Origin of the sequence: Embleya sp. NPDC005971, assembly GCF_040629175.1 — a bacterium.
Lineage (GTDB): Bacteria > Actinomycetota > Actinomycetes > Streptomycetales > Streptomycetaceae > Embleya.
The window spans coordinates 1-42,271 of the sequence record NZ_JBEXUX010000079.1; the positions used below are offsets into that span (position 1 = coordinate 1).

General features: G+C 70.0%; 25 protein-coding genes and 7 pseudogenes. 16 read left to right on the forward strand and 16 right to left on the reverse strand.

The annotated features are described in order from the left end of the window. Positions 1-89: 89 nt before the first annotated feature. Together ABZ374_RS41360 and ABZ374_RS41365 are read left to right on the forward strand one after the other, a co-directional pair. Positions 90-203 (forward strand): annotated as a pseudogene (locus ABZ374_RS41360) (AraC family transcriptional regulator); the annotation flags it as partial. A gap of 82 nt (positions 204-285) precedes the next feature. Continuing rightward, positions 286-688, forward strand: a pseudogene (locus ABZ374_RS41365) (cupin domain-containing protein). 409 nt (positions 689-1,097) lie between these two features. Here the strand turns inward: ABZ374_RS41365 and ABZ374_RS41370 are convergent. After that, positions 1,098-1,568 (reverse strand): annotated as a pseudogene (locus tag ABZ374_RS41370) (VOC family protein). A 149-nt stretch (positions 1,569-1,717) separates the two neighbouring features. Next, positions 1,718-6,220: an FG-GAP-like repeat-containing protein gene (locus tag ABZ374_RS41375; RefSeq protein WP_360322356.1), complete on the reverse strand. Its 4,503-nt coding sequence runs from the start codon at positions 6,218-6,220 to the stop codon at positions 1,718-1,720. A gap of 547 nt (positions 6,221-6,767) precedes the next feature. Here ABZ374_RS41375 and ABZ374_RS41380 point away from each other — a divergent pair. Together ABZ374_RS41380 and ABZ374_RS41385 are read left to right on the forward strand one after the other, a co-directional pair. After that, positions 6,768-13,748, forward strand: coding sequence for a polymorphic toxin-type HINT domain-containing protein (locus tag ABZ374_RS41380; protein ID WP_360322359.1), 6,981 nt, complete (start codon positions 6,768-6,770; stop codon positions 13,746-13,748). 10 nt (positions 13,749-13,758) lie between these two features. Then, a complete protein-coding gene (locus ABZ374_RS41385; RefSeq protein ID WP_360322362.1) occupies positions 13,759-14,241 on the forward strand; it encodes a barstar family protein in 483 nt (160 codons plus the stop codon). A 220-nt stretch (positions 14,242-14,461) separates the two neighbouring features. Here the strand turns inward: ABZ374_RS41385 and ABZ374_RS41390 are convergent. The 3 genes from ABZ374_RS41390 to ABZ374_RS41400 form a co-directional block, all read right to left on the reverse strand. Continuing rightward, positions 14,462-15,318 (reverse strand): IS5 family transposase gene (locus tag ABZ374_RS41390; RefSeq protein ID WP_360322421.1). Its coding sequence is split into 2 segments (ribosomal slippage): positions 14,462-14,967 and positions 14,967-15,318, totalling 858 coding nucleotides; the frame shifts between segments, so codons are not numbered across the junction. An 855-nt stretch (positions 15,319-16,173) separates the two neighbouring features. Continuing rightward, the gene (locus ABZ374_RS41395; protein ID WP_360322365.1) at positions 16,174-16,602 is read right to left on the reverse strand and encodes a hypothetical protein; all 429 of its coding nucleotides are present in this window, start codon (positions 16,600-16,602) and stop codon (positions 16,174-16,176) included. A 1,027-nt stretch (positions 16,603-17,629) separates the two neighbouring features. Further along, positions 17,630-19,072 (reverse strand): erythromycin esterase family protein, encoded by a 1,443-nt coding sequence (locus ABZ374_RS41400; protein WP_360322367.1) that lies wholly within the window; start codon positions 19,070-19,072, stop codon positions 17,630-17,632. Between the two features lie 303 nt (positions 19,073-19,375). Here ABZ374_RS41400 and ABZ374_RS41405 point away from each other — a divergent pair. Next, a pseudogene (locus tag ABZ374_RS41405) lies at positions 19,376-20,163 on the forward strand (aldehyde dehydrogenase family protein); the annotation flags it as partial. Between the two features lie 2 nt (positions 20,164-20,165). Here the strand turns inward: ABZ374_RS41405 and ABZ374_RS41410 are convergent. Then, a pseudogene (locus ABZ374_RS41410) lies at positions 20,166-20,665 on the reverse strand (DJ-1/PfpI family protein); the annotation flags it as partial. Between the two features lie 388 nt (positions 20,666-21,053). Here ABZ374_RS41410 and ABZ374_RS41415 point away from each other — a divergent pair. Beyond that, positions 21,054-21,218, forward strand: a pseudogene (locus tag ABZ374_RS41415) (TetR family transcriptional regulator); the annotation flags it as partial. A gap of 434 nt (positions 21,219-21,652) precedes the next feature. Here the strand turns inward: ABZ374_RS41415 and ABZ374_RS41420 are convergent. The 4 genes from ABZ374_RS41420 to ABZ374_RS41435 form a co-directional block, all read right to left on the reverse strand. After that, positions 21,653-22,981, reverse strand: a complete 1,329-nt coding sequence (locus ABZ374_RS41420) for an NADH-quinone oxidoreductase subunit D (RefSeq protein ID WP_360322370.1) — start codon at positions 22,979-22,981, stop codon at positions 21,653-21,655. Between the two features lie 575 nt (positions 22,982-23,556). Then, positions 23,557-23,913 (reverse strand): hypothetical protein, encoded by a 357-nt coding sequence (locus ABZ374_RS41425; protein WP_360322373.1) that lies wholly within the window; start codon positions 23,911-23,913, stop codon positions 23,557-23,559. 916 nt (positions 23,914-24,829) lie between these two features. After that, positions 24,830-24,952 carry a hypothetical protein gene (locus ABZ374_RS41430; protein WP_360322376.1) on the reverse strand — a complete coding sequence of 41 codons (123 nt, stop codon included), beginning with the start codon at positions 24,950-24,952 and terminating at the stop codon, positions 24,830-24,832. Then, complete coding sequence (locus ABZ374_RS41435) at positions 24,949-26,421, reverse strand: FAD-dependent monooxygenase (RefSeq protein WP_360322424.1); 1,473 nt, start codon at positions 26,419-26,421, stop codon at positions 24,949-24,951. Before ABZ374_RS41435 ends, ABZ374_RS41430 begins: the two co-directional genes overlap by 4 nt. Before the next feature lie 65 nt (positions 26,422-26,486). Between ABZ374_RS41435 and ABZ374_RS41440 the strand changes: the two genes are divergently transcribed. Then, on the forward strand, positions 26,487-27,110 hold the full coding sequence (locus ABZ374_RS41440) for a TetR/AcrR family transcriptional regulator C-terminal domain-containing protein (protein ID WP_360322379.1): 624 nt from the start codon (positions 26,487-26,489) through the stop codon (positions 27,108-27,110). 1,539 nt (positions 27,111-28,649) lie between these two features. Continuing rightward, positions 28,650-28,964, forward strand: a complete 315-nt coding sequence (locus ABZ374_RS41445; RefSeq protein WP_360322382.1) for a hypothetical protein — start codon at positions 28,650-28,652, stop codon at positions 28,962-28,964. On the opposite strand, the gene ABZ374_RS41450 is transcribed toward ABZ374_RS41445, so the two are convergent. Together ABZ374_RS41450 and ABZ374_RS41455 are read right to left on the reverse strand one after the other, a co-directional pair. Then, positions 28,912-29,229: a hypothetical protein gene (locus ABZ374_RS41450; protein WP_360322385.1), complete on the reverse strand. Its 318-nt coding sequence runs from the start codon at positions 29,227-29,229 to the stop codon at positions 28,912-28,914. The genes ABZ374_RS41445 and ABZ374_RS41450 overlap by 53 nt on opposite strands. Next, a complete protein-coding gene (locus ABZ374_RS41455) occupies positions 29,217-29,492 on the reverse strand; it encodes a hypothetical protein (protein ID WP_360322388.1) in 276 nt (91 codons plus the stop codon). The genes ABZ374_RS41450 and ABZ374_RS41455 overlap by 13 nt, the downstream gene beginning before the upstream one ends. 1,077 nt (positions 29,493-30,569) lie before the next feature. Between ABZ374_RS41455 and ABZ374_RS41460 the strand changes: the two genes are divergently transcribed. Beyond that, positions 30,570-32,288, forward strand: coding sequence for a choice-of-anchor P family protein (locus ABZ374_RS41460; protein ID WP_360322391.1), 1,719 nt, complete (start codon positions 30,570-30,572; stop codon positions 32,286-32,288). Positions 32,289-32,847: 559 nt separating this feature from the next. On the opposite strand, the gene ABZ374_RS41465 is transcribed toward ABZ374_RS41460, so the two are convergent. Further along, positions 32,848-33,705 (reverse strand): LysR substrate-binding domain-containing protein, encoded by an 858-nt coding sequence (locus tag ABZ374_RS41465; RefSeq protein ID WP_360322393.1) that lies wholly within the window; start codon positions 33,703-33,705, stop codon positions 32,848-32,850. A gap of 94 nt (positions 33,706-33,799) precedes the next feature. On the opposite strand from ABZ374_RS41465, the gene ABZ374_RS41470 reads away from it, so the two are divergent. The 3 genes from ABZ374_RS41470 to ABZ374_RS41480 all read left to right on the forward strand — a co-directional run bounded on the left by ABZ374_RS41470 (position 33,800) and on the right by ABZ374_RS41480 (position 36,827). After that, positions 33,800-34,117 carry a hypothetical protein gene (locus ABZ374_RS41470; RefSeq protein WP_360322396.1) on the forward strand — a complete coding sequence of 106 codons (318 nt, stop codon included), beginning with the start codon at positions 33,800-33,802 and terminating at the stop codon, positions 34,115-34,117. Between the two features lie 485 nt (positions 34,118-34,602). Further along, the gene (locus tag ABZ374_RS41475; RefSeq protein ID WP_360322399.1) at positions 34,603-35,229 is read left to right on the forward strand and encodes a TetR/AcrR family transcriptional regulator; all 627 of its coding nucleotides are present in this window, start codon (positions 34,603-34,605) and stop codon (positions 35,227-35,229) included. A gap of 161 nt (positions 35,230-35,390) precedes the next feature. Further along, the gene (locus ABZ374_RS41480; RefSeq protein ID WP_360322402.1) at positions 35,391-36,827 is read left to right on the forward strand and encodes an MFS transporter; all 1,437 of its coding nucleotides are present in this window, start codon (positions 35,391-35,393) and stop codon (positions 36,825-36,827) included. A 185-nt stretch (positions 36,828-37,012) separates the two neighbouring features. Here the strand turns inward: ABZ374_RS41480 and ABZ374_RS41485 are convergent, their stop codons facing one another. Next, on the reverse strand, positions 37,013-37,207 hold the full coding sequence (locus tag ABZ374_RS41485; RefSeq protein WP_360322405.1) for a hypothetical protein: 195 nt from the start codon (positions 37,205-37,207) through the stop codon (positions 37,013-37,015). Positions 37,208-37,385: 178 nt separating this feature from the next. Further along, positions 37,386-37,922, reverse strand: a complete 537-nt coding sequence (locus tag ABZ374_RS41490; protein WP_360322408.1) for a DUF4240 domain-containing protein — start codon at positions 37,920-37,922, stop codon at positions 37,386-37,388. Positions 37,923-38,650: 728 nt separating this feature from the next. On the opposite strand from ABZ374_RS41490, the gene ABZ374_RS41495 reads away from it, so the two are divergent. Next, entirely contained in the window at positions 38,651-39,487 is an 837-nt protein-coding gene (locus ABZ374_RS41495; protein WP_360322427.1) for a carbohydrate-binding protein, read from the forward strand. A 572-nt stretch (positions 39,488-40,059) separates the two neighbouring features. On the opposite strand, the gene ABZ374_RS41500 is transcribed toward ABZ374_RS41495, so the two are convergent. Then, entirely contained in the window at positions 40,060-40,653 is a 594-nt protein-coding gene (locus tag ABZ374_RS41500) for a TetR family transcriptional regulator (protein WP_360322411.1), read from the reverse strand. Between the two features lie 88 nt (positions 40,654-40,741). Here ABZ374_RS41500 and ABZ374_RS41505 point away from each other — a divergent pair, with 88 nt between their 5' ends. The 3 genes and pseudogenes from ABZ374_RS41505 to ABZ374_RS41515 form a co-directional block, all read left to right on the forward strand. Beyond that, on the forward strand, positions 40,742-41,476 hold the full coding sequence (locus tag ABZ374_RS41505) for an NAD(P)H-binding protein (RefSeq protein ID WP_360322414.1): 735 nt from the start codon (positions 40,742-40,744) through the stop codon (positions 41,474-41,476). Beyond that, positions 41,473-41,850, forward strand: a complete 378-nt coding sequence (locus ABZ374_RS41510) for a TIGR03618 family F420-dependent PPOX class oxidoreductase (RefSeq protein ID WP_360322417.1) — start codon at positions 41,473-41,475, stop codon at positions 41,848-41,850. Before ABZ374_RS41505 ends, ABZ374_RS41510 begins: the two co-directional genes overlap by 4 nt. A gap of 194 nt (positions 41,851-42,044) precedes the next feature. Beyond that, a pseudogene (locus ABZ374_RS41515) lies at positions 42,045-42,200 on the forward strand (O-acetyl-L-homoserine sulfhydrolase); the annotation flags it as partial. Between the last annotated feature and the right edge of the window lie 71 nt (positions 42,201-42,271).

A 42,271-nucleotide genomic window follows, 5' to 3' on the forward strand; every position in this document is an offset into this window, starting at 1 on the left:
CGCCGGGATGAACCACCCCCACCAGCCCCGACACCCCCACACCCGACTGACACAACCATGCCGAAACCCGACCGACACACCCCCACAGATCATCAGTCTCTGGCTACGCCGACCAGGCCCATCTCGTGCGGGACTGGCGCGAGTTCACGGGCCGATCGCCGACGGCCTGGCGTCGCAGCGAAGTCCTCCTCGGAGCCGGGTAGCCGCCAACCGTCTGCCCGTCGCGTCGGCTTCTCTTCCCTTTTCTTCAAGACCGCCCGATCGCTGTCATGGACGATCGTCGGCATGAGACTCGTCAACCACGAACGCAATGCCATTGGGACCCGGAGGTGCTCCAGGCCTACAGCGCCGCGGTCGCGGCAGATGGCGCCGAGGGTCGGATGGTGATGATCTTCGACGGCGACGGGCCCGGCGACCATTGGGAGAGCCACCCCGCAGGCGACGAACCGGTCGTTGCCTCAGCGGGTCCGTGACGGTCACCCGCGACGTGGACGGGGTGCCCGACCGCGCTCTGCTCGGGCCGGGCGAGGCCACCATCAACCCGGCCGGGGTATGGCACGTGGTCGACATGAAGGGGCCGACGTCCCTCCCGGCCATCACTGCGACCCTCGGCACCGACCACCGTCCTCGGACCGACACCCGCTCGACCGAACGCGGCGGCACGCCCAGCCCGGAGGAAGCGCCGTGACGACCCGCATCGCGTGCCTCGGCGACAGCCTCACCCGCGCGCGGTTCAGCGTCGAATACCTGGATCATCGGTACGAGGGTCGGCAGCCAACGCCAGAACGTCGCCAAGCGCTGGGGCACGGTCGTCGCCGAGCGCTGGGGCACGTTCCATGAATCCTGGATCGAGCGCGGCACCGGCTCGGCCGGGCTGCCCCGCTGGGCCCACACCAACATCACGGACGTCACGCAGGAGGCCGCGCGCCCGAACGCGTGGCTGGACGAACACGGCGTCCGACAGCGGGCCCAGCACCGACCGCGCGGCCCGCGGCCGGGGTTCGTAGCGGGTGATCCGGCTCGCGATCCGGCCCACGACCATCTCGAACGCCTCCCACCATCGGGCGGGATCCATGCTGTGATCTGGGGCCACCGTCTCATTGTCGGTCCACACGACTCGCGATGATCAACGGTGGCCGTACCGCTTCGCTGTCCCCTGTCAGTCCCGGACACGGCAGAAAGGGGTGTCCTGCCGGGTCCGCAAAGATGCGCAACCCCGCTTGCCGTCACCCTCGTCGAGCAGCGTGGCACCCCGCTCGAGGACGTCCTCCCGAGCTTGTTCCAGGTCCTCGACCCCCGGGTCAAGGTGGAACTGCTGGGGGTGAACGGAGTCCGGCCACCGCGACGGGCGGTGGTCTTCCACACTCTGGAACGCCAGGACGAACCCATCGTCGGTGTGCAATGTCGCCCAGCCCCGGCCGAGGGACCACCGCGGATCCGGCCGGTTCTCCACGCCGCCGAGAAGCGACTGGTAGAACCGGGACAGCTCAACGACATCGACACGGTCCAACACCCCACACTGCAAGCTTGGCGATCACGAAGGGAAGCGCCTCACGACGCCCGATCACGATCTCCCCCCAGGGGTCGCAGGGACGGTCGCGTCGGGACCGGTCGCACGGAACGTCGCGGCGGGCGACGACCGCGGCCGTCGGAACGCATGGTTCCGGCGGCCGCGGTGAACCGTTGCCGGCCGTCCTTGCATGCCGGTTCCGTCCTGTTACCAGGTGCCCGGGGTCGATTGCCACCCTTCCACGAAGCCGCTGAACAGGCCGTCCGGACCGCTGCGGAAGGTGCGGAATCGGGAGGAGCCGTCGGGCAGGTTGTACACGGCTGCGATGTCGGCCCGGCCGTCGTGGTCGACGTCGCCCGACACCGGTCGGGCGTCCTCGCTCCACCAGGTGCCCACGGGCGACTTCCAACTGTTGAGACTGGCGCCGAATCCGCCGTTGGTACCGGCGATGAAGGTGAACAACCCCGACTCGCCGCCGCCGTAGTCGCACATCGTCGCCACGTCCGTGCGGCCGTCGCCGTTGTAGTCGCCGGCCGTGAGCTGCACGCGGGTCCAGTTCCAGTTGCCGGCCGGTACCTGCCAGGAATCGAACGGGATTTGGAAGCCGCCGTCGGGCCTGGAGAGGATGGTGTGCAACGCGACCGCTTCGCCGGTCGCGTTGCCGTATCCGTAGAAGCCCGCGATGTCGTCGCGTCCGTTGCCGTCGAAGTCGCCGCTGACGTACTTGACCCGCTCCGACCACCAGTTGCCCGGCTGCGACCGCCAGCTTTCGAAGGCCGGGTCGAAGATGCCGTTGGGATGGCCGAGGTAGGTGTGCGCGCTGGTCACGCCACCGCCGTGGTTGTAGATCATCGCGACGTCGTCCACGCCGTCGCCGTTGAAGTCGCCGGCCAGCGGAGTGCCTTTCGACCACTCCCAGTTGCCCGGGGCCACGTAGGCGCTTTGCACACCTTCCTCGAACGTTCCGTTGTCGCGGGCGGCGAAGGTGAACCACGCGTTGCTGCCGTTCGGGTACCCGTACATCGCGCCGATGTCGGCCCGGCCGTCACCGTTGAAGTCACCGATCACGTACTTGGCGAAGTTCGATCCGAACCAGCCGATATGGCTGGTCCAGGCCGGATACGGGGCTTCCGGCGTGCCGTTCGCGTTGCCGGAGGAGACCCAGAACGCGGTGGTCTCGTGCCCGTAGTCGTACACGGTCACCACGTCCGCGAAGCCGTCGTCGTTGACGTCGCCGGCGAGTTCGGTGCGCTGCGCCTTGGTCTGGTCGTTTTGTCCGTGTTCGGTCGCGGTCTGGGTGGCCTCGTTCCAGCGGATGTAGCCGTTCTGGAAGGAGCTGCGCCGACCGCCCGCGACGTCGAACTCGTCGGAGTTGGGGTAGCCGAGCGGGCCCTGCTCCCAGCCCAGTTCGGACCATCGGGTGCGGATGCCGCCGTTGACGGCCCAGGCGCCGGTGTACGGACTCCAGTAGATCGAGGCGTTGTTGGCGAAGTGGGTGTAGCGGCCGAGTCCGTCGGGAGTCGTGTCGACCCCGGTGACCGGTGCGCCCGCGAAGCCGTACGGCCCGGCCAGGTCGAGGTACTTGGTCAGGATCGGGCCGCAGACGCGCTGGGTCCCGCCGCCCGAGGCGAAGTCCTGGCAGTGGTCCCAGGACGTCTCCCCGGAGGCACTCGTGGCGCCGCCGTGCGAGGTGCGCAGGCCCGGGTAGAACAGGCGGTCGCCGTTGCCGCGGAGCACCCACAGATCGGGGATGCCGTCCGCGGTGACGTCGGGGATGGCGGTGATCTGCGCGATCTGGCTCTGCTGCCAGCCGCTTGCGCCGTACTCGAACCGGGAGGAACCCGAGCCGAACGAGTTCAGTCGGGTGCCGTTGCCTTCCTTGACGCCCTTGTACACCCACAACTTGCCGTCGCCGGCCCTGGTGCGGGCGAGCAGGTCGAACGCGCCGTCACCGGTGATGTCGCCCGCGCCGTGGATCGTGTAGCCCTGCCAACCGCCGCCCAGAGCCTCGACCTTGTCGATCGTGGCGCCGGTGTACCCGGTCAGGGCGTACAGCGTGCCGCCGGTGTCCACGGCCATCAGGTCGGGATGTCCGTCGCCGGTGGCGTCGCCGAGTGAGAGGATCTGGGTGAACGTGGAGGGCGCGGGGGCGCCGGCCGGGAGCCGCAGTTCCATCCGGCCGGCCGTGTCCACGCCGCCGCGGCCGTTGCCCGGGTAGATCCACAGTCTGCCGTCGGGCATTCGGGCGACGATGTCCTGCAGACCGTCGCCGCCCCAGTAGTCGCCGTTGTAGGTGACCAGGGCGTTGGTCCAGTATCCGGCGGGCACCTTGCCCTCGGCCACGCCGGCGGCGTCGAGCGACTCGTTGATCCGGCCGCCCGAGTACGACGGGTACACCCGCAGGTTTCCGGTGGCGTCGACGACCGCGAGGTCGGGCTTTTGGTCGCCGGTGAAGTCCATCGGGCCGTCGACGGTGTCGCGTGGCTCGACGAAGAAGGTGTAGGCGGTCTGCGTGGAGTAGTTGCCGACCGCGTCCTTGGCCTTGACGTAGAGCACCGCGGGTCCCGCGTGCGGCGGGATGATCTTCAGCGTCGCGACGCCGCCCGGGGCGTTGGGCTTGGCCCGGTTGGTGAAGGACGTGGTGTCCAGGCTGTACGCGTACTCGACCACGTCGCTGCCGTCGCCGGACTTGAAGGTGAAGTCGCCGGTCGTGCCGAAGTCGGCGCCGGCGGCCCACTCGCCGTCCTTGCCGGCGGGGAACTGCGGTGAGGACACCTCCGGGGCACTGGGCGCGCTCTGGTCGACGACGAACTGGCAGTGGATCGAACCGCCGGCCTTGCCGTTGAGGTCCGAGACCGCGCCGGAGGTGTCCCGGGCCTGCATGTTCCACGAGTAGGTGGCGCCGTCGACGAATCGCGAGGACCGGATGTCGTAGGTGATCACCCCACGCGAGTCGGGCCACAGGTGGTCGGCGAACAGGTAGTCGGAGGTGCCCGTGCGCCAGACGTTGAGCCAGATCCGGTCCAGGTTGCCGTCCGGATCGCTGCCCTGCGCGCTGAGTTGCACGTCGGTGAGGCCGATCCGGGCGAACGGCGGACTCGTGGTGCACGGGCCGCCCGGGCTCAGCGTCGGGTTGACCGGCTGGTTCGGCGGCCGGTTGTACACCACGGAAAGGACCGGGTCGTCCCGGAACTTCTTCCACGCGTAGGAGTCGTTCTGGTCGCTCGCGCGGATGCCCACGGTGATGTCGGCCCAGCCGGCGGCGGAGGCGCGCTCGGCGGCGTTCTTGGCGTTGAAGCCGATGTAGTCGCCCGGGCAGGAGGCGTTGTAGCCATGCGCCTCGTTGCGTTTGTCGAGCATCACCACGTCGCCCGGGCGGTTGTTCCAGGTGGTCGCGGAGCTGATCGACCCGGTGAGCCAAAGCTCGACGTCGCGCTTCTGGCAGGACCAGGAGTGATGGTTCATCACCCGGAACGTCGCGCTCTCCACGGCGACGTTGCGCATCCCGTTCTCGTCCCAGTCGACCCGGAAGAACGACTGGGAGGTGCCGTTGGACTGTGACTCGTGACCCGCACGGGCGTCGTCGGTACCGCCGTTGAAGTTCGCGCCGTTCCAGAAGGAACTGCCGGCGTAGGTCTTGTAGGCGAGTGTCCACGCCTCGGTGTGGCCGTTGAAGGACGGGTCGATGAAGACCGGGTAGGTGGTCTCCGGCGCGGCCATCAGCTTCCGATCGGGCGTCAGGCGCAGGGTGTCGGCGTCGAGTCGGGTGCCGACCAGGGCGTCGTGCGAGCCCTGTTCGGGTCCGTTCAAGCCGGGCAGGTCCAGGCCGGCGGTCGAGGCGGTCCGCGGGTGGCCGGCGGAGTCCCACATGTACGGGGTCGGCGCCGCCGCGACCTCGGTGCCGCTCGCGTCCACCGCGCGCACCACACTCGCGTCGTCGATGGTGAACCTCAGGTCGGCGGAGCTCAACCGCAGGCCGAGCCCGGCGAGCCGCGGATCGGCCGCCGCCTCCCGCGACTTGACGACGACGACCTGCGAGAAGCCGTTGTCGCCGGCGGTCAACACCAGGTCGGTGCCGGGGAGTACGTCCGGGTAGAGCACGCGCGAGTCGCGCACGATGGGCGCCGGCAGCGTGCCCGGCCAGTGCATCGCGAAGCGGCTTGCGCCTACGCTCATTTCGAGCAGGCGCGTATCCGTGGCGGGCGTCGGCTCGGCGGTCACCGTGCTCGGGCGGGCCTCGTCACGACCGGCCCGATCGTCGGCGGCCGGGCGCGTGGGCGCTCCCGCGAACCGCAGACCCACCGAGGTGGCCCTGGTCGTCAGCGATCCGTCGGCCGCGGGGACGAGCGTGGTGTCGACGGGTGTCCACTGCCCGTCTCGCTTGACTCGTACGGGCTTGACCGCCTCGTCGCGGGTGAAGGTTCCGTCGGGGTTGGCGTGCGTGGTCCCGGTCGCGGTCAGCGTCTCGGTGACCAACACGGGCCGCCCGGTCGTGGCGGCCTGTTTCTGCGCACGGGTCTCGGCGATGGTGATCGCCGACTCCGCCGGCGGCGGGACCGCCGCGGGCGCGGACTGCTTTCTTCCCCCGTTTCCGTCCTCGTCGACGAGCACGGCGATACCGCCCGCTCCGACCGCCAAAGCCACGGCGGTCGCCACCCCCACCCGAGCCCGTTTTCCGGGCCATGCCAACCGCAGCCGTCTCACGGCCATCCACCCCACCCTATGAAACCCCCCGGCCGTCACTGCGTGAATAGACGACCGCTTACCGAAGATCGAATCAAAGATCCCCGCGCGTGAAAACGCGGGCACGGAAATATCGAGCACAGCATGGCCCCCCGAGGGGCCGCACGTCACGCGTGGAAAGTCGAACCCGGCCGAGCGGCAGGATGGCCGTGCGCAGTCCGATGCTCGGCCGGGTCCCGACCGAGGCCCTGTCCCGACACGCGTACAGGCCGTCGCCCGGGTGCCGCGGCCGGGGATGAATCGCTCGAAAAGTGATGTTCAAAACCCACCGGAGGGTCTTTTTATTGACTAATGGACGAGTAAGGGCGTGTCATGCGCCGACCGACCTGTTGGAGAGGGAGGGTCCCGACTTGAAGTAATTCATGAGGTTTTAAATACAAAGTATGCGGAAGGTAAAGTGATCTAAGTCATCTCGCATTCCGGGTCTGGCTTTCGAGGGGTTCGCGCCGGCAGGATCTGGCTCGTCTTTTGTGGTGCGGGCACTGGGGAATGCCCGCCAGGGTGGGGGGTCTTCGTGCTGTTCGTGGACGTGACCGGGCAGCGCCATGCCCGAAACCGCAAAAGGAATTCGCGGGAAATAGGCGGCGGTCTGCGTCTGGTGGCTCTGTGCGTGGCCACGGTGATGACGACCACGCTGATCACGGCGCAGGCATCCGCGGTCGCCCGTGCCCCGCGCGGCGGCGTCGAACTCCCCGAACTCCAGGCGGACAAGCCGGTCGCCGGTGCCGACAGCACCGCGGAGTACCGGCCCCCGGCCGCGCCCGAACAGGAATACAAGCTCGACCGCACCACCGCCCCGGACGGCGGGACGGGCGTCATAGTCATCGGCGGCGGGGCAGCCGCTCGGAGCGCGAACGGCGCAACGGACACCGGCCTGAAGCAGGTCGCCGGGCTCCCCATCCTGATCGGCCCCGCCGCCGCGGGCGGCAACGCCACCGCGCGCACCACCGCCACCACGAACTCGCCCACCGCGACCGGTAGTTGGACCGTCACCGTCTCCGACCGCACCGCCACCGAGGCCGCCGGCATCGACGGCGTGCTGATGAAACTCGAACCCAGCCCCGACGCCACCGCGGTGCAACTGGCCGTCGACTACGCCGCGTTCGAGAAGCTCTACGGCGCCGGCTGGGGCTCCCGACTGCGCCTGGTGCAATTCCCCGAATGCTTCCTGACCACCCCCGACCTCGCCGGCTGCGCCGAACCGGTCGACCTGGCATCCACCAACGACGCCAAGGCCGACCGGGTCAGCACCGTCGTCGACCCCACCGCCACCCCGCCCGCCCCCCGGGGCGGCACGCTCCGCGCGGCGATGGCAGGCGGCGCCATGGTGCTCGCCGCGACCGGCGGCGGCGAGGGCAACGCGGGCGACTACAAGGCCACCGACCTCAAGCCCTCCGGCACCTGGACCGCGGGCGGCTCGTCCGGGAACTTCTCCTGGGAGTACCCCCTCGGCGTTCCTCCGGTGGCTTCCGACCTCGGCCCCAAACTGTCGCTGGGCTACTCCTCCCAGTCCGTCGACGGCCGCACCTCGACCAGCAACAACCAGGCGTCATGGCTCGGCGAGGGCTGGGACTACCACCCCGGTTTCATCGAACGCGCCTACCAGGGCTGCAAGGCCGACGACGCCGCCGGCAACAACAACCCGACGAACACCGGGGACCTGTGCTGGCGCAACGACAACGCGGTGATGTCGCTGGGCGGTTCGACGACGCCGCTGATCAAGGACGACGCCACGGGCAAGTGGAAACCGGGCTCCGACGACGGAACCAGGATCGAGCAGAAGTTCGACGCCGCAGGCAACGGCGACGACAACGGCGAGAACTGGGTCGTCACCACCCCGGACGGCACCCGCTACCACTTCGGCCTGAACAAGCTTCCGGGCTGGACGACGGGCAAGCCGACCACCGACTCCGTACTGACCGTCCCGGTGTTCGGCAACCACCCGAACGAGCCCTGCCACCAGACGGCGTTCGCGAACTCCTCGTGTGTCCAGGGCTGGCGCTGGAACCTCGACTACGTCGAGGACACCCACGGCAACGCCATGGCGGTGTACTGGCGGAAGGAGACCAACCACTACGCCAGGAACGGCGTCTTCGCCACCCCCGTCGCCTACGACCGCGCCGCCTACCCGACGCGCATCGACTACGGCCTGCGCAAGGACGACGTGTTCGGCGTCGCCCCCGCGCGCGTCACCTTCACCACCGCCGAACGCTGCATCGTCACCGCCACGTTCAACTGCGCGGAGGAGAAGTTCACCAAGAAGGGCCAGGACGCCAAGCAGTGGCCGGACACCCCGGCCGACACGTACTGCGCCTCCACCGGCAAGTGCTACGTGGCCGCACCCACGTTCTGGTCGCGCAAACGCCTGACCATGATCTCCACCCAGGTGACCACCGCGCCGGGCGTCAACGAGTACCGCATGGTCGACTCGTGGGAGTTCAAGCAGGGCTTCCAGGACACCCGCTACGACACCAACCCGCCGCTGTGGCTGGAGTCGATCACCCGGACCGGGCGCAACACCGACGGCGGCACCCTGACCCTGCCACCGGTCTCCTTCTACGCCAACACCGACCCGATGCCCAACCGGGTCTCCGCGCCCACGGACGACCGCCCCGGGTTCGAGCGACTGCGCGTGGCCGCGATCCACACCGAGACCGGCGGCGGCATCCGGGTGCACTACTCCGCGCCGTGCGACCCGGCCGCGCCCAAACCGACCCCGGCGACCAACACCTCACGCTGCTACCCCGTGATGTGGCAACCCGGGGACGAGGCGGACCCCAAGGTCCCCGAGTGGTTCAACAAGTACGTCGTCACCCGGGTCGACGAAGAGGACTTCGTCGGCGGCGGACCGACCAAGAGCACCCGCTACGAATACGCGGACGGCGCCGCCTGGGCCAAGGACGACGCAGAGTTCGGCAAACCGAGTCAGCTCACCTGGAGCCAGTGGCGCGGCTACGCGAGGGTGATCACCCGTACCGGCACCACCGACGCGGCGAACGGCACCGTCGCCGGCAAGACCGAGACGCGCTTCTTCCGCGGCATGCACGGTGACGTGATCCCGGGCGGCAACCGCGTCGTGCAGGTCAAGGACTCGACCGGCGCCGTCGTCGCCGACGACCTGCTCCAGTACCAGGGCATGCCGGCCGAGACGATCACCTACACCGACGACGGACAACAGATCGCCGAACGCGAACTCACCGCTCCCTGGCACCGGGTGACCTCCACCCACGTGCGCACCGGACTGCCGACCCTGCACGGATACCAGGTCGGCGAGGCCGGCAGGACCACCATCCAGTACCTCTCCGGCGGCCGAACCCGAACCGCCACGTCCACCGTCACCTTCGACCCCACCTACGGGCTGCCGGAACGCTCCGAGGACAACGGCGACCTCGCCGTCCAAGGCGACGAGCAGTGCGTCGTCAACACGTACGCGCACAACACCGCCGCGAACATCCTCGGCGCGATCGTCCGCACCCGCACCACCTCCGGTACATGCGCGGACGCGGACACCGCCGGCGCCGACCGCGTCGTCAACGACGTCAAGACCGCCTACGACGACCTGGCCGTGGGACAACCCCCGACCAAGGGAAACCCCAGCGACGGATACCAGGTACGCGCCGACGGCATCAACTTCGACCACGCCTCGCACAGCACCTTCGACGCCGCCGGCCGGGTCCTGGTCACCACCAACACCAACGGCAAGACGACCGCGGTCACCTACACCCCGGTCGCCGGCGGCGCCGCGGCGCGCGTCGACTCCGTCGATCCGCTGGGCAACACCCTGGTGACCACCAACGACATCGGTCGCGGCCGGCCACTGACCGCCCAGGACGTCGCCGGGGACGTGTACCGCACCGAGTACGACGCGCTCGGTCGCCTGATCCGGGTCTGGCAACCCGGCCGGCACGCGGCCGGCCTGTCCCCCGGCGTCGAGTACGAGTACCAGACCACCGGGAACAAGCCCAACGTCGTCACGACACGCACGATCAAGGACGACGGCACGTACAGCGTCGCCAAGACGCTGTACGACGGCCTGCTCCGACCCAGGCAGACCCAGTCGCAGGCGGGCGGGAACGCCGGCCGGTTGATCACCGACACCCTGTACAACACCTCCGGTTCGGCGCGCCGCGCGAACGGCACCTACCTGGCCGGCGGCGCGCCGACGGACGCCCTGTACATACCGCAGAGCGACACCGAGATCCCCAAGTGGCAGACCACCGCCTACGACGGTCTCGGCCGGCCGCTGCGCAAGGACACCTGGAACCCGCCGGCCGCCGGCGCCCCGCCGCAGCCGACCTTCAGCGAAAGCACGGAGTACGGCGGCGACAACACCACAACCGTGCCCCCGCCGGGCGGCACCGCCCAGCGGGTCTGGACCGACATGCTCGGCCGCGCCGTACGCCTGGACCAGTTCACCAACGCCCAGCGCACCCAGTTCACCCGGACCGCGTACACCTACGACCTGCGCGGCAACCGCAAGAGCGTGGTCGACCCCGGCGGCAACACCTGGGCCTACACCTACGACGCCCGCGGCCAGATGACCCGCAGCGACGACCCCGACAAGGGCACCACCACCTACGCCTACGACAACCTCGGCCGGCAGACCTCCTCCACCGACGCCCGAGGAGTCACCCTCACCACCGTCTACGACGACGTGGCCCGCAAGACCGCGGTACACCGGGGCGACGTCACCGGGCCCAAGCTCTCCGAGTGGGTGTACGACACCGTCAAGAAGGGCCAGCCGACCTCCGCGACCCGCTACGACGACGGCCACGCGTACACCACCCGCACCACCGGCTACGACATCGACAACCGCCCCACCGGCAAGGTCGTGACGATCCCCGCCAAGGAGGGGGCGCTGGCCGGGAACTACGAATACCGCTACACCTACACCCCCACCGGCGCGATCGCCGAGACCTCACTGCCGGGCGCCGCCGAACTGGCCCCCGAACGACTGGTGGTGCGCTACAACACCGACGGCCTGCCCATCAGCACCAGCGGCCACAACTGGTACGTCAGCGACGCCACCTACAGCCCCTACGGCGAAGTCCTGCGCACCGCGGCCAGCTCCGCACCCACCAGGATCTGGACCACCAACTACTACGACCCCAACACCGGCCGCGTCGTGCGCTCGGTCGACGACAAGGAAACCGGCCCCGACAACCGGGTCACCGACACCCGCTACCGCTTCGACCCGATCGGCAACGTCACCGCCGTCACCGCCGGCACCGGCTCGGGCCCCACCACCCGGTGGGACACCCAATGCTTCACCTACGACGCGCTGCGCCAGATGACCGAGGCGTGGACGTCGAAGACGAAGGAGACCTGCGCATCCGCGCCCGCCAAGACCGAGATCGGCGGACCCGACCCGTACTGGCAGTCCTTCACCTTCGACATCGCCGGCAACCGGCTGACCGAGACCCAACACGACACCGCCGGCGACGACGCGAAGAACGTCACCCGCGCCTACGGCTACCACCCCACACCCACCGGCCCCAGCCACCGACTCGCCTCGGTCACCTCGACGAGCGCGGGCGGCTCCACCCTCAACACCTACGGGTACGACGCGGTCGGCAACACCACCACCCGGCAGGAGGGCGGCGACAGCCAGACCCTGACCTGGGGCCCGGACAACCGGCTGGCGACGGTGACGGACCCCACCCACGGCCCGAGCCAATACGTCCACGACGCGGACGGCAACCGCCTCATCGGCCGCACCGCCCAGGGCACGACGCTCTACCTCGGCGAAACCGAGGTCACCGTCAAGCCCGACGGATCCCTCACCGCCGACCGCTACTACGGCCAGGCCGGCGCCCCCACCGTCATCCGCACCGCCGGCGTCGGCAAGACCCTCAACCTCCTGCTGCCCGACCACCACGGCACCGCGACCACCACCGTCGGCCTGGCCCCCGGCATGCCGATCCAACGCCGCAAACTCAAGCCCTTCGGCGAGGACCGCGGCACCACCCCCTCGATGTGGCCCGGCAGCCGCGGCTTCGTCGGCGGCACCAACGACACGAGCACCGGCCTCACCCACCTCGGCGCCCGCGAATACGACAAGACCCTCGGCCGCTTCATCTCCGTCGACCCGGTCCTCGACCTCGCCGACCCACTCCAGATGAACGGCTACGTCTACGGCCACAACAACCCGGTCACCGCAGCCGACCCCTCGGGCGAATTCGACTTCCTCGCACTACTCAGCCTGATCGTCCGCTGGGCCATCGGCCTCGCCCAACAGGCCGCCAAACTCGTCAACGTCAGCAGCCAAAAAGCCACCTTCGTCGACCACCCGCGCAAGCCCCAACACCGCACCCCACCCAAAATCCGAAACGGCGGCGCAGGCGGCGCCGGCGGCAAGTTCGGCGCACGCGCCACCGGCCTCTTCGACAACGTCGAGTGGGACTGGGGCAAGGTCGCCAGCGCCACCGGCGACTGGATCGGAAACAAGGCCAAAAGCACCTGGAACCTCCTCAACGACACCGTCAACCCACTACCCGCCATCAACGCCTGCCGCAAAGACCCGAGTTTCTCCTGGGACTGCGGCGACACCGCCCTGTCGGCCCTCGGTGGCCTCGGCAAGACCCTCTCCCGGCTCCGCACAATCCTCAAGGACGCCGAAAAAGCCAAGGACGCCTCCCGCGTCGACATCCCGGAAAACAAACCGGACGCACCCAAGGCCCCGGCATGCGTACCCGGCCAGAGCTTCATCCCCGGCACCAAGATCCTCATGGCCGACGGCACCCAAAAACCGATCGAGGAAATCAAACTCGGCGACGCCGTCCTCGCCACCGACCCCGAAACCGGCGAGACCACAGCCAAAACCGTCACCGCACTGATCACCAGCGAAAACCTCAAAAACCTCACCCAAATCCGGATCGACGACGATGAATCGGGCGCGGAAAACGCCCCCATCACCGCCACGGGCCACCATCCCTTCTGGACCGCGGACACCGCACAATGGACCCGGATCGACCAACTGTCCCCCGGCGACCACCTTGCGACCGCCGAAGGCAACACGCTCCGGATCGCGGCGACACACTCCTGGCAACAGATCCAACGCGTACACAACCTCACCGTCGCCGACACCCACACCTACTACGTCGTCACAGGAACCAGCTCCGCCCTGGTACACAACTCAGGACCCTGTCCGGAAGTAAATCTTGGCGGCATCGACGACTGGATGCACGACGACATCTCGGGTGTTGTGAAAAGCTTTGATGAGACGGGAGGCCCGCCTGCCGGAGTTCTACAGGGTGGCTCGCCGGACGCCCCCGGGGTGTATCGAGGCCATAACATACCCGGACGCGGCCAGGACAAGCCTCAGGGCTATTGGCGCGAGTCGGACATCTTCCCCACCGCTCCGGGGGCAACGCGCACCGGTCAGGGGAGGTTGGTTTTCGGGCGTCAAGGTGAGGTGTGGTACACACCGCACTACAAGCCTGGGTCGTGGATCAAAATCAGGGAGAGCTGCAATTGTGATCGGAAGTCTTGGTAGTTGGCAAAGGTTGGAGAACGCGCCGAAGGATTCCACGGACCCGTGGGTCGTCGGTGCTCGGCGCAGGCTGCGCAGGTGGGACGATGGGACGGATGTCCTGGCTGCGCTGGAGGACAGGCCGTACCTGGTCGACGAATCCACGGCGCAGACCATGGTCGGGAGATTCATCGCGGCCGGCTTCATCCGGTTGGAGGTGGATGTCCCCGAAGGGGGTTCGGAACTCGACCTGCTGCAGGCGTTGGCCCGGACGTACGATTTCCCGGACTACTTCGGGGAGAATTGGCCCGCCTATACCGACTGCTATTCCGATTTCGTCGTGGCGGGCGAGGAACCGGTGGTCACCGTCGTGCGCGGGCTCGATGGGATGCACCGTCGCGATCTCCGGCAATTCATGCGGTGTGTCATGGAGTTGGAGACCACTGCGGAGTTCATTTCCGTTTTCAAGCCGGTGGTCCCGCGGCGCGTCGTGAACCTGTACGTGGGTGAGTGGTAGCTGCCGATGGTTGCGTACCGTTGCCCCGACTCGGGACTTGGTTGTGGGGTGGTGTGGGGGGGTGGGCTGGGTGTGATTCCGGGGGTGGTGGTTGGTGTGTGGGTGGTGGTGTGGGCTGGGGTGTTGCAGGTCAATGCCGGGGAGTTAAGGATCTTCGGTACTTGTCAACCACCTCCGGAGAACCGCGCTGCGAAGTCGGGGCTGCCGCTGGGGCGTGTCTTCAAAGTGGGCGCCGGAGCCAGAGCAGGATCGATGCGAGGGTGATGGTGGCGGTGAACGAGGATGTGGTCTTGTCGTAGCGGGCGGCGATGCCGCGGAACTGTTTGAGGCGGTTGAAGCAGCGCTCGACGACGTTTCGGCGTTTGTACGCCTCGGGGTCGAACAGGGGTGGGCGTCCGCCGCGTTTTCCTTTGCGGAGAAGGTTGTTCACCTGGTCACGGCGCTCGGGGATGGTGTGCGGGATGCCTCGCCGTCGCAGGTGCGAGCGGATCTTTCGGGAGCTGTAGCCCTTGTCGCCCAGGACGTGGTCGGGTCGGGTTCGCGGTCGGCCCGGGCCCCGGCGTGCGACGCGGACGGTGGCGAGGAGGGCTTCGAGTCGGGTGCAGTCGTTGACGTTGCCGCCGGTGAGGAAGAAGCCGAGCGGGCGGCCGCCGCCGCCGCAGGCCGGATGGATCTTCGTGGTCAGTCCTCCTCGGGATCGGCCGAGGGCGTGATCCGCCGTTTCGTCCCCGACATGGTCCCCCTTTTCGCTCCGGTGGCGTGTTGGTGGGCACGCACGATGGTGGAGTCGACCGCCACGAGCCAGTCGATGTCGCCCGCCGCGTCCTTGTCGGCGCGGATCGCATCCAGCATCTCGGTGAACGTGCCGTCCAACGCCCACCTGCGGAAACGCGTGTACAACGTCTGCCACGAGCCGTACCGCTCGGGCACGTCCCGCCAGGGGACGCCGGTGCGGATCTTCCACACGATCCCGTTCAGGACCGCACGGTCGTCCGGCCTCCGGCGGCCCACCGCACCCGACGGAAGATGCGGCCGCAATGCGTTCCACTCCGCATCGGTCAACTCGTGACGTCGAATCACACCCGACATCATCCCTCAACACGACAGAGATTGAAGACACGCCCAAGACACCACGGCAGGAAGACACGCCGGAACAGGAACGGTCGAGACGGCGAGCACAGCGGGGCGGCCCCGGCAACGGGACCGCCCCGCACTCATTCCGCGCAACCTTCGCGAACCACCAATCGCACAACGGGTGTCCGAATACCCGTTGTCGAACTCGATCGCCCACCACTGCGGTCCGCCTGAGCATTCCCCGCGTTCGCGGGGCCGATACTGGATGACCTGGGGTTCTACCAGCGGGTATGCATCTTGCTACCCGTTGTCAGCGGTCCCGAGGCGGATCTTCCTCGACGCCAAGGTAGTTCACCCGGCGGTCTCCTTGGCGGCACTTCGCGCAGACCCCCTGCGCGACGGCTCGCGGTCCGGCTGCGCTGCGATCGGCGGCCGGGTGGACTGTGGCACACCCCCGGGTGGGGCCGGCCGAACGGCGAGCCCGAGACGGGAACTCGACACCTGACGCCGGGCCTTCCGCCGGATCATCCCTGTGTTCGTGGGGCCGACAGCCGACCGACGCCGACCGACCGAACCCGGGGCAATCCCCGCCCGCGCGAGACCGACCGGGAATCGAAGCCGCGTATCGAGGTGGCGCCGCGCGAGTCCGCCGACTGGACACTGGGAAGTGACGGCGGTCGCGGTGGTGTGTGGGCAGCCTCACGGGCAGCGGGTGACTCGTGGCACAGACGCGCGTGATGGTCGGCGGGGGATGGTGGTTGTCGCGGCGTTGACCGCGGCGGAAGCTCTGGCGGGCGGGGATTTCCTCGATCGCGGACAACCGCTCGGCCCCGTATCGCCGAGCCGGAACCGGGGTGGTCAGAGCCGATCGGTGTGTGGGCACAGCTTTCGTTGTCGGTAACCTCCGGCGGCAGTGGATCCGACCGCGCTCCAGAACGGTTCCGAGTCGCGGAGGTGGCCGCCGAGTGTGTGCCACGCCAAATCCGGATGCTCGACGCGCAGGACGGCCAGGCCCGCCGAGGCCAGGCCGCACCGCTGATATCCCGGGAGGGTGTGAGGTTGTTCCACCCAGCCGAGGCCACAGCGGCGGCAGATCAGATAGTCGACGGCGAACACCCACTCGCCGTGGAGGTTCGCCGCACGTTGACGCCAACCGGCCCGTTCGCCGGAGATCGTGTCCTGCCACGGCGTGTCCAACTGTGGAACGACCGCCCAGCCGCCTCTTCGCCCCCAACGCCCCCCGCTGATCTGCCGCAGGAACGCCTGCCACTGATCCCGCCCTGCCACACGGCCCACTTCGTGTGCACGCCGGACGAGTTCTCTCGCCTCGGCCTCGTCGTCCCCCGGCGCCATACGCATCAGCCTTCCCATACTCGTCGCGGCGAAAGCACGCGAAGACGATTGCACGGACCCGTGTCCGCAGGGATCGTCCGCCATGGCCTGCACGCCCGTGTCGAGTTCGTCCTGTCGCCCGGCGGCAGGGCGCCGCGTTCCCGGCCCGCCTGCGGGCCGTACCGCACGTGGGTGGCTCATCGCGGGTCTCCCGGTCGGGCAGGACGTGCCTCGGCCTCGATGGCACGGCGCCGTGTACCGTCCGCGGCGGCATACTCCGCGTGGAGCTCCTCCGGGGTAACCACGCCGTTTACAACACGAACCTCGTCTGCGGCTGCACTCGCCACCGCCCGAGCAACGGCCTCGTCGGGTGCAGCGTGGCCCGAACGCCATCGATCGTGTCCGGGCCTCACCACCACTTCACCGTCCACCACCGCCCGCAGCATCCGGCCGTCACCGCCGCACCCCGCAGGCCCGATAATCTCCCGTTCCCGCTGCGTCCCCTGGTGGGGCCGGTCGAGCGGCGAGCTTGAGACGGGAACTCGTCACCTGACTCCGGGCCTTTCGCCGGATTATCCCCGCCTCCGCGGGGCCGACCACGTCGCCGTGGCCGTTCAGGGGATCCACGAAGGAGCATCCCCGCGTTCGCGGGGCCGACTCGTCGCCGGCCTGGTCATGGCCTCGATATCCGTCCGCCCGGCCCGGTGTCCTCGAGTCGAGGCCACCGGGCGCAGACGTGGCATGGCGGCGAAACACGTCTCACCGTCGTTGACGTCGGTGCCGCCGATCACGACGACGCGCCGGCGCCGACAGCGGGAGTTGTCGGGATGCGCACCCGTTGTGCCTGCGGCCTCGACAGGCTGGCCGGGCGGGGACCGGCGTCGCGGACGGGCACGGTTCCCGGCCCGGGGCTGTTCGGCGTGAGCGTCGGCACGGGGCCGCAGGGTGAACGGGACGATGGGTCCCGGCATCCGGCGGTGGATCAGCGCCGGTGCGAGGCGCTGATGTCATGGAGATGGATCACGATGTCGTAGGTGGAGCGCAGCCGGGTGTTCTCGTACGCGTCCACGGGCCAGGAGGCGCCGATGTTCCGGATGGGGTGGGGGGCGGTGAGCCAGTTGCGGGCGGTACCGGGGGCCGTGGTGCGCGTGTCGAGGTACCAATCGTGTCCGGACACCTTCTCCAGGGTGTTCTCCCCGCTGCCCTCGCCGGTGGGGCCGATGTCGACGCGGCGCCAGGTCGTGCCGGAAGCGGTGGGGTCGATGGCGTTGAAGGATCCTCGGCCGAAGGTGAACCCGGCGTTGACGTAGCGTGTTCCGAGCCGTTCGCGCAGGAATTGCCCCTGCGTCTTCGGCTGGCTCTCGGGTACCGCGCTCTCGCCGGCGACGTGGGAATTGTGGGCGGAGAGGAACACCTTGGTGCCGGTGTGCCGCTGCCACCAGGCGGTGTTGTCGGCCATGACCTGGTCGCGGTATGTCAACGCGGCGGCGGCGTCGTTGGCGATGTCGAACCCGAACAGGGTGGCGTTCTGGGCGATGGCTCGGGCGTGTTGGAGCATGAGGTCGTGTTCCTTGGCGGGGATGCCCGCGGGACGGTACTCCAAGAGGGACAGAACGCGCCGGGTGTCCTCGCGCATGCGTGTGCGGTCGGCGAGGGGCAGGGCCAGGCGCGCGTTGAAGGTTTCCTCCATGGAGGCCGTGGGTCGGGACTCGCGGTACAGCCGTCGGACTTCGGACAGCAGGTCGGGACGTGTGCGGGCGACGTAGGACGTGACGGTGTCGAACAGGGCGGGCCCGACGAACTCGGGGCCGTCCCCGGCGACGCGGACGGGGCTCTGGGGGTGGCGCAGGTTCCAGGCTCGTATCCACCGGAACAGGTCCCGGGTCTCGGTGGTGTTCCACAGGCCGCCGCCGGCCTGGAACTCCTCGTCCATGATCGTGTCCAGGTCGCCCCCGCCGTGGCGGACCCACTCGTCCAGGCGCACCCCGGCGCTCCACTGGATCTCCAGGGCGAGGCTCCGGAAGCCTTGGCGCTCCACCAGGTGCCGGAAGAGGCGGTGTTTGACGGTGTAGAACTCGCTCGACCCGTGCGTCGCCTCGCCCACGCCGACCACGTCCGCGCCGCGGATCATCTTGTCGAACGCCCGCAGATCCGCGTCGGAGCCGCCCGGGACGGTGCTGCCCAGCGGGTGCGCGGTACGCGCCAAGGCGCGCGCGGGATCCTCCTGCGACGAGGAGGAGTCGGCGGACACCGCCGAAGAAGCTGGCGCGGCCTGAGCGGGCGTCCCCGAGACGGCTGCCGCCAGGCACAGCAACGGCAGGACCGGAAGCAGGATTCGGCTCAGCCGCCCCGGCCTCGGCCCACAACGGCGAGTGGCCACCGGGATGTCGGTGTTCTCGGGCGATCGCAAAAGGTGTGATCCCATGACTCAGACGCTAGGCAACCAACCACGCTCGGCGCCTCGTTCGCGAGGCCCAGGACTCCAGTACCACTCGATGCGACACCCCCAGTACCCACACCATCCGGAAACCCGCAGGCGACGACGGCCACCGAGGACAGGCCACCCGGCGCCGCGCTCCCCGCAACGTGATTTCAAAGTGACACCCGATCCAATCCAGGAACATCCCCGCGTTCGCGGGGCCGACCGGATCCAGTCGATCACGCCGTCGATCGCCTTGGGACCATCTCCGTTCGCCGGTGTAGGCACCATCCCCGCCTGCGCGGGGCCGATCTCATGCAGGCCGAAAGCGGCAAGACCCGCCGCGACGCGTTCCTGGAGGTGGCCGACATCGCCGTCACCTCCCGCTACTACGCCCGCAACGCCGCGAGGCTCCTCAAGCCCAAGCGCCGCCGCGGCGCGATCCCCCTGCTCACCCACACCACCGAACTACGCCATCCCAAGGCGTCGTCACCGTCACCTCCCCCTGGAACCACCCGCTCAGCATGGCCGCCGGCGACGCCATCCCGGCACTGATGGTCGGCAACACCGTGGTCCAGAAGCCCGACACCCAGACCGCACTCACCGCGCTGTGGGCGCTCGACCTGATGCACGAGGCCGGCCTGCTCACCGACGTGTGGCAGATGGTCGTCGGCAGCCCCGGCTCCATCGGCGGCGCGCTCATGGACAACGCCGACTACATGATGTTCACCGGCTCCACCGCGAGCGGACGCCGGATCGCCGGCGACGCCGGCGCACGCCTGATCGGCGCGTCCCTCGAACTCGGCGGCAAGAACGCCATGATCGTCCTCGACCACGCCGACATCGACAAGGCGGCCGAGGGCGCCGTCGCCGGGTGCTTCCCCTCGGCCGGCCAACTCTGCGTCTCCATCGAGCGCCTGTACGTGGCCGAGTCCGTCCGCGACCGGTTCGTCGCCGCGTTCGTCGCCCGCACCGAGAAACCGAGGATCGGCGCCTCGTACGACTACGGCATCGCCGTCGGCAGCCTCACCACCGCGTCCCAACCGACCACCGTCACCGCGCACATCGACGACGCCGTCGCCAAAGGAGCGACCGTCGGCAGCCAACGGGCCTTGCGGCCGAAGCCGTTGAACTTCTCCTCGACGTTGGACAGGCCGGTCATCCGATACCCGGCGCACGGCCACGATCCGTCGGCGCTCGGTGCCGCGAACGCTGCGACAGGCGCGTGGCACGGCAACGCGAGGGGCTTGCCGGAGGCCGGCACGCGGGTGAGCAGCGCCCCCGAGACCGGATCGACCGCGAGCTCTTCCATCGGTCCGTGCCCGCCGGGGTAGAACACCACGTCGAACGCGTCCGGGTCGACGTCGCCCGCGACCGGGGGTCGTCCAGTTCGATCCTGATCGCGTCCAGGTAGCGGGCGACCTCGCGCAACCTGGCCGGCCAACCGGCAGTCCAGGACATGCTGAGCCGGTCCAGAGTCGGCGCCTTTCCCCCGGGGGTGGCGATCGTGGTCTCCCACCCCGCCCCGGTGGAGATCTTGTGCGGTATCGCCAACTCTTCGCCCCGGAAGCCCGAGGGGTGCACTTCCCCGTTCCGCAGCGTCCAACGATCCGCAGGCCGGCGGACACCCCGACGAGCGCGAGTCCGGTGACTGCGGCGACGCGATCGGCGAGTTCGCCGCGCCGCCGCCGGTACGCCGATCGAGCTGCGGACACCACAAAGAGGACCTTGGTCATGTCGTTCGCCCACACGTTCGGAACAGGGCCGATGCCCGCATCCGCGCGGCCCCGGCACCGCTGCCTGCGACCGTCATCTGCCGATGTGTGCCTGTGGGCGATCGGTCACGACCCGGCGTGATTCCGGCCCCGTGACCCGGACCGCGAGGCCGCGGCGGAGGCGGTCCGGGCGGTGGGCAGCCAGGCGCGGTACCGGCGCACTGCCCGCCGCTGCAGGCGTTGCTCGCAGAGCAGGGCGCGCACCGGGTGGGTCCCGCGTCCACGGCCTGGCCTTCCTGCACCTCGACGGCAAACTCGACGCGTCCACCCCGGACCTCGTCGCCGACCACGTCCGCACCACCGTCCACGCACTGTTCACCGCCATCCCGGCCACGCCCCGGACGCCGGCGACGCCGCTCAAGCCGGCAACGGCCTAGCTGGTCCGGCAACCGAAACGCTCACCGGGACCGCCCCACGGAAGAACTCGCCGGGCATGTCGTGCACGGCCACTACCGGGCACGGCACGCCCGCGAACGGACTCTGCGCCATCACGCGAACCTCCCGAGGGCAGCACGACGATCGACCTGCGCGCGGGGGTCGTACTGCAGGTCGGTACCGGCCGGGCGGGCCGATGACGAGCCCGTGCGAAGGACCCCGCGAGGGGCGCGTCCCCCTCGGAGACCGGCCGGCCCCGGATATAGGCCGCGCCGCCCACGCATCGGCAAGGACTCGGTCCGCGCCGACACCGACGGAACCCGGGTACTCACGGCCGACGCCGAACAACGCACCGGCACGGCCTGCCCGAGTCCCGGGCCCCGCCGGGGTCGACCTCGACCGGTTCGGCTGGGCGGCCGTACCACTCGCGCCGCCGTCAGCGGTCCACACCGCCCAGGACCGGATCGGTGCTGGCCAGCGCCGCGACGACATCGGCGACCAGGCCGCCTTCGACCATCGCCGCCACCGCTTGCAGGTTGGCGAACGACGGGTCCCGCAGGTGGACGCGGTACGGCCGGGATCCACCCGTCGAGACCAGGTGGCAGCCGAGTTCACCGCGCGGCGACTCCACGGCGGTGTACGACTGGCCCACCGGCACCGAGAAGCCTTCGGTGACCAGCCGGAAGTGGTGGATCAGCGACTCCATCGACGTGCCCATGATCGTGGCGACGTGCTCCGGCGAATTGCCGAGCCCGTCGGGTCCCAGCGAGAGTTGCGCGGGCCACGCGATCTTCTTGTCCGCGACCATCACCGGGCCCGGCCGCAGCCGGTCGAGACACTGCTCGACGATCCGCAGCGACTGCCGCATCTCCGCGACCCGCACCCGGTAGCGGTCGTAGGCGTCGCAGCCGTCGCGGGTCGGCACGTCGAACTCGTAGTCCTCGTACCCGCTGTACGGCTGCGTCTTGCGCAGGTCGTGCGGCAGCCCGGTGGCCCGCAGGATCGGCCCGGTGACGCCGAGCGCCACGCAACCCGTGATGTCCAGGTACGCCACGCCGACGGTCCGAGACCGGAAGACCCCGTTGTCGTCGAGGAGTTGCTCGTAGTCGCCCAGCCGTTCGGGGAGGATCCGCAGGAGTTCGCGGACCTGTGCCTCGGCCCCGCGGGGCAGGTCCTGCACGAGACCGCCGGGCCGGACGTACCCGTGGTTCATCCGCATCCCGGTGACCGCTTCGAACACGTCGAGGATCAGCTCCCGGTCGCGGAAGCCGTACGTCATGACGGTCAGCGCACCCAGCTCCATGCCACCGGTCGCGATGGCGACCAGATGCGAGGAGATCCGGTTGAGCTCCATGAGCATCACCCGGATGACCCGGGCACGTTCGGGGACCTGGTCGGTGATGCCGAGCAGACGTTCGACACCGAGACAGTAGACGACCTCGTTGAACACCGGCATCAGGTAGTCGGCACGCGTCACGAACATGACCGACTGGGTCCAGTTGCGGTACTCGCAGTTCTTCTCGATCCCGGTGTGCAGGTACCCGATACCCAGACGCGCCTGCACGACCCGCTCGGCGTCGAGTTCGAGGACGAGCCGCAGAACTCCGTGCGTCGACGGATGTTGCGGCCCCAGATTGACGACGATGCGCTCCTCCGGCGCGGCGCCGAGCTCGACGACCGCGTCGGCCAGATCCTGCCCGGCGTCGACATACACCTCGCGCACGGGTGCCGCGTCGTCGGCTTCATCCTTGTTACCGTGCGCCATGTCCGGCTCCCGGATCCGATGTCGGATGTTCGCCCCCACCGCTTTCCTGTCCGCGCACGCGAAAGACGAGTCGAACTCGCTCACCGGACAGCGGCGGCCCCGCGACAACCGCGCCCCCGTGCGAAGGCACCCTCGGCTCGCCGCTACCCCCCTCCTCACCGACGCAATCGCAGCCAAAGCCTCCCGGGCGAATCCCCGACGATCACACCGCACGGAAGTCCCCCTGGTTCGAATCGACCAGCCGGGGAGGCGATCAGTGCCGATCACGGACGGGCTCGGGGCCCTCCGGCTTCAGTGGCAAACGGTCGAGGAGCAGTGACATCGGACATCGGACATCGGCGTCGGCCGACGGCGCGCCGATGCCGCCGACCCCGGACTCGAACAGGCGAACGAACTACCGGAGGCCGCCCCTGCTCGATTCTCAGCTCGCGTTCGAGCGGGCCGACCGCGCCGCCAAGGCCGCCGCGGCACCCGGCCGGGACACCGGGCGCGGGGCCAGTTGTCGGCGTTCACGTGTCGGGTTTCGGTACGCGAGGGTGCCCGGCCACCACATTTGGCCGGGCGCCCTCGCGTTTTCAGTGCTCGGTCTTCATGCGTTCGAGGGCGGCCTCGAAGACCCGTGGGCCTCTCGTCGGCGAAGGCGGCCGACAGATGCACCAGGACTTCGCTGCGGGGATGCGTCTGCGGTCGAACCGATCGGCGAGAGCGACGGCCCGCCGGTCGACGTCGCGTTGGAGGGCCGAGGGGAGTGCCGTGGACGGTGTGGGCGCGGGCGGCTGTGTTCCCTCGATGACGCCGGCGAGTGATTGGGCGACGGCAGCCGAGTCGTCCTCGCCGATGGTCAGGTCGCCCGGGAGCAGCGCGAGGGATTCGCGGAGTCGGCCGGCGGTGACCTTGTCGGCGCCGACGGCTTGGGCGACGAGTTCGTACACGCCGATCGCGACGGTGAGGCCGTGTCGGTTGCGGAAGGGCAGGAGTTCCGTACATGGCCTTCGGGGCCTTGTGGCCACGGGCGTTGAGGATTTCGCCGAGTTCCCAGCCGGCGCGGGAGCTTGTGAAACGGAAACCCACCCGATTCGAACCTCACCCCGAACCCTCCCCCACAGCACGGTCGTTGCCCGTGAACAACCACGACACACCATCATCCCCACCTCCCACCACGACCACCCGCATGAACGGGGCCACGAGCCCAGGGGGAAGGCGGCACAACACCCCGGCAGCGCGGCGGCGGACGCATACCGCCGGCCCGGGCCGGGGCGCGCACGGATCGACCAGGGGTGCACCGGAGGCGGTTCGTTCGGTGGGCATCGAGAGCGACTGCTCACCGAACTCGGTGTGTGGTGAACTGCGGTGCCGGTCAGGGGTGTTCGTGTTCGGTGGGTGTGGGGTGGGATCCGTGGTTTTCGACACGGGGCCGGGAACAGGCGGCAGGCCGCATCCGTCGCGAAGGCGCGACCGTCTGCCCTGCGGCGCGCTCATCCGGGGAAGTTCCCGGCGTCGTCGGCCGGTGGCCCCGGAACGGGGGTGTCGCGTACGAATCGGGCTCGGGGCGAGGGCCTCGTGGGGGCGTGGTCGAGCTCGGGGGCCGTGCGGGGGTGGTCGTCCGGTGCCCGTAGCCTCCCCGAAGGCGTGCGGATCGGCAGGCGGCGAACCCGGCGGTCGATGCGCAGAGACACGGCCAACGGCTTCCTCGTCAACCTGCCCGGGACCTGACCGATATGGGTGCCTGCCGATCCGACGGTCCGTCGGCGTGCGCGGCTGGGTCCTCGGATCGTGCGCCGTCGCCGTGTGGCTCCGTGCCCGCGCCCCGAACGAATCCCGGGCCCTCGCCCACCCGCCGACGACGGTTCACCGCCCGCGAGGCCCGGCTCCCCACCCGCCGACCCCGGTGACGACGAGTTGGCTGATGAAGCCGGGCGCGGCGGGCAGGCCGGGCGGGGCGATGCGCTGGGCGGTCACAAGGCGGCTCACTTCCGGTGCGTGGTGGCGAGGGCCACGGTGAGGCTGTCGGTGAGTGCGGTGCCGTCGTGCTCTGCGCTTGCCCAGGCGATATGGCCGTCGGGGCGGACGAGGACGGCGCGGACGTCGGTGAACTCGGGCGGTGGCTGGTACGCGGTGGCGGTGTGGACGTGCAGTCCTCGGCGCGCGTACCCGGCGAGGCGGCCGCTGTCGGTGAGGTCCAGCAGGAGGTGGTGGTCGACGCGCAGCAGCGCGAACAGGCCGGTGTCGCCGAGGGTGAGGTCGGGGGCGCGGGTGCCGGTCAGCGGGTGGTCGCCGGGGTTGGTGGGCGGGTAGGTGACGGCGAGGGAGCTGACCTGGGCGGCCAGGTGGTCGTTGAGGTCGGGCAGGGTGGTGATCAGCCGGGCGAGCAGGCCGCGCAGGTCGAGTCCTTCGGGGGTGAAGGCGGTCATCAGGGCCACCTGGGCGCGGCTGGTGGCGGTGAGGTCGGCGCCGACGGGGTGGCGTTCGGCGTGGTAGGTGTCCAACAGGCCCGCGGGCGCCCAGCCGTCGAGGGTGGCGGCGAGCTTCCAGGCGAGGTTGGCGGCGTCCTGGATGCCGACGTTCATGCCGACGCCGCCGGCGGGGAAGTGCTGGTGGGCGGCGTCTCCGGCGAGGAAGACGCGGCCCTTGCGGTACTGGTCGGCGAGGCGGGTGGCGTTGCCGTAGCGGGAGAGCCAAGCCGGGTCGCGCAGGCCGAAGTCGGTGCCGGCTATGGCGACCACGTTTTCGCGCAGTTCGTCCAGGGTGAGGTCGCCGGGCCGGGTGGTGGTGAGGTCGCGAGGGGTGATGCCGACCAAGCGGTGGATGCCGCCGGGCATGGGGGCGGCCATGAGGGCACCCGCAGGGCCGAAGTAGCTGTAGCCGGGGGCGGGCGGGTTGTCCAGGACCACGTCGCCGAGCCAGCCGAGCACGGTGGAGGGGGTGCCGGGGTAGTCGATGCCGGCCGCGGTGCGCACGGTGCTGCGGGCGCCGTCGCAGCCGACCAGGTAGGCCGCCTGGAGGGTGGAGGGCCCGTGCGGTCCGGCGATGTGCACGGCGATGTGGTCGGGGTGCTCGGTGAGGCCGGTGACCTCGTGTCCGCGCAGGATGTGCGCGCCCAGGTCGAGGGCCTGGCCCTCCAGCAGTGCCTCGGTGCGCTCCTGGGGCAGGGCGAGGGTGTGGGGGAAGGGGCTGGGCAGGCGACGGAAGTCCAGGCGGGAGTCGAGGGCGCCGAAGTGGCCTCCGGGCAGCGGTATGCCCTCGCTCACGAAGGGCTGATGCGCGCCGCGGGAGGCAAAGGTCTCGATGGTGCGGGGGTGCACGGTCAGGGCGCGGGAGCGGGAGTCGCGTTCGGAGCGGGGCTCGATCACGGCGACGGTGATGCCGGCGCGGCGCAGTTCGCCGGCGAGCCACAGGCCCACGGGTCCGGCACCTGCGACGACAACCTGATAGTTCATGATCTTTTTCTTTCTCGACACAGACTCTTGGTCGGTGACCAATACTTGGCATGGAGTAAACTAGGTCAGTGACCAAGAAGCAAGCCGGAGAAGACGCCGCTGGCCGGCTCACCTGCGCCGCCGTGATCGATGCCGCCCTCCGGGTGCTGGACGAGCGCGGCCTGGACGGGCTCTCCACCCGGGCGGTCGCCGACCGCCTCGGGGTGCGGATGAACACCGTGCTGTGGCACGTGAAAACCAAGGCGCGGATGCTGGAGCTGATGGCCGACGCCGTCCTCGCCGGTATCCGCTACGACGACCTGCCCGACGCCCCTGTGGCACGCGCCCGTGAACTGGTCGGCCGTTACCGGCACGCGTTGCTCGCCCATCGCGACGGCGCCGCCCTGGTCACCGGCACCTATACGGCCGAACCGAACACGCTGCGCTTCGCCGACCGCCTCATCGACGCGTTCCTGGAAGCCGGTGCCGATGAGCGGCAGGCGGCGTGGACGGCGTGGACGGTCAACTACTTCACCCTCGGCCTGGCCCAGGAGGAGCAGGCCGAGGGCGCGGAGGACGACGCGAGGCTCGCCTGGGCCGTCGAACGCGGCGCACACCCGGCGCTGCTGCGCGTCCTGCCCCATCTCCGGCAGAACTTCGACGAGCGCTTCGCCTTCGGCTTGGAGGCGGTTCTGTCCCGCATCCCCGATTGACAGCGCGTCCGCCCGGGGCATCCGGACGTCGCACCGGCAACGGGCCGCGCACCCTGCGCCCGGCACACCCGGCCCTGCCCGACTTGTCGACGGAGCGCACCCTCTCGCGGACAAGAAGGATTCGTTGCTCTCGGGCGAACCGCCCCCACCGGCAGCCGGGTTGGTGCATCCGTGGACGGGCGCCCCTCGCGGGATCCACACTTTTCGCCTCGTGGCGTGCCATGCGGACTGCCCGCGCGACGGACGCGAGGGAATGGCTCCGGCCGCGTTGCCGCGGCCGGAGCCATTCCTGTTCGTCGCGCGGGCACTTCGGTGGAGGAGGCGACCGGTCGGTGCCCAACGGGTCAGGGTGTCTCGCCCCGTCTGATCCTCTCCGCGACGATCTCGATCCACCGGGCCGGCCGGCACCCCCGAAGACGCCCACGCCGATGCCCCTGCACTCGGTCCTTACTCAGGCCACGCTCAGGGACACGCGCCGACGCCGGACCGGGACGGCGCCGACACCGGTCAACGCACCACCGGCGATCAAGGCGGCTCTCGCCGCCGACCAGGCGTTCGTCGTCGTGGGTGACGGGCCCGAAGCCGGTGCCCACACCGCGGACGGGTGTGCGACCGGTCACCGCCTCGGCCACCTCGACGACACCCTCCGCGCCCGTGTCATCACGGCCGTTCCGGGCTCATCTTGGTCGTGCCGCGGACGCACGTCGAGACGATCGAGATCCGTGGCCCGGAACACACGGTGAAGCCGGATATCGCACTCGCCAACGCCCCGCAACGGCACGCGACATGGCCGGCGGAGCGCATCGAAGCACTCACAGCCCTCGGCATGCGATGGAACCGAACCGGGACCGGGACCTCGATCGGGCGCCGCGAACCGCCGGCAACGACCGATCCGACTTCCGCCTTTGATCCGGCCCGACAACCGAAAACCGGAAGGAGGCACGGGCAACTCGACACCGGCCGATACGGCTTCCTGTCACCGCACATTCGGGAAGGTGTCACCGGGATCAACCACGAAGACCCCCTCCGGCCGGCCGAGAACACCCCCCCACCTCCGGTAACACGGGGACTCGAACATCCCAATGACACCCCCACCGCACCCCACACAGGCCGTCGGAATCGATCAACTGGTCGATGCAGCGGACGAGTTCGGCTGGCTCCCCGCCGCCCGAATCGTGCGAGCAGGGCGCTGCTCGTCGTCACCCGCTCCGGAGCGGGGAACTCGGTCCTGATGTTCCCGACGGGCGGCCGACGCCTTGGCCGCGATGTTCGCGTGGCCGCCCGCGGCGACGCCGGCGAGCCGGGTCTGAGGCGGCACAAATGGGCTTTCGCCGGGGGTTGGGGTGGTCGGTGCGGGCAAGTTCGGTGGCCGGCCATGTCGGGAGCAGGGCCGGTATGCGGCAGGTGGCCACGGGGGTGTACACGCCGGTCGGGGTACGGGTGCCGGGCCGGCGGTCCTGGGCGCGGTGGCCGCGATCGAGGACGCCGGCGTCGAGGGGGTGCGGTGTGCGTCAACGGGATCCCCTCGCCTGCGAGGGCATGGCCGAACGTATCGTCGCGTTGGGCGTGGACGCGGTGTCGGTGTCGGTGTCGCTGGACACGGCCGACTCCGCCGCGAACGGCCGCTACCGGCCCGCGCGCAACGGCAAGGACGGCTGGGGCCGGGTCGTCGCCGGTGTCACCCACCTGCTCGACGTCCGTGCCGGCGCCGGCATCGGCCCCCGGGTCGGCCCATACGTGACCATCGGCCGCCGCAACGTCGGCGCCTCGTGCCACGTCCGGCAGACAGCGACGGGCCGACTCAGCGCCGCGCGCAGCTCGGGTCGTCGACGATCACCGCGTTCGCGGGGATGATCACCTCGTCCTCGCCGATCGACACGGAACCCTTGGTCGTCGCGTAGGCGCGCTTGCCGGGCCCGACGCATTTGGTTGCGAGGTTCCCGAACCCGTCGGGAAAGTTGAACACCTCCGCTGGACTGTCATCTCCCCGACCACCGAGCACCGGACCGTCGGCCTTGCCGCGTTCGTCGTAGTACTTCTGCGAGCAACCGGTGACGGCACCGAGAACCAAAACCACCGACACGACGAGCGCCCACCGCGTCGTGTTCACCCGGCGCATGCGGCATCGGGGACGATCTGCACGTTGGAGGGGCCGCTCGCGTTGGTGGTCACGTAGGCGCGAAATCCGTGACCGACGCACTTGGTTGCCAAGTTCCCGAACCCGTCCGGCATGTTGAACACCTGGGCCGGGGTGTCGTCGCCGCGCTGGTTCGCCACCGGCGAATCCCCCTTGCCGCGCTCGTCGTCGTCTCCACCACATCCCGACAACAGCAACACCCCGGCCACCGCGAACGGCACGACGGCCCATCCGAGTCTTCCCACGATCCCCCCGCCCCGTACCGCACTTCGACGAGATCAACCTCGCATCCGGATGGCCGGGGCACCACAGGGACTTCCCCCGATGGCCGGCGACGTCGCCGCTGGACCGGCCCCACGAGCCGGCGCGGGCAGGTGATGGCGCGTCGGTCTTTGGCCTGGGACCGGGACACCACTGGCCCGGAAGAACATGCCTGGATACTCCAGCACGTGACCAGTGCCGGACTACGCAAGGGACGCCACCGCCGCCGTTGCCGGTGCGCCGCAAGGGAGTTCCGCGCCTCACCGTGCGCCGGCGGGTGGGTCTCGTGGGCGGGCCGGCCCGTCAAGGAGCGGATGGGGAGCCGGCCTCTCCCCTTCGATGCGCATCGTCAAAGCCTTGGACCGCGAGGCGCTGCGGGCGCTTGACGAGGGGGCGGGTGCTTGCGGCTTGGTCTTGGCAGCAGTATTCCGTGGCTGGACGCCCACCGGACGGCCACGCCCGGGCGGTGGGGTGCGGCGCGGGCGGGCGTGGGGGAATTTGGCGGTGGCGGGCGGGCTATGGGGGTTTGCCCCCGCTGTTTTGATGTCCCGTCACGGGCCGGAGGGCGCAGGCCCAGTTCACCGAGGCCATCTGCCGCACCTACAACCGGGCGGGCGTCCGCCTGGTCCTCATCGACGAGAGAGGGGAGTCAATAGCGCGGGAATGCCCGGTGGATCGGGCGATGGCCGATGCGCCACCACGTTCGATGGCCCGCGCTGGCAGGCGTCGCCTCCAGGCCGGTCCGCCCCCGCTGCTGCTTCGCCCGGAAGCATCCCGGATGCGAGTGCCGGCTGGATCAGTCGGGCGATCGGGGGTAGTGAGGCGCAGGTCGAGGGTGGAGGTGCGTGGTGGTCGGTGCGTGCGCCGGCGCGCGACGGTGTCACCTGTAGGTGTGGTTTGGCTGCCGGGAGGCGGGTGTTCGGCGTTGTGGGTGCTGTGCTGCTCGAGGCGATGTGCCGGGCCGGTCGTGGTGCCCGCGATCGGTCCGGCCTTGCCGTCCTCGGCCCGCCCTGCGGGGTGGGTCGTGGGGTCGGACACCTTGCGACGTAGGGGGTTTCGTCATGTCCACGATGAGAGAACGGCTCACCGGGCGCTTCGGCAGCGTCGGTATATCGATCGCGGTGGCGGTTGCGGGTCTGACCGCGCCGTTCGCCGTCGGCGGCGCGCAGGCCGCGCCCGGGACGCCGGGTGTGCCGCAGGCGCCTGCGGCGATTTTCGCCGAGGGTTTCGAGAACGGCCAGGGCGCGACGCCGACCCTGCTCACGAACTACACCGGTGGTCCGCCGGTGGGCGAGACGTACACCGCCGACCCGGCCTGGTTGACCGCGTGCAACGGCTGGGTGACGTCGCCGGCCGCGTCGACCACGCCTCCCGCCGGCAGCGGGTGCGTTTCGGGCGACTGGGCTCAGGTCAAGAACCTCGCGGGTGTACTCGGTCGGTGGTCGGGCGGTTCCTCGACGACGAACCACGCCGTGACGGCGTACACCGCGGGCAATCCGGGGGCCGGCAAGGTGCAGTTGGAGACGGCGGCACCGATCCCGTTGCCTGCGGGGCGGCGCTTCATCGCGTTCTCGGTCGACATCGCCGAGGTCAACTGCTTCGCCAACCACTCCAAGTTCAGCTTCTACCTGCTCGACGGCGACCGGGCCACGCCCGCGTTCACGCGCCCGATCGAGGCGTGTGTGGATGCCACGACGACGATCGGCGGGGCCAAGGTCGGCACCTTCACCAGCAACGGCGCCGTGCTGTTCGCCGGCAACCGGGCCGGCATCCGACTGGTGAACGAGCAGCCGAGCGGCACCGGCAACGACGTGGCCTTCGACAACGTCAAGCTCGTCGACGCGAGCCCGCAGGTCGACATCGGCTTCGCGCCGACGCCGGTGCTCACCGGTGGCACCTCGACCCTGACCTTCACGATCACGAACACGAACGAGTTGGGCGCCAAGCCCGGTTGGTCGTTCTCGGACGCGCTGCCGGCCGGGCTCAAGGCGACCGGAGTGGCCACGACGACGTGCGATTCCGGTTCGGTCGTCGCGCCGGCGGGTGGGGGCACGGTCGACGTATCCGGCAACCTGACGGCAGGTCAGGAATCCTGCACGGCGCAGGTCCAAGTGACCTCGGCGGCACGCGGGACGTACACGAACTGCGCGGCCGGCTTCACCAACGTGGTCGGGGTGAGCCTGCCCGGGTGCGCGAGCGTCGTGTTCGACACCATGCGCTTCGACGCGCACGCGTACGGGGCCGCGCTGACGTCCCCGCTCGCGAACATCGGCCCGATCGCCGCGTCCGACGTGACGTGCTCGAACGTCGCTGCGGTCGACACCGACAACGTCGCGACCGTGTCGCTGGGCGTCGTCGGCAACGCGGGCGTGGTCACCACCCGCGCGGAGGGCACGTTCGACGCGAACGGCCTGCAGCGGGCGAACGCGCGCGCCGAGACGGCCGGGGTGAACCTGCTCGGCGGACTGGTCACGGCGGACGTCGTCGAAGCGGTCGCCACCGTGCAGGGCGACGCGAACGGCGGTGCGACGCCGAGCGGTTCGGTCACGTTGGCGAACCTGCGGGTGGCCGGGGTGCCGGTGGTGAACCCCAACGTCAACGTGGATATCACGATCCCGCTGGTGGCGACGGTGCGCGTGAACGAGCGGGTGGTCGACCCCAACGGTCGGGGGATCACGGTCAACGCGCTGCGGATCACGTTGTTGTCCGGCGTGAGCGTCGTGGTGTCGCATGCGCGGGTGGCGCTGACGTTGCCGGGAGCCACGTGCCCGACCGCGTGAGATGAGGCGAACGAGCCCGGGCGCGGCGGCCGTTCACGGTCGCCGCGCCGCGTGTGTGGCGGCGGTGGCGGGTACGGCGTTGTCCGAGACAGAGCCGCGATCGTGTCGGGGCGGCACTGTGTGGCGCTACGCGGTTCTCAACTCTCCTTCCCACGTGTCGCGTGTCGGGTTTCGAGTGTCGGGTGCCCACGGCGCGTCGAATCGTTTCGTCGGCGATTGCCCGGCGTATCGATGTCGTATTCCACTTCGTCCGATGGATGTCGTCGCTGGATCCCGCGCGCGGGCGCACAGCCCGGGCGGCCCGGACCGGTGGCCGGCGGGTGGCCGGCGGCCGGTGTGGCATGCCTGGGGACATAGGTCACGAACCGCTTCCGGCAGGGCCCCGTGCTTCGCAACGAAGCACACCGGATTCACGAACCGAAGTCCCATGTCGCAAAACACGGACCAACATTCGCCATCGGTACCCCACCACAGGTCGGAGCGCCGCGCCCGAACAACGCGGCACCGCCTTCCGGTTGTTGCGACATGGCACCCGGATCGTACGGAATCATCCGCATCCTCAAGTCATCCCTGCGGCATCCACAGCGGCGGCGACGAAGGAGGCGACCAGGCGGCGGCGGTCCTGCTGTGCCCACGCGAGGACGAGTTCGCTGTGGGGGGCGTCGATCACGGGCCGGTAGACGAGGTCGGGGTGCATGGGCTGGGCCAGCGAGCGGGGCAACATCGCGATGGTGCGTCCCAGTCTGATCATGTGTAGGGCTTCGGCTGCGTCCGTGACCTCGGGGCCCGGCTCCGTCTCGGGTGCTCCGGTCCAGCGCACACCCTTCCAGCGTGGCAGTGTCTCCCGGGCGAGGTCGGCGAGTGTGACCCCCGGGTGAGAGGCGAGCCGGTGGTCCGGCGGCAGGATCACGACACGTCCTTCGACCATCAGGGTTTCGTGGTCCAGGCCGGTCATGTCGTCGAACGGCGCATACAGCAGGGCAACATCCGCGCGGCCATCTCGGACGTAGTCGGCGCGGTCGGTGGCTCCGCCGAAGAGGATGTCCACCCGGCGGGCGTCGGGCCGGCCGGCGTAGGCGGCCAGGATGCCCGACAGGAGGTTCGCGTCGCCGCCCGGTTTGATCACCAGGCGCAGATGGGCCTGCCGATCGCCGGCCCGGCGGGCCTTCTCGGCGGCCGCGCCGACGGCGTTGAGGGCGTGCCGGCCGTGGTGCAGGAGTGCTTCGCCGGCGAGAGTGAGGGCGACGTGCCTGCTGGAGCGCTCCAGCAGCGTCACTCCGAGCCGGGATTCCAGGCGCCGGACCGCTTTGGACAGGGCCGGCTGCGCGATCGCCAGGCGGGCCGCTGCGTGACCGAAGTGCAGTTCCTCGGCCACGGCGACGAAGTACTCCAGCTCGCGGGTCTCCAGCTCGGCCATGCCGCGACACTACCGCGCAATCCATTCCTGCCAGGCATCGAAAGAGAACGGATGGATCTTGGACAGGTGCCGGAAACGCCTGTTCCCTGGAGGCATGATTCACCACACGATGATCGTGGCGTTCGACAGTCCGATTCCTGCGAGTGAGCTGGACCGGTACCTCGAGGAGTTCGAGGAGCTCGTGATGGGTTCCGATCTGGTCGAGTCGGTCGCGGCCCGGCACCATATTCGTGTCCCGGGCGACGACCACGCTCCGGTGGCCATCGCCAGCGCCATCCTGCAGCTACGCGTGGCCGATCTCGATGCCTTGAACGCGACCTTCGGCATGCCCGGGGCGATCGACCTGATCAAGCGCTGGCAGAGCCGCTACCCGTACAAGGCGATCTGGGTCAACCACGAGCCGCTGGCATGAGCAGCCGCAGCGGCGGCGCTTCGGCCGCAGTGTGACGCCCGAAGCGCCGCCGCGCCGCTTTCGTACCGCAAGCGGCCTCCGGATCGCCGATCGTGCTCCGGCCGGCCCGACGCACCAACGCCGCGCTCCCGGCTGCCCGCCTCGGCTCCGACCGGGCCACCACCGTCGAGATCGACACCCGCTCGCCGCAAATGCCCGGCGAGCGCCGGACATGTCGGGTGCCCCACGCCCGGCGACCTCGTCCGGTGGTCACGCGATCACGCGAAGCCGGAACCGGAACCGGAACACCGGCACGTGATCGTGCGTCAGACTCCGGTATCGCGCGGTCGGTTCGCGGCTCATGCCGACTCCCAACGCGGTTTCCACATCGATCGCCAAACGGTTCGGGGCTGCGCCGAGCGCGGTCGCGGTGGCGCCGAGTGCCCTCGAAATGGGCCCGAGCTTCGGGCTTGACGGCACAGTTATTGAGTAATAACTTACTTCGCATGGCAGCCCCCAGCCGCGCGACCGGCACCGTCCGGATGAGCGCCGACGAACGTCGCGTCGCAGTCATCCGCGCCGCCGTCGCCGAATTCGCCAAGGGCGGCCTGAACGGCACCTCCACCGCGGCGATCGCGAAGCGCGTCGGCGTCTCGCAGCCGTACCTGTTCCGCCTGTTCGATGACAAGAAGGCGCTTTTCCTCGCCACCGTGGAGTACGGCTTCGACCGTGTCGAGGAGCGCTTCCGCCGCGCCACCGAAGGTCTCACCGGCTTCCCGGCGATGCATGCGATGGCGCACGCCTACCACGACTTCCTCGGCAACGACACCGATCTGCTGCGCATCCAGCTCCAGGCGTACGCCGCGGCCGAGGACCCCGAACTGCGGGCCGACATCCGCAGGTTCTGGGATCGGCTGGACTCGTTCGTCCGCGAGGTCACCGGAGCCGACGGCGACGAGCTCACCAACTTCTTCGCTCGCGGCATGCTCTGTAACGTCGTCGCCTCGCTCGACCTGCCCCGCGACCGGTACTTCAACGACACGCTCTCCGCGGAAGGCGAGCTGCTCAGCTGCGACCTGTGCGAGAGCCCCGAGCGGTTCGGCGGGCCACCCGCAGCCACGCCGTCCGACTGAACCCCGTTCGCGCCACCCGCCGGACCTTCTTCGCGCACCGCGGGCAGCCGTCGGGGCGGAACTCTCCGACCCTCAAAAGTTAGTAATCAATAACTAAATTCGGTGTCTCCTCGATAGTAAGTCATCAATCACTACCTCCGGACTCGACCCCAAGGGATCTCATGAGCAAGCAGCAGGCGCGACCCGCGACCGGATCGCGCACGGTCCTGTGGACCTTCCTCGCCTCGAGCTTCGCCCTCTTCATGGCCTCGCTCGACAACCTCGTCGTCACCACCGCCCTGCCGTCCATCCGTGACGACCTCGACGCCGGGATATCCGAGCTGGAATGGACGGTGAACGCCTACACCCTCAGCTTCGCGGTGTTGCTCATGCTGGGCGCCGCACTGGGCGACCGATTCGGCCGCCGCCGGATCTTCGCGACCGGGATCGGGATCTTCACGGTCGCCTCCGCGATCGCCGCGATCGCCCCGAACTCCGACACACTCATCGTCGCCCGCGCCCTACAGGGTGCCGGGGCCGCCGCGATCCTCCCGATCAGCCTCACGGTTCTGACCCGCGCGGTCACCCCGGAGAAGCGCCCGATGGCCCTGGGTCTGTGGGGCGGCATCAACGGACTCGCTGTCGCCCTGGGCCCACTGGTCGGCGGTGCCGTCGTCGAACACGGCTCCTGGCAGTGGATCTTCTGGCTGAACGTCCCGCTCGGCCTGGTCCTGGTCCCGCTCACGCTGCGCAAGGTGGACGAGAGCTTCGGCCCCAACAGCCGCCTCGACCCGGTCGGCACCGTCCTCGTCAGCCTCGGCCTGCTCGGCCTCGTCTTCGGGCTGGTCCGCGGTGAGGGCCACGGCTGGTCCAGCGTCGGCGTCATCGCCCCGATCGCCGTCGGTGTCGTACTGCTCGCCGCTTTCGTCGGCTACGAGCGCCGCGCCGCACAGCCCATGCTGCCCATGACGATGTTCCGCAACCGTGCCTTCACCGCCCTGACCTTCTCCGGGCTGCTCATGTTCGCCGGCGTCTTCGGCTCGATCTTCCTGCTCACCCAGTACCTCCAGGGCGTCCAGGGCTACTCGCCGCTCGAAGCGGGTCTGCGGATCCTGCCGTGGACGATGATGCCCGTGGTCATCGCGCCGCTCGCCGGCCCGCTGGCCGCCCGGATCGGCGGCCGGCCGCTCGTCGTCGCGGGTCTCGCCCTGAGCGCGGCGGGTCTGGCCTGGTTCGCGCTCACCGCGTCGACCGACGTCACCTACGCGCAGCAGATCCCGGCCCTGATCCTCAGCGGACTGGGCATGTCGCTGTACTTCATCCCCACCGCCGGCCTGCTGATGTCCGTGGTCCATACCGACGAGCAGGGTGTCGCCTCCGGAGCCAACAACGCGATGCGCGAACTCGGCGGCGTCCTCGGCGTCGCGGTGCTCGCCTCGGTCTTCAGCGCCAACGGCGGCTTCACTTCGTCCCAGAGCTTCGTCGACGGTCTCGTCCCCGCGCTGTGGGTCGGCGTGGCCCTGGCCGGCATCGGCTCGGTCACCGCCGCGCTGATCCCGCGCACCCGCGCCGAGGCGGCGACGAACGCCCCGGCCCCGAAGGTCCCGATCGGCGTCTGACCCCGCACGCCCGCCGGCACCCCGCGGGCGCGTCCTCTCCGGAGGCCGCGCCCGCAGGCGTACGCGTCGCCTCCGCCGCGCCGACCGGGACCCGGCCCGACGGTCCCCACCGCGCGACGCGGCGGCCCCGCCCACCGTCGTCGCCCGGCGACGGTGGCCGCCACCGCCGACCGGCAAGCCCCGAGTCACGCGCGGAACATCACCCCGCGCATCCGAAACACCGGCCCGCGCACACGACTCGGTTCCGCGAGGCTGGCCACGGCAACCTCGAACAGACCGTCGAGGCCCGCCACGAAACCGGGGCCGAGGCAACCGGCAACAGCTTCGTACAGGGCCGCCGCCGGCGATTGCCCGCCAACGCGGGCATCGACGAGGTACACCCGTACTCCAATAAAGCGGATCCTTGGAGGAGTTCCGCCCGGAACGCACCACCGGCGACGAAGACAACGGCGCACGGCCGTGCAACCCCTGCAGGGCGCCGTCAAGAGTGTGGTGGAGCGGACGTTCGGAGCGATCAACACGCCGTCCTGCCGACACGTCGCGGAGGTCGCGGTTGGATCAGTACTGGTAGAGCGCTGTCAGGCGAGGCAGACGGTGTCTCATCTCGGCCTGATCGCCGAAGTCGAAGTTCCAGTCGGGGTCGAGATTCGGGTATCGGATGGTGAACACATCGGCGGGGAGTTCTTCGCCGGTCGCCGTTTCGTGTGCGTTCCAGGCGATACTCAGTGCTTCCTCGCCGTCGATGTCCGCTCCGTCGGCCGCTGCGGCTCTGATCACCGGGAGTTCGGCGAGTGCGTCGGGGTCGGCGAGGACGCGCTCGAAGGTGTCGCGGCCTTGCAGGATCAGCCAGCCGCGGAAGTAGTCGAAGCCGTCGTCGGAGCATCCGCCGTTGATCACGTAGGCGGCGGCCCACAGCGGACTCCGGTAGGACGCGGCCATCAGGTCCCACAGAGCCTCTTGGCCGGCGATGATCTCGGCGCGAGGGCGATCAGCCAACAGAGAACTGGCCCGGTGGGCAAGCGCGTTGCTGTCCGCGAGATCGGGCAGTCCGCGGCGGGCGTCTTCGATCAGCGTCCAGAACCCGTTGGTGTCCATGGCGGTCGAGGCTGTCATCTCGAACCGACAGCACACTGCTGCGGCACGTTGCCGGTCTCGGCGGACGGGCCCGCGTCCAGGTTCGGAAGGCCCGTTCGGACGGGCCGCCGCTGAATGAACGGCCCCGGGCGCATCGCGGATGCCGTCGTCGTCAGGCGTTCGACACGTTCCCTCTTTCCGCGCAGCGCGACCAGGGTCTGTTCGAGACCCGAGACCCGAGACGCGAGACCTCGCCGAGCCACCGGCGTCGGCATTCCCGGGCTCGGCAATCCGGGTGCCGAGGTTGTCTTCGAAGTCGCGCGCGAGCCGGTTCTCGAGTTCCGCCGACTCCTCCGTGGGCGGCGGCTCCCGCGTCCGGGCGGTCGTCGGCGGGCTACCGCTGTGCGCGGCCGACCGTCCCGGGACCGGCACTCCCGCCCGGGCCTGCCCGTTCGCGCGCTCCGTATCCGGTCCTCGGCGGCGGGCGGGGCGGATGATATTCGCTCGCGCCCTCTCGCCGGCTTGATCGCGGCCGCGAGGTCGGCGCGTGCCTGCGCGGTCGGACCATCACCACGACATCCGTGAAAAGGACTATGACGGCCGTGCTCTGTGCATCGCCCCGCCCGATCGGCCCGCATAGATTCGAGACGATCGTGGGTGGTGACCTCGTCCGGTGTCGGTCGCTGTGGGCCGATGCCGTCGAGTCGACACGCCCGTACCCGCCGCCGCCGAGGAAGGTCGACGTGGACATCGACGACACGGACATCGACAAGCCGCACAGCGAAGCGCCGGACGAAGCCGCTTCGCGGGGCATCACCCGGAAGAACCTGTTCAAGGCCGCGCTCGTGGCCGCGCCCCTGCCGTTTCTGATCGGCGGCGTCCCCGCGCTGGCCCGCTCCTCGCGCGACTCGGGCACCGATCTGGCTCCGACGCCGTTCTGCCACGACGGCGACGCACCCACGATCGCACAGACCGAGGGGCCGTACTTCAAGCCCAACTCGCCCTTGCGCACGGTACTCGCCACGTCGAGCACCCCGGGCATCCCGCTCACCGTGACCGGCTACGTCTTCGGCCGCCAGTGTCAGCCGCTCGCCAACGTGCTCCTGGACTTCTGGCAGGCGGACACCAACGGGACCTACGACAACACCGGATTCGCCTTCCGCGGCCACCAGTTCACCAACGCCCTGGGCGCCTACAAGCTCACCACGATCGTGCCCGGCCTGTACCCGGGCCGCACCCGACACCTGCACATGAAGGTCCAGGCGCCCAACCGCGGCATCCTCACCACGCAGACGTACTTCCCCGGTGAGCCGCGCAACAACACCGACACCATCTACGACCCCCGACTGCTGATGACAGTTCGTCAGGTCGGGTCGGGTCGTGAGGCGTCGTTCGACTTCGTGCTCAACATCAACGGCACACCACCGACGACTCCGCCCACCGGCCGCGCATGGGCGGTCGGTACGAACTACGCCGTGGGCGACCAGGTCACGTACGGCGGCTCGACCTACCGCTGCCTCGTGGCCCACTTGTCCCGACCGGGCTGGGAACCGCCGAACTACGACTTCCTGTGGCGGCGCCTCTGACCCTCTCGTCCGACCCGGGAACCGGCCGGCCCCGTCCTCACGGTCCGGGGCCGGCCGGTTCACCGCGCACACGCCGCGAACGCGCTCGCACGCTCGAGCACACCGGCCGTACCCCCTACGGTCGCGTGCGCGAACACCACTGCCCACCCCGGTCGCGCATCCCGGGTCCGCCTCGGATCCGATTCACGTGTGTCCCGGCCCGGACCCGACAACCCGCCCTGACCGGCCGACCGACACCTCCCACGCCACGGGGGAAGTTCCCCTCGGTCGCGGCCGACGCCTCGGGGATCCGGTTGGCCGCGCCGTGGCCCCGCCGCATGGTGCCCGGCCCGCCGGCGCACCCTGCCGCAGGGCCGGACGCCGTGCGGACGCTTCGCCGCTGCGATCGACCGAAGCGGATATATGTCCCCCTGCGGCACGCGCGCCCGGCCGCGAACGGCCACGACGGCCCGACCGTGGGCATGCCGCGTGCCCGGCGGTGCTTGCCGCAGCCGCCCTCGTCACACCGGCTGAGCACGTCCTCGGCCGGTAGGCGTCCGTCTGCGCCGCGTTCACCCTCCGGCGCAGCGGCCTCAGGCTGCCGCGACGCGCCGCGCCCGCGGGCGGTTGCCTTGCAGGGCCGCGCGCAGCGTCGGACCCAGGATCCGGCGTACGTCCGCCGCCGACGGGCGCGTGGCGGCCGGCAGCGGCTGGAGGTAGCGGGTGAAGATCAGGCCGCCGATCACGACGACCACCGCGGTCGCGCGCTCGGTCGCGTCGGTGCCGCCGAGATATTCAGCAATCTGCGGCAACACCTCCCCGTCGAGATACTCGCGCAGTACCCCCATCACGTCCTCGTCCTGCAGCGCTTCGCGGTTGACGACGGTCGCGTCCCACAGGTCGGTGACGGCTTGCAGAATCCGGTCGGCGACCCCGGCCGGGTCGCCCTGCAGTGCCTCGCCGAGCCCCAGCGACTGCGCGCACTGCAGCTCTGTGACCTCGCCGAACAACTGCTGCTTCGACCCGAAGTGGTACTTGATCAGCGCCTGGTCCACGCCCGCCGCGGCGGCGATCACCCGCAGCGTCGTACGCCGGTAGCCGTGCTCGAGGAACAGCACGCGTGCGGCCTCGGCGATGAGCGCTCTGGTCGGCGGATTGCCGCGCGGACGGCCCCGGGATTTATTCATCGTCCTTGGATACCACGTGTCCGCCCGGCCACAGTCGACCCCAGCGAGCCCCGCGGACACCCCCGGGGCCGGCAACAAGGAGCGACACATGCGCATCACCGTCTTCGGCGCCACCGGACCGACCGGCCGCCGCGTCACCGCCCAGGCCCTCGACGCCGGCCACGAGGTCACCGCCGTCTCCCGCCGGGCGGACGCACTCGCACCCCGCGCGGGCCTGACCGTCGCCAACGTCGACGTGGCGAACGCCGACGCCGTCGCCGCGGCCGTCGCGGGCAGCGACGCGGTCGTCTCGGCGCTGGGTGTGCCACCCACCAGGGAAAGGGTGACGGTCTATTCCGACGGCGTACGCAACATCCTCGCCGGCATGGAACGGCACGGCGTCGAACGCCTCGTCGCGGTCAGCTCCAGCGTGGCCGACCCGAACTGGCGGCCCACCGGCGAACACTTCTTCAACCTCGTCATGGACCCGCTGGTCAACCGCAAGGTGGCCGGGACCGCGCACGAGGACATGCGCCGCATGGAAGCCGTGCTGCGGGCAAGCCGGTTGGACTGGACGATCGTCCGCCCCGGCGGACTGTTCGAGCACCACGAGGTCACCGACTACGAACTGGGCGAGGACAGCGTTGACGCTCTCTACACCGCGCGCACCGATCTCGCTGCGGCCATGCTGAGTCAACTCCGGGACGGCCGGTTCGTCCGCAAGGCGATGGGTGTCGGGACCCGCGGCGTCAAGATGAGCATCCCCAAGCTGATCTACCGTCAGGCCAAGGCCCAGAGGGCGGAGAAGGCCGCCGCGGCGCAGAAGGCGGGGGTGGCCGGGTGACGCCCGGTGCCGAGGCGCTCCTTGCGTTGCCCAGCGTCGGGACACTCACCACCCTGCGCCCCGACGGTTCCCCGCACGTGGTCACCGTCCGGTTCACCTGGGACCGTGCCGCACGGCTGGCCCGCGTTCTGACGATCGATACGACCCGTAAGGCCCGCAACCTGCTCGCGGCCCCCGGCAGCCGGGTCGCGATCTGCCAACCCGAGGGCCCCCGTTGGATCACGCTCGAAGGCACGGCCACCCTGACCGCCGACCCGCGACGCGTCCGCGAAGGCGTACGCCGCTACCTCGCCCGCTACGGATCCCCGCCCCCGTCGCCCCCGGGCCGGGTCGTCATCGAGATAGCCGTGGACCGCACCCTGGGCCTCCACTGACCCGCGCCCGACACCACCCCACACGAACCGGCGACCACCGGCCGGCCCGTGGCAACGACGCCTCGCCCAGCCGCCGGAGCGGAACCCGGGACCGGAACCGGGGCGCAGCAACACCTCACCGGCGACGGCACCGGACGCGACGACATCGCCGCGACGCACGAAGGGGCCGACGCGTCGTCGGGCCCGTGCGGTGCACGGCGACCAAGTTCCTCGGCGGACACGGCACCGCGATCGGCGGGATCGTGGTGGACGGCGGCACCTTCGACTTCGGCGCGTACCCGGACCGCTTCCCGGGCTTCACCGAGCCGGACGCGAGCTACAACGGTCTGCGCTACTGGCCGGACCTGGGTGCGCAAGCTGGACGAACTCACCGTGCCGGAACAGCGCGTGGTCGACAACGCGGGCTTCTTCCACGCCGGAC

Bases quoted from the DNA above. Each gene is read 5' to 3' on its own strand.
- ABZ374_RS41375 (WP_360322356.1), bottom strand. From the start codon at position 6,220: ATGGCCGTGAGACGGCTGCGGTTGGCATGGCCCGGAAAACGGGCTCGG.
- ABZ374_RS41400 (WP_360322367.1), bottom strand. From the start codon at position 19,072: ATGGGATCACACCTTTTGCGATCGCCCGAGAACACCGACATCCCGGTG.
- ABZ374_RS41420 (WP_360322370.1), bottom strand. From the start codon at position 22,981: ATGGCGCACGGTAACAAGGATGAAGCCGACGACGCGGCACCCGTGCGC.
- ABZ374_RS41445 (WP_360322382.1), top strand. From the start codon at position 28,650: ATGGCCGAACGTATCGTCGCGTTGGGCGTGGACGCGGTGTCGGTGTCG.
- ABZ374_RS41450 (WP_360322385.1), bottom strand. From the start codon at position 29,229: ATGCGCCGGGTGAACACGACGCGGTGGGCGCTCGTCGTGTCGGTGGTT.
- ABZ374_RS41460 (WP_360322391.1), top strand. From the start codon at position 30,570: ATGTCCACGATGAGAGAACGGCTCACCGGGCGCTTCGGCAGCGTCGGT.
- ABZ374_RS41465 (WP_360322393.1), bottom strand. From the start codon at position 33,705: ATGGCCGAGCTGGAGACCCGCGAGCTGGAGTACTTCGTCGCCGTGGCC.
- ABZ374_RS41470 (WP_360322396.1), top strand. From the start codon at position 33,800: ATGATTCACCACACGATGATCGTGGCGTTCGACAGTCCGATTCCTGCG.
- ABZ374_RS41475 (WP_360322399.1), top strand. From the start codon at position 34,603: ATGGCAGCCCCCAGCCGCGCGACCGGCACCGTCCGGATGAGCGCCGAC.
- ABZ374_RS41480 (WP_360322402.1), top strand. From the start codon at position 35,391: ATGAGCAAGCAGCAGGCGCGACCCGCGACCGGATCGCGCACGGTCCTG.
- ABZ374_RS41490 (WP_360322408.1), bottom strand. From the start codon at position 37,922: ATGGACACCAACGGGTTCTGGACGCTGATCGAAGACGCCCGCCGCGGA.
- ABZ374_RS41500 (WP_360322411.1), bottom strand. From the start codon at position 40,653: ATGAATAAATCCCGGGGCCGTCCGCGCGGCAATCCGCCGACCAGAGCG.
- ABZ374_RS41505 (WP_360322414.1), top strand. From the start codon at position 40,742: ATGCGCATCACCGTCTTCGGCGCCACCGGACCGACCGGCCGCCGCGTC.